The sequence below is a fragment of the Thioalkalivibrio sp. genome, assembly GCF_041685615.1.
Lineage (GTDB): Bacteria > Pseudomonadota > Gammaproteobacteria > Ectothiorhodospirales > Ectothiorhodospiraceae > Thioalkalivibrio.
In genome coordinates this window covers 1-55,872 of the sequence record NZ_JAWLFK010000008.1, presented here as the reverse complement: position 1 = coordinate 55,872, position 55,872 = coordinate 1, and the positions used below count along the sequence as shown (strand labels likewise).

The window sequence follows — 55,872 nt, the reverse complement described above, 5'->3', positions numbered from 1 at the left end:
CGCCAGAGATGTGATTGGCGTCGGTCAGCGCGACCACGTCGCCGATGCTGGCATCCGGGCCGATGGTGATCGGCTCGCTGATCACGCCGCTTTCGTACTTCTTCACCTGCCGGACCTCGGCCGCCTGAGCCTCCACCGACATGTTCTTGTGCACGATACCGAGCCCGCCCTCCTGGGCCATGGCGATCGCCAGGTTGGCCTCGGTGACCGTGTCCATGGCCGCCGACACCACCGGCGCCGACAGGGTGATCTCGCGGGTGATCCGGGTACTCAGGTCGACATCACGCGGAACGACGTCCGAATGCCCCGGGATCAGCAGCACGTCATCAAAGGTAAGGGCTTCACCGAGTATCCGCATGCACCACTCCAGGACAGACCCGCCGGGACGCAGGGGGAAGGAAATCCCGGGGGAGATAAATAGCCCTTCAGTATAGAATTCGCACCCTCCCGCGACAAGCACGCCCACGCGTCCGGGGGCCGTATCGCAGACGCTACGGGAGCACCCTGATAGGATGCCGGTTCACCCGGAACCCTTCGCCAGGCGAAACCCCATGCCCGATCGCGCGCCCCCGGCCCGCATCACCCGACGCACCGCACTCGCCCTGTTGCTGGCCCCTGGCCTCGGCCTGGCCACGGCGTCGAGCGCACGGGCCGACTGGTGGCGCTTCGGCCAGGAGATGTTCCGCTCCCTCATCACCCGCCCACCGGAATTCTCGGGGCTCTCGACCGCGGAGCTGATCGAGGCCGTTCACGAGGCGCTGGTCATCGCGACTCACGCCGCCTCCGAGACCCTCAGCCGGCGCAACGGCTACTTCGGCAATCCGGACGTCCGCATCCCCCTGCCCGAGGTGCTCGCCACCACCCGCCGCTCGCTGGGACGCCTGGGCATGGCGGCGCCGCTGGACACCCTGGAGGAGCGCATGAATCGCGCCGCCGAGGACGCTGTATGGCAGGCGCGGGAACCCTTTATCCGGGCCATCTTCGCACTGGACCTGGGCGACGCCCGCGGCATCCTGCTGGGCGACGAGGACGCCGCCACCCGCCACCTGAAAACCCACATGCGCCCGCGCCTGACCGATGCCATGCGCCCCGAAGTGGAACAGAGCCTGGATGCCGTGGAGGCCATGACGACCTACCGCGAGCTGGAGTCGCGCATGCGCGACATTCCGTTCCTTGCGAACGTTCGCCTGGACCTGACCGGCCACGTGCTGGAACACACCATGAATGGTCTGTTCCACGCCATGGCCGAGGAAGAGGCTCGCCTGCGGGTCGATCCGATCGGGCGCGGCACGGATGTCTTCCAGCGCGTCTTCAGCCGCCTTTGACCGAGAAAACCGTGAGCGAGACCCCCGTCTTTTCCGTTACCGAGCTCAACCAGTGCGCCGACGGGCTGCTGCGCGACGGGCTCGGCGTGGTGCGCGTGGAAGGCGAGGTCTCCAACCTGCGCCAGTACGCCTCGGGACACCAGTACTTCTCGCTGAAGGACGAGAGCGCCTCGGTGAACTGCGTGCTGTTTCGCGGCAAGGCGCGCCAGGCCGCGCGCTTTGCCGACGGCGACGCAGTCCAGATCCGCGGGCGCGCCGGGGTCTACGGCGCCCGCGGGCAGTTCCAGATCATCGTCGAGGCCCTGCAACCGGCGGGCGAGGGCCGCCTGCTGGCCGCCTTCCAGCGGCTCAAGGAAAAGCTTGCCGCCGAGGGCCTGTTCGACGCGGGGCGCAAGCAGCCGCTGCCCGCCTGGACCCACCGCCTCGGCGTCATCACCTCCACCCAGGGCGACGTGCGCCACGACATCGAGCGCACCCTGGCACGGCGCTTTCCGTTGCTGCTCCCGGTCACGCTCTACCCCACCGCGGTACAGGGTGCCCAGGCCGCCGCCCAGATCATCGCCGCGCTCGAACAGGCCGCGGCCGAGGGCCGGGTCGACGTACTCATCCTCGCCCGCGGCGGCGGCTCGCTGGAGGACCTGCAGGCGTTCAACGAGGAAAGTGTCGCGCGCGCCATCGCCGCCTGCCCGATCCCGGTGGTCAGCGGCGTGGGACACGAGACCGACACCACCATCGCCGACTTCGTCGCCGACCTGCGCGCCTCCACGCCCACCGCGGCCGCGGAGGCCGTCAGCCCGGATGCCGCCACACTGCGCCACCAGCTCGCACGGGCCCGCGAACGCCTGACCGGACTGCTGGGCCAGCGCATCGCACGCCACCAGCAGGCCCTGACCGCCCTGCACACGCGCCTGGAGCGCCGCCACCCGCGCCAGCTCCTGGAGCGCAATGCCCAGCGCCTCGACGATCACCGCGAACGCATGTACCGCGCCTGGTCGCGCCTCGAGGAACGCGCCCGGGCACGGCTGCAGCGCGCCCAGCTGCGCCTGGCCGGGGCCTCGCCCGGCAACCGCCTGGCATCCGCGCGCATGCGCCTGGAACACCTGCACCAGCGCCTCGCGCGCGTGTGCCCGGACCACGACATCGCCCAACGGCGCGAGGCCCTCGCGCGGCTGCAGCGCCAGCTGCAAACCGCCGCTCATCAGGCCCTGGCGACACGTCAGCGGCAGCTGGAGGCCACCGCGCGCCAGCTGCGCTCGCTAGACCCGGAGGCCGTGCTGGAACGCGGCTACGCGATCCTGCAGACCCCGGAGGGCGAAGTCCTGCGCGGCGCGGACCAGACCGCCCAGGGCGAGCCCCTGAACGCCCGCCTCGCGCGTGGCCGCCTGGATCTCGAAGTCACCGGCACCCACACCGACGACTGAGGCGCGGTCTCCTGGTCTCTAACCACCGACGGCACCCAGACAATCGCGTGTAACAGGAAGACGGGAAGCGCGCGAAGGGGCAAGGAAGTGGGTAGCCTGGGGTCAGCACCTGCAAGGCCATCCCGGCCGCAGCGCAGCGGAGAGCCGGGATCTCCTGCGTCACGCACACCCCACCAACATGCCCGCCCCCACCGCCGGGAACCCGGATACCTGTTCAGCACACCCCAAATCCCGCGGGAGCGTGCTTGCACGCGAAGCCCCTGCCCGCGTCCGACTCTGGCAGGGGCTTCGCGTGCAAGCACGCTCCCACAACTGTGGTTCCACAGACCCACGCAGGACAGCAGCACCCGGCGTCGGTCAGGAGAGCAGGACGAGGTTGTCGCGGTGGATCAGCTCCGGCTCCAGCAGGTAGCCGAGCTCGGCCTCGATGCGATCGGCGCGCTGGCCGTGGATGCGCTGGATCTCGCTGGCCGCGTAATTGGTGAGCCCACGCGCCACCGCAACCCCATCCGGATCCACGCAGGTCACGACCTCGCCACGGCGGAAATCTCCCTCGACGCCGACCACCCCCACCGGCAGCAGGCTGCTGCCCGACTCGCGCAGCACGCGTGCGGCCCCGGCGTCCAGCTGCAACTGCCCGCGCGAATGCAGCTGATCCGCCAGCCAGCGCTTGCGCGCCGCCAGGGGTTCGCGGTCCGGCTTGAGCCAGGTCCCCAGGGGCTCGCCCTTGAGCACCCGCCCCATCACCTGCGCCTCGCGACCGGAGGCGATCACGGTATGCGTGCCGGACCGCGCCGCGCGCTCGGCGGCCAGCAGCTTGGTGGCCATCCCACCGCGCCCCAGGCGCCCGAAGTCGGCCGCGACATAGCGGTGCAACTCGGCGTCCGACGCCCGGCCCTCGTGGATCAGTCGCGCATCGGCATGTTTGCGCGGATCGCGGTCGAACAACCCATCCTGGTCGGTCAGGATCAGCAGCAGGTCGGCCACCACCAGGTTCGCCACCAGTGCGGCCAGGGTGTCGTTGTCACCCAGCCGGATCTCCTCGTAGGCGACCGTGTCGTTTTCGTTGACCACCGGGATGGTGCCCATCTCCAGCAACGCCTGGATGGTGCTGCGGGCATTCAGGTAACGCGAGCGATCGGCCAGGTCGTCGTGGGTCAGCAGGACCTGCGCGGCGTGCAGGTCGTGGCTGGCGAACTCGCGTTCGTAGGCCTGCACCAGCCCCATCTGCCCGACTGCCGCGGCCGCCTGCACGTGGTGCAGCTGGTGCGGGCGTTCGGCCATGTCCAGCCGGCGCATGCCCTCGGCGACTGCGCCGCTGGAGACCAGGATCACCTCCAGGCCGCGCCGGCGCAGCGCCGCGATCTGGTGCGCCCAGGACTCGAGCGCCGGGCGGTCCAGCCCGGCGCCGTCGGCCGTGATCAGGGCACTACCGATCTTCACCACCACCCGGCGGATCGCCGGGAGGTCGCGCAGGCCCGGCGCTGTCACGCGGGGTCCTCCGGGTTGGCGATCGCGTCGCGCCGGCCGGCGTCGGCGGCCGCCTGCACCGTCTCCTCGATGTGGCGCATGACCGCCTGCAGCAGGACATCCACGCCATCGCCGGTCGCCGCGGAGATCGTGAACACCGGATGCCCCCCGCCCTGGTCCGCACGCACGCGTTCCACCAGGGCCTCGAGGTCCTCCGGATCCAGCAGCTCCTTCTTGTTCAGCACGATCCAGCGCGGCAGCGCCGCCAGATTGTCACTGTGGCGTTCCAGTTCGGTGATCGCGGTGCGCAGGTCCACCAGCGGGTCGGCCTCCGGATCCGGCGGGGCCACGTCCACCACGTGCAGCAGCAACCGGGTGCGGGCCAGGTGCTTGAGAAAGCGCGTACCCAGCCCCGCGCCCTCGGCCGCTCCCTCGATCAGTCCGGGGATATCGGCGATCACGAAGCTCTGGTTCACGCCGATGCGCACCACGCCCAGTTGCGGGATCAGGGTGGTGAACGGGTAGTCGGCGATCTTCGGCCGCGCCGCCGAGGCCCGCGCCAGCAACGTGGACTTTCCGGCGTTCGGCAGGCCCAGCAGGCCGACATCGGCCAGCACCATCAACTCCAGCGACAGCTTGCGCAGCTCGCCGGGAGTGCCCGGCTTGCTCTGGCGTGGCGCCTGGTTGGTGGAGGACTTGTAGCGCGTGTTGCCCAGTCCGTGGAAGCCACCCTGCGCGACCAGCAGGCGCTGGCCCTCGTGGGTCACGTCACCCAGGATCTCGTCGGTCTCGGCATCGCGTACCTGGGTGCCGACCGGCACGGGGATCTCCAGATCCTCGCCGGAGGACCCGGTACGCTGCCGCCCCATGCCGTTCTCGCCGCGCTGGGCATCAAACCGGCGCTGGTAGCGAAAATCGGCCAGGGTATTCAAACCCTCGTCGCCCACCAGCCACACCGATCCGCCATCGCCCCCGTCACCCCCGTCGGGTCCGCCAAAGGGGATGTACTTCTCGCGGCGGAAGCTGACACAGCCGTTTCCGCCGTCGCCGGCCTTTATGGTAATGGTGGCCTCGTCGATGAACTTCATTGCTTGCTTCCCGCAGTACAGAACAAAAAAAGCCCCGTCGAACGGGGCTTTTCGCGAACGCTTCGCTGTCCGGCCGGCTTACTGCTGCGGCTGGATGCTCACGAAACGGCGGTTGTGCGGGCCACCCACCTTGAAGACGACCTGGCCGTCAACCTTGGCGAACAGCGTATGGTCCTTGCCGCAACCCACGCCCTCGCCGGGATGATACTGCGTCCCGCGTTGACGAACGAGGATGTTGCCGGCGCGCACGACCTGACCGCCAAAGCGCTTCACGCCCAGGCGTTTGCTCTCGGAATCGCGCCCGTTGCGGGTACTCCCGCCTGCCTTCTTATGTGCCATGGTTCAGCTCTCCTGAATGCCTGCGCCCGATCAGCCGGCGATGCCGGTGATGCGCACGGTGGTGTAGTGCTGGCGATGCCCCATCTGCTTCTGGGAGTGCTTGCGTCGCCGGAATTTCATGATGTGGATCTTCTTGGCACGGCCATGGTCTTCGACCTTGGCCGTGACCTTGCCACCGTCCACCAGCGGGGCCCCGACGCGGACATCGTCACCCGCACCGACCATCAGCACCTGGTCGAACTCGACCTCGGAACCGGCCTCGGCCTCGAGCTTTTCGATGCGAATCACGTCGCCTTCGGCGACGCGGTACTGTTTACCACCTGTTGCGATGATCGCGTACATTTCCCTGGGACTCCGTTGCGATACCTTGTGTGGACCAGCCGACTGGGACTGGTCTCGCGAAAGGGCGGAAATGCTAGCAGCGCTTCCCTCGCGGGTCAATGCCGACGAGACACCAGGACGGGCGCCACGCGTGCGGGCCCGCACGCGGTGGAGCCGGGACTCACGCGAACTCCCGGCGCCCCGGTCCAAGCCGTAGCGGCCCGGGCGCGGGTCCAATCGACATCCGGAGACCCGCTCGTGCACGAACTTGTACATTCGGCAGCGTTTCCCTAGCATGCCTTCGCCCCTCCCGACCACCTCTAGGGAAACACTGATCCATGTACACACTCGCGCTGGAACCCCAGGTTTTCCGAGACAAGGCGCGGTGCGCAGCCGGTAGTGGCTCTACCGGCAAGGGCCGCAAGGCAGGATCGGGGAACCTGGGCTGCCAACCCCACAAGCGATTGAATGCAGGGGCTCGGTCGCCCGTTGTTGACGAAAGCGGACGCGCGCACGGCGTTGCGGCTCCCTTGTGCAGAACGACTGCACGGCCGTCGCCGCGCCTTGTTCGCACGCAAAAGCGACTCGAGCGCGCGTGTGTACATGGATCAGTGTTTCCCTAGAGCCTGCTTGCCTACCCCCATGTCCATTGATGCGATCCGAGAACTGGCGGCCGACGACATGCAGGCCGTCGACCAGTGCATCCGCGAACGCCTCAGCTCGCCGGTGGTACTGATCAACCAGCTCGGGCACTACATCATCCACTCGGGCGGGAAGCGCCTGCGTCCCCTGCTGGCCACCCTGTCGGCGCGCGCCTGCCGGGTACAGGGGCAGGATCCGGTCACGCTGGCGGCGGTGGTGGAGTTCATCCACACCGCGACACTGCTGCACGACGACGTGGTGGACGCCTCCGAGATGCGCCGCGGCAACGAGACCGCCAACCATATCTTCGGCAACGAGGCCGCCGTCCTGGTCGGCGACTTCCTCTACTCGCGCGCGTTCGAAATGATGGTCGAGGTCGGCTCGATGCGCGTCATGGAGATCCTCTCCCACGCGACCAACGTGATCGCGGAGGGCGAGGTGATGCAGCTGATGAACTGCCACGACGCCGGGGTCGACGAGCAGCGCTACATGCACGTGATCCAGTCGAAGACCGCCAAGCTGTTCGAGGCCGCCTGCCAGCTGGGTGCCATCCTGGGCGAGCGCTCGGAGACCGACGAGCAAGCGCTGGCTCATTACGGCATGCATCTGGGCACGGCCTTCCAGCTCGTCGACGACGTGCTCGACTATTCCTCCGATGACGCGGTGACCGGCAAGCGCATGGGCGACGACCTCGCCGAGGGCAAGCCCACGCTGCCGCTGATTCATGCGCTGCGCGTGGGCACGCCCGATCAGGCGGCCATCGTACGTGGCGCGATCGAGGACGGCGGCCGCGACCAGGTCGATGCCGTCCTGCAGGTGGTGCACGCAACAGACGGCCTGGCCTACACCCGCTCGCGCGCCGAGGCCGAAACCGACGCCGCGATCGAGGCAATCTCCACGCTCCCCGAGTCCCCGCACCGTCAGGCCCTGATCGACCTGGCCCGGTTCGCCGTCGGCCGCAACCACTGATCCGGACGGTCGAACCATTTTCACTGCCCGAGGGCATGGACAGCCCCGAAGAGGCCCGGCATAATAGCGGGCTCGGTTCGGAGTGTAGCTCAGCTTGGTAGAGCACTGCCTTCGGGAGGCAGGGGTCGAAGGTTCGAATCCTTTCACTCCGACCAACCTTCTTCTTGACCCTGGATCTCCGGCCTGTGGCCCACTGCAAACGGCCCGCCCCGGAGACCGCCAAGTCCCGATCACATACAGATCCCGCGGACACGTCCATGACCGCCAATGCCCCGGCCGCTCGCGGCACTCTCTACATCGTTTCCGCCCCGTCCGGCGCCGGCAAGACCAGCCTCGTCGCCGCCCTGCTGGAATCGGTGGAAGCCGTGGAAGTCTCGGTCTCGCACACCACACGCAAGCCACGCGCGAGCGAGGTCGACGGACAGCACTACCACTTCGTCACCGCCGAAACCTTCCTCGGGATGATCGAGGACGGACAGCTGCTGGAACACGCCAAGGTCTTCGACAACTTTTACGGGACCGCACGGGCCAGTGTCGACGAACGCCTGGACGCCGGCATGGACGTGATCCTGGAGATCGACTGGCAGGGCGCGCGCCAGGTGCGCGCGGCCGTGCCGGACGCCCACTCCATCTTCATCCTGCCGCCCTCGCGCGACGAGCTGGAACGCCGCCTGCGCGGCCGCGGCCAGGACGAGGAAGACGTGATCCAGCGCCGCCTGCGCGACGCCGAATCCGACTGCACGCATTTCCGCGAATACGACCACACCGTGGTCAACGCCGATTTTGACCAGGCCGTGCGCGATCTGGCCTGCATCTTCCGCGCCAATCGCCTGCGCACCGTGGAACAGGAGGTCCGATCCGCACCGACGATCGGGAATCTGTTGGCGGGCGCGCCGGGGTCGGCGTAACATGCTGGAGTGTAGTCCGCTACACTCGTTTCAAGAACTTACTGACCGGAGTATCCGATGGCACGCGTCACCGTCGAGGACTGCCTCGAAAATGTCGAAAACCGCTTTCAGCTGGTGCTGATGGCCGCCCGCCGGGCCCGTCACATCGCCCACGGCAAGGAAGCGCGTGTCCCCGAGGACAACGACAAGCCCACGGTAATCGCCCTGCGCGAGATCGCCGCTGGCGTGGTCGGCACCGAGGTGTTCGACGAACACGATGAACGGCCCCAGAACCAGATGCTGGACTTCAGCACCATCCGCCATCTGGAACAGCTGGAAGCCGACGAACGCTAGGAGAGGGTTTTCAATGGCCGCTGGGCAGCCAGCCGCGCCCGGGGCCGTCTCGACGGCAACGGGCGACTCGACCCGATTCCTGATCAGCGATTTGTGTGCCGAACTCGAGGCCTATCTCGAGCCGGACGAGATCGAGGAGGTCTATCGCGCCTATCTCCTGGGCGCGGAATCCCACGAAGGCCAGACCCGCAAGACCGGCGAACCCTACATCTATCACCCGCTTGCCGTGGCCCGCACCATGGCCGAGATGCGGATGGACCACCAGGCCATCAGCGCCGCCATCCTGCATGACGTGATGGAGGACACCGCCACCAGCAAGGACCGCATCTATACCGAGTTCGGCGAGGAGGTCGCGGAACTGGTGGATGGCGTGTCCAAGCTGACCCATCTGCAGTTCCAGTCCAGGGCCGAAGCCCAGGCGGAAAACTTCCGCAAGATGATGCTGGCGATCACCCGCGACATCCGGGTGATCCTGATCAAGCTGGCCGACCGCCTGCACAACATGCGCACCCTTGGCGTCATGCGCCCGGACAAGCGCCGCCGCATCGCCAAGGAAACCCTCGAGATCTATGCCCCGATCGCGCAGCGCCTGGGCATGAACGCCATCCGCCGCGAACTGGAGACACTCGGGTTTTCCGCCAAGCACCCCTGGCGTGCCGCGGTGCTGGAACGCGCCGTTCACCGCGCCGGCGGCAATCGCCGGGAGCCGATGCGGAACATCGAGCAGGCGATCTGCTCGCGCATGGAGGCCGCCGGCATCGTAGGGCGCATCTCCGGGCGCGAGAAGGGCCTGTACAGCATCTACCGCAAGATGCGCGACAAGCACCACTCGTTCGAGGACGTATTCGACGTCTTCGCCATCCGCATCATCGTCGACGACGTCGACACCTGCTACCGCTCCCTGGGCGTGGTGCACAACCTCTACAAGCCGGTACCGGGGCGCTTCAAGGATTACATCGCGATCCCCAAATCCAACGGATACCAGTCGCTGCACACCATCCTGTTCGGTCCGCAGGGCATCCCCATCGAGGTCCAGATCCGCTCCACCGAGATGGATCGGGTGGCCGAGAGCGGCATTGCCGCGCACTGGCAGTACAAGGCTGGCGGCGAGTCCACCCGCACCGCCCAGAGCCGGGCTCGCGAGTGGCTCAAGGATGTGCTCGAGATCCAGAACAGCGTGGGCAATTCCATCGAGTTCCTGGAGAACGTGAAGGTCGACCTCTTCCCCGACGAGGTCTACACCTTTACCCCCGGGGGCGACATCCTCGTCCTGCCGCGCGACGCCACCCCGATCGACTTCGCGTACGCCGTGCACTCGGACATTGGCAACCGCTGCGTGGCGGCCAAGATCGACCGCCAGCTGGCACCCCTTTCGGTGCGCCTGCAAAGTGGCCAGACGGTGGAGATCGTCACATCGGCCGGCGCCCGCCCCAACCCGGCCTGGCTGTCGTTCGTGGTCACCGGCAAGGCCCGCACCGGCATCCGCCACTGCCTGAAGTCCATGCAGTCCGAGGAGGCCCGCACGCTTGGCGAACGCCTGCTGGAGAAGGCCCTGGAATCCCTGGAGACCAGCCTTGCCCGCGTCTCGCCGGCGCGCCTGGATCAGATGCTGGACGCGATGCAGCTGGAGGATCTGGACGCCCTGCTGATCGACATCGGCCTGGGCAACCGCATGGCCTCGCTGGTGGCCCGCCAGATGGTGGGCAAGGAAACGCCCGAGCCCGCGACCGACGCCCCCCCCGCGACGCTGGCGGTCAAGGGCACCGAGGGGCTGGTACTGAATTACGCTCGCTGCTGTCACCCGATCCCCGGCGACCCGATCATCGGCCAGCTGAGTGCCGGACGCGGCCTGGTGGTCCACCGCGAGAACTGCCGCAACGTGCTGCACGAAAGCCGCGATCGCGGCGACCGCACGATTGCGCTGGAATGGTCCCACGAGCCCCAGTTGCAGTTCACCGCCGCCGTGCGCACCCGTACCGCCAACCGCCGCGGGGCTCTCGCCGACATGGCCGCAGTCATCGCAGACCATGGCTCCAATATCGAGCACATCTCGTTCAACGAGCAGGACGGCCATTCCACGGCGATGACCTTCCTGCTGACCGTGCGCGACCGCCAGCATCTGGCCCAGATCATGCGGGGCCTGCGCCGGCTGTCCGACGTCCTGCGCATCTCGCGTCAGCGCGGCTGAGCCGGATTACGCCCGTTGGTCGATCCGCCACCCGGCGGGCGGGCTTCTTGCAGACACCCCCTGCGCAGCGGAAGATCACGGCATGATCGTCGACATCCTCAATGAAACACTGGGCGTCGCGCTCGCCGCGGCCCCCTGGCTGTTGCTGGGTCTGCTGGCCGCCGGCGCGGTCAAGGCCCTGATCCCGGAAGCGGCCCTGCAGCGCTGGCTCGGCGGCGCCGGTCTGGCGGCCACCGCCCGCGCCGCCGTGGTCGGGGCACCGTTGCCGCTTTGTTCCTGCGGGGCCATCCCCACCGCCCTGGCCCTGCATCGCGGCGGCGCCGGGCGCGGGCCCACCACCGCCTTCCTGATCGGGACGCCGGGTGTCGGCGTGGACTCGCTCGCCATCAGCTACGCCCTGCTGGGCCCCGTAATGGCCATTGCGCGCGCCCTCGGCGCCATCGTCACGGCTATCACCACGGGACTACTGGTGGGGCGCACGCACGGCGCGACGGACCACTCCGGGGCGACCGACGCGGACACCTGCGGGGGATGTTGCGCGACCGACACGGGCTGCGCTACTCCCGAAACCCCGGAACGCCTCGCCGCACGGCTTCGCAGCGGACTGCACTATGCCTTCCACGACGTCCTCGACGATATCCGCCTGTGGCTGGTGATCGGCCTGCTGGTCGCCGGCGCCCTGCTCGCCCTGGTGCCGCCGGCCACACTGGCCGCCTGGGGCTCGGGCCTGGCAGCGATGCTGGTGATGGCCGTCATCGGCATCCCGATGTACCTTTGCGCGACCGCCGCCACGCCCATCGCCGTGGGCCTGATCACGGCCGGGGTCTCGCCCGGCACCGTGCTGGTTTTCCTGCTGGCGGCGCCGATCACCAGCCTGGCGACGCTGGGCGTGTTCCGCCGCGAACTCGGTACCCCGGCGCTGGTGCTCTACCTGACCGGAATCGCAGCTACCACCATTGCGCTGGGGCTCGCCCTCGACGCCGGACTGGCCCGTACCGGGGTCGACGTCACCACCCAGATGGGCGCTGCCGGTGAACTGCTGCCCGCCTGGCTCGAATGGAGCACCCTGATCATCCTGAGCGTGCTGGCCACACCGGTCCTGCGCCGGTGGCTGGACCGCCTGATCCCCCATCCACAGCCGCGGAGCGCGTGAATGTCCAATCGTTCCATCGGACTCGATGAACCGCTGTACCGCTACCTTCTGGAGCACTCGCTGCGCGAGCCCGACGTACTGGCGCAGCTGCGCGCCGAAACGGCAAGCCTGCCCGAGGCGAACATGCAGATCGCCCCGGAACAGGGGCAGTTCATGGCGCTGCTGGCGCGGCTCATGGGGGCACGGCGCTATCTGGAGATCGGCACCTTCACCGGCTACAGCGCGCTGGCCATCGCCCTCGTCCTGCCGGAGGAGGGCGAAGTCGTCACCCTGGACAAGAGCGCAAGCTGGGCCGCCACGGCCCGCCATTACTGGGAACGCGCCGGGGTTGCCGGACGCATCCGGCTCGAGCTCGGCGAGGCCCGCAACACATTGCAGGCCCTGGAGGCGGCCGGCGAGACTGGCCCCTTCGATCTGGCCTTCATCGACGCCGACAAGACCGGCTACCCCGACTATTTCGAACACTGCCTGCGCCTGGTACGCCGGGGCGGGCTCATCCTGATCGACAACACCCTGTGGCACGGTACCGTCGCCGACCCGGACAACCAGCGCGACGACACCTGCGCGATCCGCGCCTTCAATGACGCCCTGCACCACGACGAGCGCATCGACCTCTCGCTGGCCCCCATCGGCGACGGCCTGACCCTGGCCCGCCGCCGTTGAAGCAGAGGCTGCTCTGGATTCACCACAGAGGACACAGAGACGACGGAGAAGGGATGCAAGGCAGGGGGTTCAATGGCCGGCTCATCGACCACGAAGCCTTACAGGCAAAGGCCGCTGTCGCCAAGGCCGCGGCGGCAGATGGCGCGACGTTCTACCGACCGCACCACCCAGCCTGCCTCCGTCTCGTCCAGGCCCAGGCGAAACTCGTAGGCACTGACGGCGTCGTCGCGCAGCCCGGTCAGGCGGACCTCCGCATGTTCCGGGCGCGGCTGGTCGATCTCCAGCCCCGCATAGTCGATCGCCAGGCCGGAAGCCCAGCGGCTGGCCGCCAGCCACTCCATCACGGCGGCACCCGGCACGACCATGGGCTCCAGCGACGGCACCGCGCGTGCCTCGAAGGCCGTGGGGGCCGGGTCCCAGCCCTCCGGCGCGGTACGGTCATCGGGGGCCGAAGCCGATGTGGCACACCCCGCCAGCAGGCTCACCGGAAATACCCATGTCGCTTGCCATCCCCGACGCATCACGTGGCCCCTCTCGCAAAAACAACCTGGCGGGAAACATACCGAAGCCAGAAACGTCCTACCATGGCAGATATACATCATCGGTCGGCCGCCCCGCGGTGACCCCGGAGGATCCCGTCATGAAAGACTTCCTACTGCGCCCTGTCCTGCTGACCGGCCTATGCGGCCTGATGCTGGCCGCGGCCCCCCTGTACGCCACCGACAACGACACCCACACGGAGGACGGCACGGCGGTCAGCAATGAACAGGATACGGCGATGGAGGACGACGCCACCGCCAGCGAGATGGAGGAACTGCGCGAGGCGTGGGCCGAAACCCGCGAGGAGCTTCAGGAGGAAGGCGAAGACGTGGGCGAGGCGACCCGCTCGCGCACCCGCGAGACCCTGGACGCGATGGACCGCGAGCTGCACCGGCTGGGTAACAACATCCGCAAAGGCTGGGACGACCTGAGCGAGGCGACCCGCGAACGCCGCGAACGGGCCTATGACGACCTGGTCGAGGAACGTGACCGCCTGGCCGAGTGGTCCGGCGAGATGCGCGAGCGGTCCTCCAGCGCCTGGGGCGGCATCCGCGAGGGCGCCCTCGATGCCTGGGGCGGCATCCGTGACGGCTCGCGCAAGGCCTGGGGCTCGGTGCGCGATGCCTTCCGCGCGGACGACGAGCCAGCTGACGGTACCGGCGAACCGGACGTTCAGGACTGATGCCGGGCCAGCATCCGATCCGCGGCGGCTTCGCCGGCGCGATGCTGCTCCTGTCCGTCGCCGGACTGGCGGGATGCGACGGGTTCGACGGGGTTTCCGGGACACCCGACCACCTCGAGCGCACCACCGACCCGGAGGTCCTGCAACGCGGGGAACGCCTTTACCAGGAGCACTGCATCGCCTGCCACGGGGCCCAGCGCGAGGGCGCCGAGGACTGGCGCCAGCGCAACTCCGATGGCACGCTGCCACCGCCCCCGCTGGATGGCAGTGCCCACACTTGGCACCACCCCTACTGGCAGCTGAAGGACATCATCCGCTATGGGGCCGAGGCGCGCGGCGGGGCCATGCCCAGTTTCGAGGACACGCTCTCGGAGGACGACGTCGAGTCAATCATCGCCTGGCTGCAATCGCACTGGCCGGACGAGATCTTCGAGGCCTGGACACGCTACGACCGCAACCACCCGACCCAGGCGGACTGGGAGGAGGCCATGGACGAAGCCTGGGTGACCCACGCCGACGATTGATGCGGACCTCCCGCCGTGCCCCTACAATAGCCACGGAATGGCACGGCCCGCGCCAGCGTCTTCCGGATGAGACGCCACCGCGCCGACCGGCTGGCAGGGAACGCAGCGCAATCATGACGGCCGGGAGTGGCCCATGCAGGACACCCAGAAGTGCAGGCTCCGTATCGCTCGCCGGGGGCGCGTGTGAATCGACGCGCGCGCGACTTCGCGGCGGACAGCGAACGGGACCGCCTGCAGATCCTGATCGAGCAGGAGCGTGCGGCACGCCGCCAGGCCGAGATCCTGGCCGAAACCCGTCTGCAGGACGTCTACGCGAAGCAGCAGCAGATCGAGCTGCTCAACACCATTGCCTCCACGGCCAACCAGTCGGACTCCATCGCCCATGTACTGCGCGAGGCGCTGGCAGCGATTGGACGGTTTCTCGACTGGCCCGTGGGACATGCCTACCTGACCCGGCATAACAACAAAACCGGCCACAACCAGCTGGCCCCGACCGGCATCTGGCATATCGCCTCCGCAGAGCCAGTCACCGCGTTCCGCGACAGCACCGAGAACACGGCATTTGCCAGCGGAGAGGGCCTGCCCGGCCGCGTACTGGACAACGGGGAACCCGCCTGGATCGAGGACCTGGGCACGGACGGCAACTTCCCGCGCGCGCCGCAGGCCGCGGCGAGTGGCCTGCGCTCCGGGTTCGCCTTCCCGGTCATGGTCGGCCAGGAGGTCGCCTGCGTCCTCGAGTTCTTCGCCACGGAGCCCACCACCACCGACCCCGATCTGCTGTGGCTGATGTGGCAGATCGGCGTGCAACTTGGCCGCGTCATCGAGCGCAACCGCCACGAGGAGCGCCTGCTGCACAACGCGTCCCACGACCAGCTGACCGGGCTCCCCAACCGGCGCCTGTTTCACGACCGGCTGGCGCACGCCATTGCACGCGCCACGCGCGAGCCCTTCACCCTGTTCGCGGTCCTGTTCGTGGACATCGACCGCTTCAAGGTGGTCAACGACAGCCTGGGGCACCCGGCTGGCGACGAACTGCTGGTGCGGGTCGGGCGGCGCCTGCTGAACGCCCTGCGCCAGAACGACACCGTCTCGCGTCCCAAGGGAGACGACGGGAATCGCCCGGACGACACCCTCGCGCGCCTGGGCGGCGACGAATTCACCATCCTGCTGGAGGGCCTGCACGAACCCGTGGATGCCCTGCGTGTGGCCGAACGCCTGCAGGCCGTGTTGCACGAGCCTTTCTCCCTCTCCGGGCAGGATGTCTACGTGACCGTCAGCATCGGCATCGCAACCCGCCCCTATGGTCAAAGCTGCCCCATCCGGGCGAATGGCGAGGCGGATGACCCGGCCCGACCGGCCAAGCCCGACGACCTGATGCGCGAGGCGGACATGGCGATGTATCGCGCAAAGTCACTGGGCAAGGCCCGTTGCGAATTCTGCGATCCGGGCATGCAGACCCAGGCACTGCAAAGCCTGGCGCTGGAGACCGACCTGCGCCAGGCGGTGGAGCGCGGCGATTTTATCGTCCACTTCCAGCCGATCATGTCCCTCGCCGAGGACTGCATCACCGGCTTCGAGGCCCTGGTGCGCTGGGAGCGCAATGGCGAACGGGTACCGCCCGACCACTTCATCCCGATCGCCGAGGACACCGGGCAGGTCCACCTGATCGACATGCTGGTGTTCTACACCGCCTGCCGCCAGCTGATGCAGTGGAACACCGAATTCCCGGACACCCCGCTGACCATCAGCACCAACCTCTCCGCCCGCCAGCTCACGCGGCCGGAGCTGGTCGACGAGGTGCAGACGATACTCGAGGGCACGGGCGTCCCGGCCGCACAGGTTCGCCTGGAGATCACCGAGACGGCGACACTCGGCAACCTGGACGAACTGATCGAGACCCTGCACCGCCTGAAGGCCCTGGGCGTCAGCCTGGCGATGGACGATTTCGGCACGGGCTACTCGTCGCTCAGCTACTTGCACCGCCTGCCACTGGACATCCTCAAGATCGACCGCAGCTTCGTGGCCGGGCTGGATCGCGACGAATACAGCCAGCGCCTCGTGCAGACCGTGATCCACATGGCCCGCAATCTCGGACTGGAGGCCGTGGCGGAGGGCGTGGAGAGCCACACCCATGCCGCAACGCTGCGGGCCCTCGGCTGCACTCTCGCGCAAGGCTTTTACTATTCCCCGCCGGTGGACGCAGCTGGGGCTGGCGCGCTACTGGAGAACCCACGCCAGAAGCGCCACTGACGCCCGCCGGCCTGCAGGAAAAGCGCGGCGCTCGGACCGCTTGCAGCGCCACACCGCAAGTTCGTGCTCCGCGTCCCGCTCGTGACGGACGCGCTCCGGCCTCGCGTACCGCACCCACCTTCCGGCCGTCCCGTGCGGGGACTGTCGGGTCTCGCCCTGACCGGTGGGGTCGGGGGTCGCGGCCATGAGCCACGTCTTCTTGTACCCGGATTCGCTCCTTGTCGCCCCGTCCCCGGGGCCGGCAAGCCCCGGCGATCCGGCGGATCAGAACTGCATGCCGACCTTGCCCATCACGCGCATGTTGTCGGCATCCGCGCGGCGGCCGTCGAAGCGGTCGCTCTCGGTGAACTGATAGCGTGCCTCCAGCCCCAGGAACCACTGGCGATCCAGCTGGTATTTCAGGCTGCCACCCAGCTGGGCCGCCCACAGGCCATTGGTGTCATCATCGAGCTTGCCCCGCACGTAACCGATGCCCGGCCCGAACCCCAGCGACAGCCGCTCGTTCGGCTCGAACATCCAGTGGCTGTTCACTTCGGCACTGGTCATCTTCAGCGGGTCGTCGCTGTAGCGGCTCACAGTCAGATGATGGCGCAAAACGCCCGTGGCCGGCTGGAAAAGCTGGCAGTTGGCACCGATCTCGACGCCGTAGGCACCCTCGCTGCTCGCATCCGAAAGATCCGGCGAAACCACCCCGCCCATCAGTGCCACGCTGGGCTCCATGCCTCGTTCCACCGCACTGGCCTGGGCCAACGGCATGACCGTCAGCACCCCCAGGGCGACCATCACCATCGTTTTTCCGTACTGCATCGGACACCTCCTGATCCAAATAAATAAGAAAACTCTAATGGTATACCAGCGTGCCGCGACCTTCATCACGGCACACAGAACCCGGCGGCCCGGAATGGAATTTTTCCGGGGGCCATTGCATCCTGTTGCCGAAGCTCGGCCGGGGGCATCCTGCCCGGACCCCGGCAGCAATCGAGGGAACCCTCGCCGGTCGCAGCGCTCGAAAGCAGTGAACGCGCACGCCCCCGGCGTGCGCGGTTCGTACAAAAGCAGCAACAAGAACGATCATCCATTCACATGCAAACGGAGGACCTCATGTCCGATCAACCGAATGCGAACCGTCGTAAATTCCTGCGCCAGGCATCCGCCGCCGTGGCCGCCATCCCGGTCGTCAGCATGGCGGGCATCTCTGCCGCCCAGGCCAATGAAAAGGCCGAGGACGGTCACGCGCATGAATATGTGAAGAATGCCGCGGATGCAGCCGGACACGATGACTACGTGGAAGGCGCCAAGTGCAAGAAATGCGCCTTCTGGGGCGGGGGCGACGCCGAGTGGGGCCAGTGCTACCACGCCGACTTCCAGGGCGTTCAGGTCAACGCCAATGGCTGGTGCGACGAGTTCGTCGAAGGCTAATCCCGGCACGCCTGTCCGGCCCGCTTCGGCGGGCCGGGCATCCCTCCCCCCAACCACTGCTTGCATCCCCGCCGCACATCCCCGCAAGCTAGAATCCCAATTCCGTAGACCGATCCCGGCAAACGCCCCGTACGGCGAAAGGAACCTGCGTGTCCGACCCGTTCTCCCGGCCTGCCCGCAGCATCGCCGGTAACCCGTGCCCCAACTCGCGGCGGGCCCGCTGATGGATCTCTCGCCCGTCGGGTTCACGGTTCTCTACCTGGCTTACGGCCTGGCCTTCTTTTCGCTGGGGGCGGTTGCGCTGGTCCTGCCCCGCGGTAACGGCACACTGCCGTTTGCCCGGCACTTCTGGCTGCTGGCCCTGTTCGGCCTGGCCCACGGCGCGTACGAGTTCCTGCAGGCCGCAGGCTTTCACTATCCACCGGCACGCGGGGTGTGGCTCAACGCCACCTGGCAGTTGTTCTCCTACGTACCGCTGCTGGAGTTCGGGCGCCGCGCCCTGGTCGCGAGCCAGCCTCGCGTCCGGCTCGATGCCCTGTGGTTGTACCCGGTCCTCGCCGCCGGGATACTGCTGGTGATCGGCATCGCCGACGACCCCGGACGTGGCCTGGCCAACGGCGGCCGCTACCTGGTCGGCTTCCCGGGGGCACTGCTGACCGGTCTGGCCTTCTGGTTCGTACTGCGGCAACCCCGTCAGCGGGCGGTCAAATCCGGCGATCAGGCCCGGCATTATCCGGCCGTGACCGTCCTGGCTCTCGCCTTTCTGGGTTACGCGCTGCTCACCCCGTTTCCGGGAACCGTGGACCCGGCCCTGCCGGGCTGGCTGCCCACCCACGGCGACTTCCTCGAGACAAGCGGGCTGCCCGTGCAGCTGCTGCGCATGTTCACCGCCATCCTCGCCGCCATCGGGCTGATGGCCCTGACTCGCTCGCTGGGCACCCAGCAGGGCGATGACCTGCTGCGCATCCTCGACACCCTCAATGGATTCGTCTATCGCTGCCGCAACAATCCGCAGTGGGACGTGATCAACATCGAGGGTTCGCTGGAAGAACTGACGGGCCACCCGCAGACCCGGTTCTTCCAGGAACACCGAACCCTCGGCGACCTGATTCACCCGGACGATCGCGAACGCGTCTGGCAGGAGGTCTCGGAAGGCCTGCAGCGCGACGGCCAGTTCCAGGTCCAGTGGCGTCTGGTCCAGCGTGACGGTGGCCTGCGCTGGGTCTTCGAGCGCGGGGCCGCCCACTACGACCCGCGCGGCCAGCTAAAGTATCTCCAGGGGCACGTGGTCGATGCCGACGAACTGGTCACCACCAGCGAGCGCCTGCGAGCCAAGACCGACGAACTGGAGGCCTTCCGCTCGACCCTGGACCTGACCCTGGATGCGGTGTTCCTGTTCGACGTGGAGACCCTGCGCTTCATCTACGTCAACCAGGGCGCGGTGGACCAGACCGGCATCCCGCGCGAGGAACTGCTGCAACTACATCCCTATGACATCAAGCCGGACTACCCCGAGCCGCGCTTTCGCCAACTGGTCGAGCCCCTGCGCCGGGGCGAGCGCGACCAGTTCCGCTTCGAGACCAGCCACCGCCACCGCGATGGCGTCGAGGTGCCGGTCGAGATCTCCCTGCAGCTCGTCGCCCCGCGCGGCGAGACGGCCCGCTACGTGGCCATCTCGCACGACATCACCCAGCGCAAGCGCAACGAGAAGGCCCTGCTGCAGGCCCTCTCGGAACTGGAAGCCTCGCGCGACGAACAGGCGCGCCTGCTGGAACTGACCCGGCGCGAGCAGGGCCGCATGGCCGCGCTGCTCTCGGCCATGAGCATCGGCATCCTGTTCGAGGACCGCGACGGACGGGTGGAGTACGTGAACCCGGCCTTCCGCCGGATGTGGGCCATCGCCAGCGAGGTGGAACTGGTCGGCCGCCCCTCGCGCGAGGTGCTGGAGCACTCCACCCACCGCTTCGCACGGCCGGATCACGCCTCGCGCCACGTCCTGCACGTGCTGGACACCCACGAAATCAGCGAACGCTTCGAGGTCGACCTGTACGACGGGCGCATCCTCACCCAGGTCTCCTACCCGGTCCACGATACCGACGAACGCTCCATCGGACGCCTGTGGCTGTACGAGGACGTGACCCACGAGCGCCAGACCGCCCAGCAACTGGTCTACCTCGCCGAGCACGACGCGCTGACCGGGCTGTACAACCGCCATCACTTCCAGAAGCGCCTGGAACACGCGATTCACAGCGAGCGCCGTCGCAACGGGCGCTTCGCCCTGTTGTACTTCGATCTCGACGAATTCAAGACCATCAACGACACCTTCGGCCACCGGGCCGGGGACACCGTACTGGTGCGTGCCGCCGGCGAGATCGCCGCCCTGGTGCGCAGCCAGGACATCTTTGCCCGCCTGGGCGGTGACGAATTCGCGATCCTGGTGGACCGCGAATCGGATCAGGAGCCGATCGAACTGGCCGAACGCGTCGCCCGCGCGATCTCCGCGATCCCGTTCCGCTTCCGTGGCCAAAACTACCGCCTCACCGCCAGCATCGGCATCGCCCACTACCCCGAGCACGGCGACAACGTCGAGGAACTGGTGGCGCGTGCCGACACCGCGATGTACCAGGCCAAGGACCTGGGCAAGAACACCTGGGCGGTGTTCGACCGCAGCCGCAACACCGCCGAGCACATGCTGGAGCGGATGTCGTGGAGCCAGCGCATCGGCACCGCGCTGGAACGGGACCACTTCGAGCTGCACTATCAGGGCATCTACACCATCGATGGGCGCCACCTGCACCACATGGAGGCCCTGGTCCGCATGCGCGACCCGGCCAGCCCGGAGGAGCTCACCATGCCCGGCCAGTTCATTCCCATCGCCGAGAAGACCGGACAGATCCTCGACATCGACCGCTGGGTGATCCGCGAGAGCATCGCGCGCCTGGCCGATGACCCGGCCATCCCCGGCATCGCGATCAACATCTCCGGGCGCAGCTTCGACGAACCCGGGCTCCCGCACTACATCGACCAGCAGCTCGCACAACACGCCGTCGAGCCGCGCCGGCTGATCATCGAACTGACCGAGACTGCCGCAGTCTCCGAGATGCAGGATGCCCAGCGCTTCATCGAGGCGCTGCAGCACACCGGCTGCACCGTCTGTCTGGACGACTTCGGCTCCGGTTTCTCCACATTCGCCTATCTCAAATACCTGGGTGTCCAGATCCTCAAGATCGACGGCATGTTCGTGCGCGACCTCCCCAACAACCGCGACAACCAGGCCTTCATCCGCGCGATGGTCGATGTCGCCCGGGGCCTGGAGAAGCAAACCGTGGCCGAGTGCGTGGAAGACACGCCCACCCTCGAGATGCTGGAAGAACTGGGCGTGGACATGGCCCAGGGCTACCACTTGCACCGCCCGTCCGGGGAGATCCCCGCCACCGATACCTGAACGACCGCGCGCGAACGACTCAGTCGGCGAGCGGCTCGTACTCGCCGGGACCGACTGCCGGTTCCTCGAAGCGGAAATCCACCCCCGTTGGCGCGATCCGGAACACGCCCCGCGCCCGGCTCCAGCCCTGCTTGTACACCGTCGCGTCGACCCGCTCGAAGAGCCGCTGCAGTGCCCGCGCGGTCATGGCACGGTTCGCATAATCCAGTCCGTGGCGTTCCCAGGCGTCCCGCGCGCTCGCAGCCAGCTCCCAGCCCGTCTCCACGAACCCGGCGATCCACAGCGCCCGCAACACGCCATCGCCCCATTGCTCGCGCAACCGCGCCATGCCGGAGCGCGCGTCCGGGGCCGACTCCACTACCGCAACAAGCGACCCGGGCAACAACACCCGCCAGTCCTCACTCTGGAACCAACCCGGCAATAGATCCTCGTCAATGATCTGCACGAAATCCGCCACCGGGTCGGAGCCCGTGCGCTCGGCCAGTTGAATCAGTGCTCCCGCCTCGTCGACATAGCCGGACAGGGCAAACCCGCACAGGTGGTGATCCACGATGTCGTGCACGAATACCGAGGTCGGGATGCGCTCGCCGGTAAACGGGGTCGCCGCGATCACGTCCGCGCCCTGCCCGGGCAGGTCCAGCTTCCAGCCACGAACGCCAAAGCCGTCCTCCCAGGACATCGCATACCGCACCGGGATGGGCACGCCAGCGGCACCCTTCACGTCACAAGCATCGGGTATTCGCGGCATCGTCGCGCTCCTTTCGAGAAGGTCTCTCCTTGCACTTTACCGACCGGTCAACTAGTATGCAAAGTCATGGATACAACCATCAGCAACCCCACTGGCCACGACAGCCGCGAAGGCCTGCTGAAGGCCGCCCGCGAACTGATCGTCGGACGCAGCTACAGCGCCGTCGGCATTGCCGAGATCTGTGCGCACGCGGGCGTGCGCAAGGGCAGCCTGTATCACTTCTTTCCCGGCAAGGAGGCGCTCACTCTGGCGATGCTGGATGCGCTGTACGCGGACTTCGAACGCGAGGTGCTGATCCCGGGGCTGACCGGCGCCAATGGACTCCACGCCCGGATCAAGGCGTTCGTCCACGCGATCCACGCTTTCGAGGCAAGCATCCAGGCGGAATCCGGACAGCTCCCCGGCTGCCCATTCGGCAATCTGGCCGTGGAGATGGGCACCCATAACCCGACCCTGCGCCAGGCGATCCGGGGACACCTTGACGCCGTCACCGCGCATTTCCGCTCCGTGCTGGACGACGCCGTGCAGGATGGCGAGTTGCCACCACACACCGACACCGACGCGCTGGCCGAACAGTGGCTGGCGCTGATGGAAGGGATCCTGGTGATGGCAAAGACCGACCAGGACCCGGCGACGATCCTGCGCCTGGGCCCCGCGCTGGGCGCACTCCTCAACCCAACCCCGGAGGCCCGCCATGAGCCATGATGACTTCCCCCTGCACGACGCGAGCAGCGCGCCGGAGGCACAACGCGCCTTCGACCACGCCGAACAGACCTTCGGCATGGTCCCCAACCTGATCCGCAAGATGGCCAGCGCCCCTGCCCTGGCCGAGGCCTACCTCTCCCTCAACGACGTGCTGCAGAAGACCTCACTCAACCCGACCGAACAGGGTGTGCTGCTGCTGACCGTCAGCCGCTACCACGAGTGCGACTACTGCATGGCCGCCCACAGCATGACCGGTCGCATGACCGGCGTTCCCGACGACGTGATCGTCGCGCTGCGCGAGGACGAGCCGATCAATGACCCGAAGCTGGAGGCCCTGCGCCAGTTCGCCCGCGCGATGATCGAACAGCGTGGCTGGGTCGACACGGCCACCCAGCAGGCCTTCCTGGATGCCGGCCATACGCCCGCGCAGATGCTGGAGGTGATCCTGGCGATCGGGCTGAAGACCCTGTCCAACTACACCAACCACATCGCCGGCACGCCCGTGGACGAACCCATGGCCGCCGAACGCTGGACCGCGCCGAAGTAGCCGCGGCCCCACCGAAGCCACCCCGAGGAGAATCCCCATGAGCGAAGAAACCGCCGATCTTGTCGTCATCATGATCACTGGTCCGGAGAACAAGCGCCGTCTGCCGTCGGCCTTCTTCCTGGCGGCCACCGCGGCCGCCGCCGAACAGAACGTCATCATGTACTTCACCGGACCGGCCACCGAACTGCTGAAAACGGGGGTCGCCGAAAACCTTTACCCCATGGAGGGCGGCAAAAGCATTGCCGACTTCATGAAGAACGCCATGGACAACGGGGTCCAGGTGATGGGTTGTCGCCAGTCGCTGGACCTCAACGGCATGGACGAATCCGACCTCGCGTACCAGGATCTCCCGCTGCTGACGCCATCGCAGGCCTTGCCCTCGCTGGGTTCGGCCGGCAAAGTCCTCACCTGGTAATCACGAGGGGCGCCCCGGGCGGCCCTGTTTGAGGGGGAGCCAACCCTGGGCGCGCCGGACCATCGCAAACGCATCCTCCTGCTCTCCGCCTATCGCGCCGACAGCCACGCGGCGTGGACGGACTGGCTGACCGCGACCTTCGACGCGTTCGACTGGCGCGTCCTGGAACTGCCCGGGCGCCACTTCCGCTGGCGTATTCGCGGCAACCCACTGTCCTGGCTGGACCACCTGGAGGGGGTGGAGGCCGATGCGATCATCGCCACCTCCATGGTGGACCTCGCCACCCTGCGCGGCCTGCATCCGCACCTGGCGGCCCGCCCCACGCTTTACTACGTGCACGAGAACCAGTTCGCCTATCCGGTGGGCCACCATCAGGTGCGCTCGGTGGAACCGCAGATGGTACAGATCTACGCGGCGCTGGCGGCTGACCGCGTGGCGTTCAACTCGGCCTTCAACCGCGACTCGTTCCTAGACGGGATGGAGACCCTGCTCGGGCGGATGCCCGACCATGCCCCCGACGGATTGAGGACCCGCCTGCGGGAGCGCAGCAGGGTCCTGCCGGTCCCCGTCACACCCCGTGCGACACCGAATGGGGCGCGTGACCCGGGGCTGATTCTCTGGAATCACCGCTGGGAATACGACAAGGCGCCGGAGGTCTTCACCGAGGCCCTGCTCCGGCTCCGGGCAGTGGGTGCGGACTTCCGCCTGGCCCTGCTGGGGGCCAGGCCCGCCAAGGCCCCGGAGGCCCTGCAACGGCTGCGCGCAACCCTGGGCGACCGCATCGTTGCGGACGGCAAGCTGCCACGCGGGGAATACGAAGCCCTTCTGGGACAGGCGGCCATCGTCGTGAGCACCGCCTTGCACGAGTTCCAGGGACTCGCGGTACTGGAGGCCACCGCCGCCGGCGCCACGCCATTGGTCCCGGACGCCCTGGCCTATCGCGAACAGTACCCCGACACCTGCCGCTACCCGGCCGGCAACGTCGCGGCCCTGACGGAACACCTGCACGCATGGCTGCAACATGGGGCCCCGGCGGCGCCCGACGTCCGCGCCTGGACGCCGGAACATCTGGAACCGCGCTGGGAGCAGGCGCTGGATCATCTGGTCACGGGCCGTCCCCGCCATCCACGGGTCAGTCGCGGCTGACCAGGACCCGTTCGGCCACGGGCGCGTCTCCGGCCACGAAGACCGGGCGGATCACATCGCGGTAGTTGCGAATGCGCTGCACGTAGTACACCGGTTGATAGCCGCGGGCATAGCCGTAGCGCAGATCCTGGTAGTACCGCTCCTCGGTCAGCAGCGGCAGGGTCTCGCGCATGTCCGCCCAGCGGTCGGGATCGCGCCCCAGCTCCCGTGCCAGGCGCCGAGCGTCCAGCAAGTGACCGCGACCGATGTTGTACGCGGCCAGCGCCAGGTAGGTGCGATCGGGTTCGGCGATATCATCCGGCAGCAGTTCGTGCTGGCGCTGCAGGTAGCGGGCGCCGCCCTCGATGCTCTGAAGCGGATCCAGTCGGTCCACCCCCAGCGAATCGGCGGTGCGTCGGGTCAGCATCATCAGGCCGCGCACACCGGTCGGGCTGCGCGCCTCCGGATCCCAGTGCGACTCCTGGTAGGCCAGCGCGGCCAGCAGGTCGGCAGGGAAATCCGTGCGCTCCGCCGCCTCCTCGAAATACGACCGATATTGCGGCAGACGATTCTCGATCCGTCGGTTCAGCGCCCGCAGGTCCACGAAGTCGAACTGGCCAATGTAGGCGTAATAGCGTTCGTCGACGAGTTCGCGCAGGTCGCGTCCACCGTCGGCCTGCATCCACTCGGCCGCCAGGTCCGCCAGCGCCGCCTGATCGGCCTCCAGGTACCACCCCAGCGCAAGCGGCTCGGACAGGTCGAAGGCAATGTCGAGGTGCGGGAACGAGCGTCGATTGTAGCGGACGATATGGGAATCCGCCACGGTGCAGTCGATCTCCTGGCGGGCGACCTGCGCCATCAGGCGCTCGGTGCCGATCTCCCGTGCCTCGAAACCGGCCGATTCCGGCAATTCGTCCTCCAGGGTCTCGACATAGCTGCTGCCGGCCGAGACCACCAGATCGACGTCCTCCAGCTCGCCCGCCGAACCGGGCATGGGATCGAAATCGCGATGGCAGACCACCTGCTCCGTGACCTCCATGTATTCGGGGCCGCGGCGGAAGCGCTCGTTGCGCGAGGCGAGATGGGTCAGCCCCGCCGCCGCCATGTGTGCCTCCCCGGACTCAAGCGCCTCGAGCACCCCGGAGACCGAATCGGCCATGACCCACTCCACCTGCCAGCCGTGCGCGCGGGCAAAGCCCTCGACCAGGTCGTGTTCCGTACCGGCCGTCTCCAGATGCTGGTCGAAGTACCAGGTGGTGGGTGCGTTGCGGGTCACCACCCGCAGTGTCCCCGTCTCCTCCACCGGGGCCAGGCCGTCACCCCCGGACGTGCTGGACACGGCCGTCTCGGACTGGCCGTTTTCCGGGCCGCACCCGGCGAGCAGCGCAAGCAGGGCGGCCGGCATCAGCGCACGACAGCCCCCCCCGCATCGGGCCGGACGCACACCTGGCGCGCGGGGATTCGCTTGTTCGGTCATATCGGTGTCCTTCCCGTCGACAGCCCGCGGCGAATGCCTGGCCGACTCCATGACGGATCCATGAATGTCCAATAAAGAGACTAGGGTTTTGCGGAATGGTTCTCAAAAATACCCATACCGATGGGGTTGCGGTCTCGCGAGGATCCTTGCCGCCGGTGGGCAGGGAAACCGATTGGCCTGTACAGTCGACTCCGGGTCGCGGAGAAAACACGTATCACCCCCGGTGAACGTCCCGGCACTGGCACGATCAAAAACCCCTCACCTGCAAGGAGTGCAACAGCATGGCCGTGGAATCCCTTTTTCTCCTGCTGCTCATCGGTGGTATCGCCGGCTGGCTCGCCGGCCTGCTGGTCCACGGGTCCGGTCAGGGGATCCTGCTCAACATCGTGGTCGGCGTGATCGGCGCCTTCCTTGGCGGCTGGCTGTTCACCCAGCTCGGGGTGCAGGCCGGCGGCCTCATCGGCAGTCTGGCGGCCGCGACGGTCGGCGCCGTTCTCCTGCTGGGCCTGTTGCGCCTGATCCACAAGGCCTGAGGTCACGATCCCGTGGATGCCATCCTCCAGATACTGGGCATCATCCTGCTGGTCGGGGGCGTGATCGCCGCCCTGGTCGGTGTCCAGGACGCCTTCGGCATGCGCGAGCGCGCGGCGCGCCTGTTCCTTGGTCGCTTCACCCGCCGCACCCTCGGGCTCCTCGTCGGTGGTGGGCTGGCCGCACTCGTCGGCCTGATCCTGGTGACCTGAAAACGTGAACCGGTTGGCGTAATCGTCCCGAAACGGTAGTGTCCGCCCCGGGGGGATCGCGTCCCGCAGAAGGCGCGGCCTGGCTGCGGCCGCCCCCGTTAACCGACAAGAAGGGGGAGACCGCATGACACTGACACCGTCGCGCCGCCTGGCGCTCTCGATCGCCACAGGTTCCGCCCTGTTCGCCGCTCCCGCCACGTTGATGGCCGCCGGCTTCTACATCCAGGAACAGGGGGTTTCCGGCCTGGGCCGTGCCTATGCAGGGGAAGCCGCCATCGCCTCCGACGCCAGCACCATCTACTTCAACCCGGCCGGCATGACGCACCTGGACAGCAACGAGCTCCAGGCGGGGGTGCACCTGCTGATGCCCGACGCGGAGGTCAACCAGCGCGACACCCAGATCCCCGGGCGAGACAGCGGCAACCCCTACGACCCCAGCCCGGTGCCAAACCTCTACTGGGCGGAACAGTACTCCGACCGCGTCTGGCTGGGCTTCGGGCTCAGTGCCCCGTTCGGCCTGAAGAACCAATACGACGACGACTTCTTTGCCCGTTACGACTCGCTGGAATCCGATCTGCAGGTGCTGAACCTGCAGCCCAGCATCGCGTTCGAGCTGACCGACCGGATCTCCATCGGCGGCGGCCTCGACCTGCAGTACGCCGAAGCCACCCTGGGCAGCGCGACGCCGGATCCGGCCGGTCCCAATCCGTCCACCGACGGGGAATTCGAACTCGAAGGCGACAACTGGGATGTCGGCTTCAATATCGGAATGCAGTTCGACCTGAGCGACGCGACCCGCCTGGGCATCCATTACCGTGAAGGGATCACCCATACGCTCCAGGGCACCGCCACCGCCACGCTATCGACAAACGATCCCCGACGCGCGCAAGGAGGCGACACCATCGTTCAAGGGGGCCAGGCCGACCTGAAGCTGCCCGATATCGCCACGATCGGCATCCGTCACCGCTTCAATGACCGCTGGACCGGCCTGGCGCAGTACACCTGGTTCAACTGGTCGAACTTCGACGAAATCCGCATCCAGCTACCCCAGGGCAACGAGCAGGTGCGGGAACAGAACTACCGCAACAGCCATGCGCTGGCCGTGGGGGCGGAGTACGAGATGAACCCGCGCTGGACCCTGCGTGGCGGCATCCAGTACGACCAGACCCCGACCCGGACCGACGGGCGCAGCACGCGCACTCCCGATGGCGACCGCACCTGGTTCTCCTTCGGGGCCAGCTACGCCCGCAGCGACCGTCTGACCTTCGATCTCGGCTACAGCTACATCCACATCGCCGGCGAGGACCTGGACATCACGCGCAGCTTCAATGGCAACGACATCAACATGCAGGGCACGACCAAGGGCCACGTGCACGTCCTGTCGGCCGCCATGCGCTACCACTTCTAGTCCGCGTAGCTCCGTAGGTCCACCACCCGGGGCAGGGCGCCCGCCCTGCCCCGGACATCACCGCTCCAGTTCGACCCCACAGGCCGCTGCCAGCGCGCGTCGGTCAGCGTCACTCAGGTCGCGCCGTCCGGCATTGGCCTCCCCCAGGATCGCGTACATCACCGCGGCCGGGTCGTCCACGTGCTCGATCCCCAGGGCGTGCCCCAACTCGTGCGCCAGCGTCAGACGCAACTCATCGGCGTCACTCGCCTTGAACACGGTGATCGAACGCCGTGCGCCCTGCTGCTCGTAGACCGCCATGTCGAAGGCACCGGTCGCGCCGATCTCTCGGTTCAGATCCGCGACCCGCTGGTTGAAGCCATCGATCTCGCCCTCGAGAGCGCGGATCTCGCGGTTGAGTTCGTCGCGGCGACGCTCCAGCGCACGGCGGCGCTGCTCCAGGTCGTCCCGCGCCCCATCCAGCGCCCGGCGCTGCCGTTCCAGCCGATCGCGGTTCCCCGCGCTGTGCGCTATACGCCCGGCGTTCCAGGCGGCCACCGCCTCCTCGTACTCGCGCTGGCGCGCCTGCAGATCCTCCAGGCGCCGCTGGTAGCCCGTTGCATCCGCCGCCAGCGCCGAGTGGCGGTGATCGACGCGCTCCTCGCGCTCGGCGATCCTTCGCTTGAGCCGGTCCAGCTCCGCGCGGTCCCGGTCGCGGCTCTCGGCACCCGCCTGGCGCTCGTCGAACACCAGCCGCACCGGCATGCCGCCGCCCTCGCGTTGACGAAAGAGTGTCTCCGGCGTCTGTCCGTCCCACGTGCTCACGGCCGCATCCAGGGCTGCCTGCACCGCGTCACGCTCCAGCTGGAAGCGCGGGTCCACGGCCTCCAGATGCAGGGTGATGGGCAGCTCGCAGCGCGGCGCAGCCAGGTGCGCATGCCCCGCAGAGTCGCCCGGCAATTGCCCCTCCTGCCACAGGACACCGCCGAGTGCGAGCGCCCCGACACCCCCGACCAGCCACAACGGTATTGCCATTACGTTCCCTCCCTCGCACACTCCCAAGGTACCAGCCAGCGGGCGGCGCTACCCGCGTTTGCCCCGCCATGACGGGCAAGGCACCATTGAACCCATTGGATACCCCCGATTCAGGAGACTGCCATGCTGCGCACCCTTCTTGCCGTCCTGCCAATCCTTGCCCTGCCGCTGGCCGTCCAGGCCGAGACCCCGAACATGCAGCCCGGCCTTTGGGAACACCAGAACACCATGACCGTGGAAGGCATGAACGACATGCCGGAACAGACCCATAGCAGCACCGAGTGCGTCACCCAGGAAGACATCGACCGCGGCGAAAACATCATCGAGGCTCCGGAAGGTTGCACCCTGGAGGAGATGGACATGACGGCCGACCGGATGGACTACACCATGAACTGCCCCGGCCCCGAGGGCGGCCGCATGCAGATGGAGGGCAGCATGCGCTTCATGGGGGATCGCGCCGAGGGCGAGATGACCAGCGAGATGGACACCCCCATGGGCCCGATGAACATGCGCATGGAAATGCGCAGCCAGCGCATCGACGACTGCTGACCACCCACCACGAACAAGAGCGACGACAGGAAGGTCGGAAGAGGGAAAAGGACCATTGACTTGGTTCGATGTGTATCGGTTAGTCAGTGAGCAGCCGTGCGCGCCGGGCGCCCATCACTGTTTCTCTTCCAAACTTCCCATCTTCCTGTAAATCGCTGTTGACCCAGCCCTTCTTCGTGCGCTTCGTGGTAGTCGCGCCCTAAAGATTTACGTGCTGCGCCAGAGAAGGATCTGGTTGTTGACCGGCATCTCGATGGCAGCCTCGAGCTCCAGAGCGTGGCGGGCGGCGAGGGCGTCCAGGTCGGCGCGGTCGCGAACGCCCATCCCGGGGTCCTGCGCGCGCAGCGCCCGGTCGAAACGGGCGTTGGATTCGGCGGTATGCGAACCGCCGTGGGCAAATGGCCCGTACAGCGCGAACAACCCGCCCGCCGTCAGTACCCGGGCCACCCCGGCAAACAGCGCCTCCACCGCAGGCCAGTGCATGATGTGCACGGTGTTCGCGCTGTAGACATACTCGAATGGCCCCTCCGGCCAGGCATCGTGCAGCACGTCCAGTTGCCGCGCCGGCCGCAGGTTGGGCACGGGGGCTTCGCGCCGCCAGGCCTCCACGCCCGGCAGGTTGTCCGCGACGTCGCTGGGGTGCCAGTCCAGGTGCGGAAGCGCCGCGGCAAAGTGGACCGCGTGCTGCCCCGTTCCGGCACCGATCTCCAGCACCCGCCCGTGGGCAAGGAAACGTTCGCGAAGGACCGCCAGGATGGCCGCCCGGTTCTGTTCGGCGGCGGGGGCATAGGGCTTGTCGGATGTCATCGAGGCAATCCGTCAGGAGAAGCAGGCCCTGTATTCTGGACGCCTTGTGGCCGCACTGCCATGCTCGGGTGATACTCCGCTCCAGGCGCCCCCGATGATGCCCCGCCTCCGGTTGTTCCTGCCCGCCTCGCTCGCCCTGCTGCTCGCCATGCCCGGCGAGGCCCTGGCGCGCGAAATGGCGACCGACCCGGATCGTCTGCTCCCGGTCGAGCTGGCCACGGTCGGAGTCGATGCCGACTCCAACGCCCCCATCGCATTGCTGCGGCACCCGGCCTCCGGCGAGGTGGTGCCCATCGTGATCGGCACCGACCAGGCCCGCGCAATCCTGCTGGCGATGCACGAGGTCCCGCTGTCGCGCCCGCAGACCCACGACCTGATGATCGACCTGCTGGAGCAACTGGATGCGCGTCTGGAACGCGTGATCGTCGACGGCCTGGAGAACGGCGCCTATCTCGGCTGGCTAGAGGTGCATGTCGACGGCGAGGACGCGCCCCGGATGATCGACACCCGCCCCAGCGACGGACTCGCCCTGGCTGTTCGCAGCGACGCCACCATCCATGTTGCCCCGGAGATCCTCGAGGCCCAGGTACCCTTCGACTACACACCCCCGGGCGACGACGAAGTCGTCACCGCCCTTGGCATCACCGTGGTCGCGGCGCGCGAGGAGTTGCGCGAGGCCCTGCAACTGCCCGATGACCCCGGCGTGCTGGTCAGTCGCGCGGTGGGCCGTGCCGCGCGCGCGGGCGTGACCCACGGGGCGCTGATCCTGGAGGTCAACGGTCGCACGCCCACGACCCCGATCGACTTCCTCGAGGCAGTCTCCACGACACCAGAAGACGAGGGGGCCGAGATCCGCTACTGGCTGGACGGCAAGGCCCGGACGATCACCCTGCCCACGGACGTTCCCGCGATCGAGGAATCCGACGACGCCCTGAGCGTGTAAGTCGGGCCGGAACGGACACGGGTCAATCCCGCGGCGGCAGCAGCGGGCGCAGCCAGTCGAGGGTGGCGGTGGTTGCCGGATCGTGTCCGACAGACGTCGCCCTCGGCCCCAGGTCCGCCAGCACCTGCCCGGCAAGCTGCTTACCCAGTTCCACCCCCCACTGGTCGAAGGCGTTGATGCCCCAGAGCGTCGCCAGCACGTAGATCTTGTGCTCGAACAGCGCGATCAGCGCCCCCAGCGTGGCCGGGTCCAGGCGCTCCAGCAGGATCAGCGTACTCGGCCGATTGCCGGGGAAGGTCCGGTGCGGCGCCAGCGCATCGATGGCGCCCGGTGACTGCCCCGCCGCCGCCATCTCCGCCCGCACCGCATCCTCGTCCTTGCCCATCGCCAGCGCCTCGGCCTGGGCGACCAGATTAGCGATCAGAAGGGGATGCTGCGCCGGCAGATCATGTTCCGGCCGGGCTACCCCGATGAACTCGGCGGGGATGAAGCGCGTGCCCTGGTGCAACAACTGGAAGAAGGCATGCTGGCCATCGGTTCCCACCGCGCCCCAGACCACCGCGCCGGTGTCGTCCCTCACCACCTGGCCGTCCAGCCCCACGCGCTTGCCCAGACTCTCCATCTCCGCCTGCTGCAGATACGGCGGCAGCAGCGACAGGCGCTCGTCGTAGGGCAGCACCGCACGCGACTGCGCGCCCAGCAGGTTCTGGTTCCACAGGTCCACCAGGGCCATGCGCACCGCGGCATTGGTGGCGATCGGCGTGCGCCGGACATGCTCGTCCATGGCGTGCGCCCCGCCGAGGAAGGCGCGAAAGCCGTCCATCCCCAGCAGCAGTGCCACCGGCAGCCCGATGGTCGACCACACGGAGTAACGCCCGCCGACCCAGTCCCAGAAGCCGAACATGTTGTCCGGGTCGATACCGAACTCGGTCACCCGGTCGCGCGCGGTGGACACCGCGACGAAATGCCGGGCGACGGCCGAATCGTCCGGCGCATGCCGCAGCAGCCAGGCCCGGGCCGCGCGGGCATTGGTCAGGGTCTCCTGGGTGCCGAAAGTCTTCGAGGCAACGATGAACAGCGTGGTTTCCGGATCGGCCTCGCGCAGCACGGCGGACAGTGCAGCACCGTCCACGTTGGAGACAAACTCGACGACCAGCGGCGCGCCTTCGGTCGTCGCCCGCGCATGCGGCGCCATTGCCCGGCAGACCATGCGCGGCCCCAGGTCCGAACCCCCGATGCCGATGTTCACCACCCGCCGGATCGGGCGCCCGCCATAGCCCCGGTGAGTGCCGGCATGGATCTTCCGCACGAAGGCCTCGACCCGGTCGAGCTGCTCGTGAACCTGGGGCACGACGTCGTGGCCATCCACCTCGCAGTGCGCCTCGCGTGGCAGGCGCAGGGCTGTGTGCAACGCCGCCCGGCCCTCGGTGGTATTGACCCGTTCGCCGGCGAAAAGCGCGCGCAGCGCCTCCGGCACCTCGCAGGCCGCGGCGCGTTCGAACAACGCATCCCAGGCCGGGCCGTCCAGGCGCTGGCGCGACCAGTCCAGGCGCAGTCCGGCGATCTCCTGCACGTCCCGCGCCACGCGGTCCGGGTCGCGCGCAAACAGATCGCGCAGTATCTCGTCTTCCAGGCGGCGGGCCTCGACCCGCAAGGCACTGTCCATCGCCGTGTCCCGTCCTGACTTCATTCCATGCCCCCGGTTGTTCTGTCACCAGAGTGCCGCCCCGGCCCCTGCGTTACAATTGATAGAAAGCCATCCGGCGCCGCCGGTTCCGTACCCCGGGAAATTTTCATGCGCATCCTGTTCACCAGCAGCGAGGCCTATGGTCTGGTCAAGACCGGAGGGCTCGCCGATGTCAGCGCCAGCCTGCCGGCCGCCCTGCGCCGCCGCCGCCAGGATGTGCGCCTGGTAGTACCGGGCTATCCCGAGGCCTGCCGCAACCTGGTGGATGCTACCCCGCGCCCGGGCCCGGAGGACGCCCCATGGCAGCTCCTCGAGGGCCGTCTGCCGGGTACCCGGCTACCGGTCTACCTGGTCGACTGGCCGGAATACTTCCAGCGCGCCGGCAACCCCTACAGTGCCAGCAACGGCATGGACTGGCCGGACAACGCCCAGCGCTTCGCCGGCTTCGCCCGCGCCATCGTGGCCCTGGCACGCGACGAGGCGGGGCTGGACTGGGCACCGGATCTGGTTCACCTGAACGACTGGCAGACCGGTCTGGTGCCGTTGCTGCTCGACCCGGAACGCACGGGCGTCGAGCGCCCGCAGACCGTGTTCACCATCCACAACCTGGCCTACCAGGGCCTGTTTCCGGCGAGCACCCTGCGGGAGCTGAACCTGCCCGCGGAACTGTGGCACCCGGAGGCCCTGGAGTTTCACGACCAGCTCTCGTTCATGAAGGCGGCCCTGGTCTTCGCCGACACCATCACCACGGTCTCGCCCACCTACGCCCGCGAGATCCAGGACCCGGCCTCGGGCATGGGCCTGGACGGCGTCCTGCGTGCCCGCCGCGAGGATCTGCACGGCATCCTGAACGGGGTGGACTACCGCGACTGGGACCCGGCGCGCGACCGTTATATCGCCGCGCGCTACAGCGCCGACGACCTCTCCGGGAAAGCCGCCAACAAGGAGGCGCTGCAGACCCGCCTGGGCCTGGAGCCGAACCCGGACATCCCGCTGCTGGGGCACGTCGGCCGCATGGTGGAGCAAAAGGGCGTGGACCTGCTGCACGCCGCCTGCACACCCCTGCTGGATGCCGGGCGTATCCAGCTCGCCCTGGTCGGCTCCGGCCAGAAGGATCTGGAACACGCCACCGGTTCCCTTGCGCGCACCTATCCGGGCCGGGTTGGCGTGCACATCGGCTACGACGAGCCCCTGGCCCACCAGATCGAGGCCGGCGCCGACCTGTTCCTGATGCCGTCGCGCTTCGAGCCCTGCGGGCTCAACCAGCTCTACAGCCTGCGCTACGGTACCCCGCCGGTGGTCCATGCCACCGGCGGCCTGGCCGATACCGTGGTTGACGCCACGCCGGAGACCCTGGACGCCGGCACCGCCACCGGTTTCAGCTTCACGCCGGACAGCGTCGCCGCGCTCGGCGCCACCCTGGAGCGGGCCCTTGATCTGCATACCGCCCGCAGCGACGGGCGCTGGGAGCAGCTAATGCGCAATGGCATGGCACGCGACTTCGGCTGGAACGCCAGCGCCGACGCCTATCTTGCCCTGTACCGCGAACAGCTCCCGCGGCGCGGCCGGCGTGCGAAAGCGGCATCTGCGCTATAATCGCGTCCTTTTCGCGACCTCCAGCCCCCAACCGGCAAGCCCAGGCAGCGGCGATCGTCGTCCTGCGCGCACAGGCCCGATATGACTCGAAGCGATCAACACGACCGATTCCTCCCCAAGGACAAGGAACTGCGTGCCCGCGTGCGCCTGTTCGGGGAACTCCTGGGCAACGTGATCCACAAGCTGGAAGGCCAGGCTGTATTCGATGCGGTGGAGAAGCTGCGCCGCGGCTTCGTCAGCCTGCGCAAGGACGAGGATCCGGAGCTGCGCCACCAGTTGATGGCCGATATCACCGACTTCGACGCCTCCCTGACGGAGCGCGTCATCCGCGCATTCAGCATCTATTTCAGCCTGGTCAACATCGCCGAGGAGGACCTCTTCTACCGCTGGCGCCGCGCCCAGGTCTCCAGCGGCGAGCCGCTGTGGACCGGCTCCTTCGACCAGACCCTGCGCGAGCTGCACGATGAAGGCGTCACCGCCGAGGAGCTGGAGCGGCTGCTCGACGAACTACACTACCAGCCCGTGTTCACCGCCCATCCCACCGAGGCCCGTCGCCGGACCACGATGGAAAACCAGCGCCGGGTGTTCGAGACCGCCGACCGGCTGAACCAGCCGGGCCTGGGCGAGGAGGAGCGGCGCCTGATCACCGAGGAACTGGAGACCCAGATCCAGATCCTCTGGCGCACCAATGAGGTGCGGGTAAAGAAGCCGCAGGTCCAGGACGAGATCAAGTACGGCCTGTTCTACTTCGAGGAGAGCCTGTTCGAGGCCATCCCGCAGTCCTACCGTTTCCTCGAGAAGGCCATCCGCCGCATCTACGGCGTCAACGCCGACGGCAGCCTGCCGGTGCGCATCCCCGCCTTCCTGCACTTCGGCTCCTGGATCGGCGGCGACCGCGACGGCAACCCGAACGTGACGCCCGAGGTCACCGAACTGTCCTGTCGCCTGGCGATGGAACAGGTGCTGCGCGAGTACATCAAGCGGGTCAACCACCTGCGCAACGTACTGACCCACTCGTCCTTCATGTGCCAGCCGTCGCAGGAATTCCTCGACAGCCTGGAATCCGACGCCAACATCGCCAACGCGGTGTTCCAGGGCGCCTCCGACCGCTTCGAGAGCGAGCCCTACCGACGCAAGCTCTACATCATGCGCTACCGCCTGCGCGAAACCCTGGACACCGTGGTCCGCCGGGTGCATGGCGAGGCCGCGGTACTGCCGACCAACAGCGCCTATGCCGATGCCCAAGCCTTCCTGAACGACCTCAAGCTGATCCGCAACTCGCTGATCAGCCATGGCGATCGCAATATCACCAGCGGCGCGCTGACCGACCTGATTCGCCTGGTCGAGACCTTCGGCTTCCACCTGCACCACCTGGACGTCCGCCAGGAATCCACTGTCCACACCGATGCCGTTGCGGAGATCCTCGGCCAGATGGCCCCGGACATCGGTTACGCCGCGCTGGACGAGGCCGGACGCCAGAAGGCCCTGAGTGACCTGGTCGCTGCCGACCAGCTGCCGGAACTGGACCGCGAGGCCCTGGGCGCGGCCACCCTCGAGACCCTGCGCGTGTTCGAGGTCATCCGGAGCATGCGCCGCGAGGTGGGCCCGGACGGCATCGGCACCTACGTCATCTCCATGACCCACGCTGCCTCGCACGTGCTGGAGGTCCTGCTGCTGGGCCGCCTGGCGGGTCTCGCGGGCAACGACGAGCAGGGCCAGCCCTTCTGCCACCTGCGCATCTCGCCGCTGTTCGAGACCATCGAGGACCTGCTGCATGTCGAGGACGTCCTCGAGGGCCTGCTGTCCAATCCGGTCTACGCGCGGCTGCTGGCCGCCTCCGGCAACATCCAGGACGTGATGCTCGGCTACTCGGACTCCTGCAAGGACGGCGGCATCCTCGCCTCCAGCTGGAACCTCTACGAGGCGCAGAAGAAGATCGTCGGCATCACCGACCGTTTCGGCGTGCGCTGCCAGCTGTTCCACGGCCGCGGCGGCACCGTCGGGCGCGGGGGCGGCCCGACCCACGAGTCCATCCTCGCCCAGCCCCCGGCCACCGTGCAGGGGCGCATCAAGTTCACCGAGCAGGGCGAGGTGCTGTCGTACAAGTACTCCAACGTGGAAACCGCGGTGTACGAGCTGGGCATGGGGGCGACCGGCGTCATGCTCGCCTCGCGCAGCCTGATCCGGCCGCCGCGCCAGGATCGGGACGACTATCGCGCCACCATGCAGGACCTCGCGGAGTACGGCGAGGACGCCTATCGCGAGCTGATCGACCGCACCGACGGCGTACTCGACTATTTCTACGAGATCACCCCGGTGCAGGAGATCGGCTTCCTGAACATCGGCTCGCGCCCTTCGCACCGGCGCAAGACCGACCGCTCCAAGAGTTCGATCCGCGCGATCCCCTGGGTCTTCGGATGGGCCCAGGCGCGCCACACCCTGCCCGCCTGGTACGGCATCGGCACCGCGCTGGAGCGCTGGCGTGGCGACGACCCCGAACGCCTGGCCCGGCTCCAGCGCATGTACCAGGAGTGGCCCTTCTTCCGCTCGCTGCTGTCCAACTGCCAGATGGCCCTGACCAAGGCCGACATGCGCACCGCGGCCGAATACGCCCGCCTGTGCAGCGACCCGGAACTGGCCGAACGCATCTATGCCCGGGTCCGCGAGGAACACAGCCGCACCGTAACCGAGGTGCTGCGGGTCGCCCAGCTGGACGCCCTGATGGACGAGACCCCCCTGCTGGCGCGTTCGCTGCAACGGCGCAACCCGTACCTGGACCCGCTCAACAGCATCCAGATCCACCTGCTGCGCGAGTCCCGCCAGTTCGACGCCAAGGCCGACGACGACGCCGACAACCCGTGGCTCTCGCCCCTGCTGCGCTCGATCAACGCCATCGCCGCGGGCATGCGCAATACCGGGTAGAATCCCCTCATGCGCCTGCTGCTCCTGATTGTTGCCATCGTCGCCGTATTCCTTGCGGTTCGCACCCTGGTGCGCTCCAGCGGCAACCGCAAGGAGGTCCCCCGGGGCGAGCGCCCGGAGCGCCTCAAGGAAGGCGGCGCGGTGATCCGCTGCGCCTTCTGCGGTGTGCACGTGCCGGAGGCCGAGGCCTACCGCGACGGGGACCGCCTGTACTGCTCGCGCCAGCACGCCGAGGTCGACCGCAGCCGCTCCGACGCCGATTCCCGCTCCGACGACGACTGATCCCCGCCCATGGGTAGCCATACCGGGGGAAACACGCCGCTTGACGCCGACACCCGGCGATCCGCCTGGCTGTTCGCTCTCTACCGGGTGTTTGTCGCTGCGGTCCTGCTCCTGCTCGGACTGTTTCCGGATACCCCGCTCGGCCTGCAGGTGGTGGCACCCCAGTTCTATGCCGTCATCGCCACCGGGTATCTCGCCTTCGCCCTGGCCGCCGCGGCCTTCGCCTGGCGCTGCACCCAGAACCCCGACACCACCAGCCTCAGCCGCATCGCCCTGATCGGCGGCGCCGGCGACGGCGTCGGCCTTATCGCGCTGCTGGTCGTCTCCGGCGGGGTCGGGACCGGCATCGGCCTGCTGCTGGTCCCGGCACTGGTCGCCGCCGTGCTGCTCTCCAGCGCACGATTCGCCCTGAGCCTGGCCGCCATCGCAACCCTGGCGCTGTTGCTGGGCGAACTCGTCAGCGCGCTGCTGCTGCACCCCGGCGAAAGCGCCATCACCCAGGCGGGTCTGCTCGGCGCCACCCTGTTCGCGGCCGGGCTGCTGGCACGCCATTTCGCCCGCCACGCCGGCGAAACCCGAGCCCAGGTGGAACGCCAGGAGGCCGATCTGGCCAACCTGGCCGAGCTGAATGCGCAGATCATCGCGCGCATGAGCGCCGGCGTGATCGCGGTCGATCCGGACGGCTACATCCGCTCGATCAACGAGGCGGCGCGCCGGCTGCTGCCGCCCCGGCCGGGCCGGCACCTTTCGTCGCTGTCGCCGTCCGTGGCGCGGGTCATCCGCGAGTGGCAGCGCAACGGCATGCCCAATACCAGCCAGCAACTACCGGGCGATCGCGACCAGCCGGCCCTGCGGATTCGCCTCGCCCCACTGGGCGACCGCGGGGATCAGGGCACCCTGCTGATCCTCGAGGATGCCGGCGAACTCCAGCGCCAAGCCCAGGCCAGCAAGCTCCAGGCCCTGGGTCGGCTGACCGCCAGCATCGCCCACGAGATTCGCAATCCGCTGGGCGCCATCAGCCACAGTGCCCAGCTGCTGGGCGAATCGCCGGACCTCAAGCCCCACGACCAGCGCCTGCTCGACATCATCAACAACCAGAGCAAGCGGGTGAACGAACTGATCTCCAATGTCCTCAGCCTGTCGCGCCGCGAGACCGGCGAGCGCGAACAGCTGAACCTGCAGGAGTCCCTGGACCGGTTTGCCGAAGAGTTCTGCGGCGCGTTGCAACTCCCCCGGGACACCCTGCACGCGCGGGTGGAACCGGCGGATTCCGAGATCCAGTTCGACCGTTCCCAGTTCAACCAGATCCTGTGGAACCTGTGCACCAACGCGCGCATCCACGGTGGCCACGACGAGCCGGACAGTCCGCCCATCGTGCTGCGCGGCGGCGCCGGTCAAGTCGCGCGCGTCGTCAGCCTGGACGTCATCGACGCCGGACCCGGGATCTCCACCGAGCAGGAAAAGGATCTGTTCGAGCCGTTCGTCTCCGGGCGCACGGGGGGCACCGGTCTCGGCCTGTACATCTCGCGCATGCTGTGCGAAAACAACGGGGCCTCGCTGGAGTACGTCCGGACACCCACCGGCGGCTGTTTCCGGATCCTGTTCGCTCCCCTGGAAGCCAATTCGCCAAAGGAACAAGGCGCATGAGTATCCGCCACGTGCTGGTCGTGGACGACGAGCCCGATATCTGCGAACTGCTCGAGATCACCCTGGCCCGCATGGGGCTGGAGGCCACCACGGCGACCCGGCTGGAGCCGGCGCGGGCCCTGATCGCCGAGCGTGACTTCGACCTGTGCCTGACCGACATGCGCCTGCCCGACGGCGACGGGCTGGATCTCGTCCGCCATATCCAGTGCGAACGTCCGGAACTCCCGGTGGCCGTGATCACGGCCCACGGCAGCGTGGATACGGCGGTGCAGGCCCTGAAGCTGGGGGCCTTCGACTTCGTCAGCAAACCGGTGGATCTCAAACAACTGCGCGAACTGATCGACGCGGCCCTGCGCCTGGAGACCGGAAGCCCGGGTCCGGACGCGTCCGATAGCGACACCGCCCCGGCCACCCCCGACGACGGCCCCCTGCTGGGCCAGTCCGAACCCATGCAGCGGCTGCGCGCCACCATTCACAAGCTGGCCCGCAGCCAGGCACCGGTGTTCATCTCCGGCGAGTCCGGTTCCGGCAAGGAGCTGGTCGCCCGCGAAATCCATCGCCTCGGCCCGCGCGCCGAGCGGCCGTTCGTGCCGGTCAACTGCGGCGCCATCCCCGGCGAGCTGATGGAAAGTGAATTCTTCGGCCATCGCAAGGGCGCCTTCACCGGCGCCACCCAGGACCACACCGGCCTGTTCCAGTCCGCGGATGGCGGCACGCTGTTCCTCGACGAGGTCGCCGACCTGCCGCTGCCGATGCAGGTGAAGCTGCTGCGCGCCATCCAGGAACGCGCCATCAAGCCGGTCGGCGGCACCCGCGAGACCCCGGTGGACGTGCGCATCCTCAGCGCCACTCACCACGACCTCGAGAAGGCCGTGCGCGAGGGTCGCTTCCGCCAGGACCTCTACTACCGCCTGAACGTGATCGAACTGAAGGTGCCGCCGCTGCGCAACCGGCGCGGCGATATCGCGCGCCTGGCCACGCGCATCCTCCGGCGCATCAGCGAGCAGTGGCAAACCGGCGACTTGGAGCTGGCGCCCGATGCCCTCGCGGCCCTGGAGGGGCACAGCTTCCCCGGCAACGTCCGCGAACTGGAGAACGTCCTGGAACGCGCCGCCACGCTGTGCGAAGGGCCCCTGATCCACGCCGACAACGTCGACCTTCCGGCCAACGGTCTCGGCACCGAACCCGCCACCGACGCCGGCTCCGACAGCCCCGCGGACACCACCCGGGACGAGAAGGACCGGGCGCTGGACGACCAGCTCGCCGCGCAGGAACGCCAGGCCATTGCCACGGCCCTGCAACAGACCGGCGGCAACCGCACGGCCGCCGCACGCCTGCTCGGCCTCAGCTTTCGCCAGCTGCGCTACCGCCTGAAGAAACTCGGGATCGAATAACCGGCCCTCGATCAACCTGGAACTACAGCAGCTCCACCCACTCGGTCAGGGCAAACCAGATCACGTAGCCGCCATAGAGCAGCAGGAAGATGACGCTGAGCACCGTGATCGGGCGAAACCCCTTCACGTCCACCTGATAGGACACATCCTCCCCGCGCGCGCGGCGGCGGCGCACATCCATCCAGCGCGAGACCCGCCACCAGACAAACAGCAGGATCAGGATGACGGTCAGAAATTTCAGCATCGCGGTTCGTATCCCCGTCGGACAGCACTGAACGCGACACTACCCGAGAACGCCACCCGCCGCATCGTCCACGCCACCCCGCGCCCCTAGTGCTGCCTGACGCCCATCATCCCGATCGCAGCACCGCGAAGAGCCGGGATCTCCGCGGCCATGACCCACCCCGAGACCCGAGATCCCGGATAACCGCTCCGCGGTTTCCGGAATGACGACACAGGGAAGAACGCACGGCGTCCCGTGTTCTCCTGACCCCTGTGAGAGCTTGCTTGCAGGCGAAGCCCCCGCCAAACCTGACCCGCCTACCCACGCCGCTTCGCATGCCCCGTGGCCGGCGCGTTCCACGGATCTTCCGGCCACGGGTGTTTCGGGTAGCGACCCTTTAATTCCCGCCGAATCTCCGGGTAGCCGTTCTCCCAGAAACTCTTCAGATCCTGGGTGACCTGCACCGGGCGCCGCGCCGGCGAGAGCAGGTGCAGCATCAGCGCCACGCGACCTCTGGCCACAGCGGGCGTTTCCGCCAGGCCGAACAGCTCCTGCAGCTTCACCGCCAGCACCGGCGGATCCTGCGTGTAGTCCACCCGGTGGGCGGAACCGGAGGGCACCTCGATGCGGGCCGGCACCTGGCGCTCCAGCTGCTGTTGATGCTCCCAGTCCAGCCGGGCGCGCAGGATCGCCGCCAAGTCCAGCCGGTCCAGCTCGCGCAGCCGCGTCATCCCGGCCAGGTACGGCCCCAGCCAGGCCTCGAGACCGGCCAGTAACGCGGCATCGCCCATGTCGGGAAAGCCCGCCTCCGGTATCGCCTGATGCAGCAACTGGATCCGCGCGCGCAGCTGGGTCGCCGCGTCGTCCCACGGCAGCAGCGCAAGCCCCTCGCGGCGCAGCCGCTCGCACCAGCGCGGGATCGTGGACGCGGGGTCGTCCAGCGCGACCATCTGCCGCTCGACCACCAGCGTGCCAACGCGGCGGATGCGCGCGTTTTCCAGCCGCGCCCCGTCCTCCACCCAGTCGCAACGTGTCTCGCGGTGGAAAAGCTCCGGCGCCTCGCGCTCCAGCGCGGCCAGGTCCAGCGCCACCGCGCAGCGGATACGGGCCTCGCGCTCGGTATCGGTGCAGTCCACGGCCACCAGGTACTCGGCACGCGCCAGGTGCTCGCGCTCCGGCAGCATCGCTCCGCGGCCATTGCCCATCACGAAGCGCCCGGCCTGCTTGCCGCGTGGCCGGGCGATGCGCTCGGGCCAGGCCAGTGCGGCAAGCACGCCCATCGCCGTGGCCTCGTCGAGCACGGATTGCGCTGCTCCGGCGCTGTCGCCCAGCCGCGCCAGGGCCTGCTCCAGCCGCCGCAGCCCGGCCTTCCAGGCGTGGCCGCCCGTGCGCCGCGCCCGCTCCAGCCGCTCCCCCAGCTCCAGCGGGGCATCCGGGCCGGCCATCCCCGGCTCCTCAACCACCACCGCCAGCTCGCAGCCCAGACGCGCAAGCCCCCGCTCGCGCGCCCGCAGCAGCATGTGCGCCAGGCGCGGATGCGTCGGCAGCCGCAGCAGGGCGCGACCGTGATCGGTGATCCGCCCTTCAGCGTCCACCGCGCCCAGCTCCGCGAGGATTGCCTGAGCGGCGGCCATGCCGTTCGCTGGTGGCGGCTCCAGCCAGTCGAGCTCGGCCACGGCCTCGCCCCAGCCCGCCAGCTCCAGGGCCAGCGGCAGCAGATCGACCTGTCGCAGTCCGGGCATCGCGTAGTCCGGGCGTTGCACCTCCTCGGCGCGCGCCCACAGCCGAAACGCGACGCCGGGTTCGGTGCGCCCGGCACGGCCGGCGCGCTGTTCCGCCGCGGCCTTCGAGGCAGGCACCGTCACCAACCGCGACAGCCCGGTCGCGGCATCAAAGCGCGGCTCGCGGGACAGTCCCGCGTCGACCACCACGCGCACGCCCTCGATGGTCAGGCTGGTCTCCGCGATGTCGGTGGCCAGCACCACCTTGCGCTCGCCTTGCGGGGCCGGGCGCACCGCGCGGTTCTGCTCCGCGGCCGACAACCGCCCGAACAATGGCGCCACCCGCGCGGGCCCGGCTGGCGTTTCCACGGTCTCCCCCAGACGCGCGGCCACCTCGCGGATCTCGCGCTCGCCGGGCAGAAAGACCAGGGCCGAACCCGGCTCGGCCTCCAGTGCCTCGCGCACCGCCTGCGCCACACCATCGGCCAGCGGTGCATCCTTCTTCGGCGGCGCGTAACGGACCTCCACCGGGAACTGTCGCCCGCGAGCCCGCAACACGGGCACGGGGTCCGCCTCCGGCCCCGCCAGCAGGCGCGCTACGGCCTCGTCGTCAAGGGTGGCCGACATCACCACGATCCGCAGCTCGGGGCGCAGCAACCGGCGCACCTGGAGCGCGAAGGCCAGCGCCAGTTCGGCCTCGGGCCGGCGCAGATGGAACTCGTCGAACACGATCACGGCGACATCCTCGAGCAGCGGGTCGGCCTGGATGCGGCGCAGGAACAGGCCGTCCGTAACCAGCTCGACGCGGGTCTGCGCCGAGACCTTCTGCTCGTCGCGCACGCGGTAACCCACCGTCTGTCCGACCGGCTCGCCGCGCTGCACGGCCATGAAGGTGGCCGCCATGCGCGCGGCCAGACGGCGCGGCTGAAGCACGATGACCCGCCCTGCCGAGACGGAATCCGCCAAGTGCAGCGGCACCCGCGTGGTCTTGCCCGCCCCCGGTTCGGCCACCAGCACGGCCGCACCGCGCGTGGCGAGCGCGGCATCCAGCGGACTCAGCAGGTCATCCAGCGCCTCGGGCGAGGTATTCGGGGTTTCGACCATGGGCAGGTCAGTTTTCGACGACGCGGGTACCGGCCTGCACGCGGTCGCCCGGGCGAGTCACGACGCGCTCGCCCGCCTCCAGGCCCTCCAGGATCTGGGTGGTGAACCCGGAACGGCGCCCGACGTCGACCCGGCGCGGCTCGGCGCGTCCGTCCTCGACCACGAACACCGACCAGTCGCCACGGTCGCGGAACAACGCACTGGTCGGCACCTGTAGTACGTCGTCGCCCTCCCACAGCAGGAACTCGGCCTCCACGCGGTAGCCAACGGCCAGTCCGGCCATGCGCGCCGCCACCGCATCCAGATCGAGGATCACCGGCACGCGCTGCTCGTCCACGCCCAGGGCGGAGATCCTGGTAAAGCCGAACGGCTGCACCCGGCGCACCGTGGCGTCCAGCTTCGTGTCACGACCCCAGTCGGTCAGGCGCACGCGCATCCCCGGTACCACGCGCACCGCGTCCATCGACAGCAGGTCTACCTGCACCTCCAGGTCGTCCAGATCGCCGACAACCAGCACCGGCTCACCGGCGCTGATGGTGCCCTCGCAGCAGCGGTAGCGCTCCAGCACTACGCCCTCGGCGGGCGAGCGCACGGACAGGGTATCCGCCTCGGATTCCGGCATCTGGCCGCTGGCGACATCCAGCACCACCCGGGCACTCTCGATCTCGCTGCGCGCAACCTCCACCGCGGATTCGCCCGCGCGCACGGCCGAACGCGCCCGGTCACGCATCGTCTCCATGCGCTCCATCTCGGTCGCGGACACCGCCCCGCGGTCGAACAACTCCTGATGCCGGCGATATTCGGACTCGGCAAACCGCGCCTCGGCCCGCAGGTTCTCCAGGTTCGCCTCCGCGCTTTGCAGGCGCGCCCGCGCGGCGGCCAGGTTCTCGCGCGCCTGCTCGCGATAGCGGACCTCGCCCTCGGAGGCGGTGTCCAGCCCGCCCATGATATTCAACAGCGTCGACTTGCCGGATCCCGAGGCCCCCAGCATCACCACCAGCTCGCCGGTGTGGAGCTCCAGGTCCACGCCGCGAAGGGCGTGGATCGTCACCTCGCCCATGCGGTAGACCTTGGTCACCCCGGCCGCGCGGAAAATCACTTCGCGCCCGGCGTCCGGCGCAGCGGATGCATTCATGCCGCCCGGGGCACAACCGATCCGGATCCATCGGCCAGGCGCTCGGCGGCAGGTGCCGCGCCAGTATCGGGCGCGCCGGGCAGGATGCCCCCGTCGCCGTCCAGGCTCATGGACCACAGGCTCAGCAACAACAGCAGGATGATCAGGATGGGGATCAGAACACGCGGATTCATCACTCACGCCCTCGCTCGCGGGAATAACTCCATGCTGCCACAAAGCCCGCGGTACAACGTCGCCGGAAGCCGCGTGATTGCGGGACACGGTGCGCCGCCGCACCGGCATGTCAGACGCTGAAATCGAGCACAAAGCCCGCGCGCCCACAGCGCCCGACACCCCCCGATTTGTTGTTTTGCGCCCAAATACTTACCCTATGCGCATCGTACGGCCCGTGACCGGCGCGCCATTCGGGCTCCCAGCGCGCGCCCCGGGCCGTCCTGTGCCACCCGCAGGGGACCGGCACGACAACGATTTCAGCCAACGCGAAGGAGTAACAATGTCCGCACTGATCTGTGGGTCCATGGCCTACGACACCATCATGGTGTTCCCCGACCGCTTCAAGAACCACATCCTCCCGGACAAGGTGCACATGCTGAATGTGTCCTTCCTGGTCCCGGACATGCGCCGCGAGTTCGGCGGTTGCGCCGGCAACATCGCCTATAACATGAAGCTGCTGGGCGCCGACCCGACCGTGATGGCCACCGTAGGCGGCGACTTCGCCCCGTACGCCGACTGGATGGACAAGCATGCCATCTCGCGCAAGTTCGTCAAGGAGCTGAAGGACACCTACACCGGCCAGGCCTTCATCACCACCGACCAGGACGACAACCAGATCACCGCCTTCCACCCGGGCGCGATGGGCTTTTCGCACCAACAGAAGGTCACCGACGCGGACGGCATCAAGGTCGGCATCGTCTCCCCGGATGGCCGTGACGGCATGATCGAGCACGCCCAGCAGTTCGCCGACGCCGGCATCCCGTTCATGTTCGACCCGGGCCAGGGCCTGCCGATGTTCGACGGCGACGACCTGAAGCGCTTCATGGAGAACGCTACCTACGCCGCGTTCAACGACTACGAGGCGCAGCTGACCGCCGACCGGACTGGCATGAGCATGGAACAGTTGGCCGAGATGGTCGACGCGATGATCGTCACCCGTGGTGGCGACGGCTCCGACATCTACACCGGCGGCAAGAAGATCACCATCCCGTCGGTCGAACCGGCCGCGATCAAGGATCCGACCGGCTGTGGCGACTCCTACCGCGCCGGTATCCTGTTCGGCCTGGAAAAGGGCTTTGATTGGGACACCACCGGTCGCATCGCCTCGCTGATCGGCTCGATCAAGATCGCGCACTCCGGCACCCAGAACCACCACTTCACCGCCGAAGAGTTCGCGGACAAGTTCGAAAAGGCCTTCGGCTACCGCTACTAAGCACCCTGCCGCCCCGGGCACCCGCCCGGGAACGCAAAAGGCCCGGACCGAGTTCGCTCGGCCCGGGCCTTTTTTGTGGATGGATGGCGCCAACAACGCCGCCACCCCCTGCCTGCACCAATCGCACCCCCCTCATCCCGGCCGCAACGCTATACCCCGTCATCCCGGCCGTAGCGCAGCGAAGAGCCGGGATCTCCAACGCCAGCCCAACGCCCCAACGCCCGAGATCCCGGATAACCGCTTCGCGGTTTCCGGGATGACGCCCTCTTCCAGACCGCCACAAGCCTTGACCCCCGCCGGTGGGGAAAGCATCACTGTGGGAACGTGCTTGCACGCGAAGCCGCTGCCCGCGTCCGACTCTGGCGGGGGCTTCGCCGCCAAGGCGGCTCCTACAAGAAATGCCCCCCTAGACTTCAGTCGCGCTGGTAGGTTCCGACCAGGCGGTTCATGCCGATCACGTGGGGCTCGGCGTGCTCCAGGAACTGCCACAGGGTCAACCCGGGCGGGAGCTGCAGGTCGGCGTCCAGCGCCAGCAACCAGAAGAAGTAGTGGTGCTTGCCATGGCCCTCGGGCGGCATCGGACCGCCATAGCCGGTGCGGCCGAAATCCGTGTACCCGGTCGCGCCCAGATCGGTTGCCTCGGACAGGCCATCCAGATCCGGCGGCAGGTTGTACAGCACCCAGTGCACGAAACCGTAGGTGCCCGGCTGGATCAGCGGCGCATCCGGGTCATGGCAGATCACCGCGAGGGACTGGGTGCCCTGCGGCACGTCCCGCCACCGCAACGCCGGCGAGGTATCCTCGCCCTCGCCGCTGTGGCGTTTGGGGATCGGCTGGCCGGGGCCGAACGCGGAACTCGACAGCTGCATCGCGGACAGTGCAAAACCCATGACTGGCTCCTTTTGTGTTGCCTGCCCGAACGGTAACGCCGACGGCCATGCCCCTCCAAGCTACCGCGTGATGACCTGCGCTTGCAGATTGGGGACGGCACACGGATCATCCGGGCATGCGCAAGCTACTGAAGAAATGGCTGGGCCCGCGCGATCCACTGGAGGCCGCCGTTCAGGCCGTTGACCATGGCCGCACGGGCATCGAGACCGTCCTGGGGCTGCCGCACCGACTGTCGGTGCCACTGCTGCGCCGCCACTTTGGCGACGACGCCGAGCCTTCCGACGCCGCCTTCCGCGAGACCGGTAGTGACGGTTACTGGAAGCTACCGCCACCCGCCCCCGAGTTCGAAGTGCACTTGTATGGCGACCCGGACGGCCGGCTGACGCTGGGCACCATCCGCGGGCTCGGCCCGTATGCCGGGCTGGTGGTATTCAGCGAGTGGTCACCGGACCACCCCGCCGCCGTCTGGCAGCTACGAGTGGAACAACCCGCCGGCGAGGCCGCCCAGGCCCTGCACGACCATCTGCTGGCCCCCGATCGCGCATGACAGCGCGCTGGAAAAAGCGCCGTACGCCCCCAACGTTGAATCAGGCAGTGCCACGGGCCGACGGACGGCCGAACCCCACACAGGCACCCCGGCAACCATGACGCACAAGCCCCAATCCATCTCCCTGGTCCTTGGCAGCGGCGGCGCCCGCGGCCTGGCGCAGATCGGCGTGATCCGCTGGCTGGAAGAACACTCCGACTACCACATCCGCTCCATTGCCGGTGCCTCCATGGGTGCGGTCGTCGGCGGCATCTACGCCGCCGGCCAGCTGGACGCCTACGAGGACTGGGTGAAGACCCTGCGGCGCCAGGACGTCTGGAGGCTGCTGGACTTCTCCTTCCGCGGCGCCGGCCTGATCCGCGGCGATCGCCTGATCGAGAAGCTGCGCGACATGCTCGACGACACCGATATCGAACAGCTGCCGATCTCGTTTACCGCCGTGGCCACGGACATCGAGCGCGAACGCGAGGTATGGCTGAACTCGGGCTCGCTGTTCGACGCCATCCGCGCCTCCATCGCCATCCCGACCGTCTTCACCCCGGTGCGCCTCAAGGGCCGGCTACTGGTGGACGGCGGCATCCTGAACCCGGTCCCGATCGCCCCCACCCTCCATGACGACACCGACATCACCCTGGCGGTCAGCCTGAACGGCCGCGTCGGCGAAGAACTGATCCGCCCCGAACACACCAGCGAACCCGGCCACGCCCCGGGTAAACCCGACGCTGGAAGCCTCCTGAACCACCGCCTTGCGGAAGCCCTGCCCGACCGCGTCGGCAGCTGGCTGCAGGACTGGCAGGACAAGCTGGGCCTGGGCGAGACCGACCCCGGCCTGAGCCGCGAACAGGAGGCCCGCGCGCTGGGCCTGATCGACATCGTCTCCCACTCCATCGAGGCCATGCAGGGCTCGATCGCGCGCTTTCGCATCGCCGCCTACAACCCGGAACACCTGATCGAGGTCCCGGTCAACGCCTGCGGCATATTCGACTATCACCGCGCAGCCGAGATGATCGATCTCGGCTACGAACTCGCCGACCGCAAGCTAGGGAGACGCTGACCACTGCGCAGTTGCGCGTTGGAAAAGGAGGCCCTGAAAGGGCCCCATACTTCAGGAGGCGGGCCTCCTTCACAAAGGAATCCACAGATCAGTGCTTGAAGTGCACGAACAACCGCCCGTGGTTCTTCGAGTCCTTTTCCACTCGGTGGTAGCGCGCCTTGATCTCCGGCTGCTGCAAAAAGCGCAGCACGCGCTTCTTCAGCTGCCCGCTGCCCTTGCCGTGGATGATCTCCACCGTCTTGATGCGCTTGTCGCAGGCCGCCTCGATCACGCCGTTCAGTTCGGCGTCGATCCGGCGGCCATTGCGAAAGCACTCGTGCAGATCGATCGACAACCGCGACATCGCGAACCCCGCGAGAAGAGGCTCAGTTCACCGTCACCACAATGCAGCGCGCCAGCTGCTGGACCTTGTGCGACACACTGCCGGACAGCAGCCCCTGCAGGCCGCCCAGCCCGCGTGACCCCATCACCACCATGTCGACGTCGTGATACTCCGCCTGCTGCAGGATCACCTTGGCCGGCGAGCCATCCTCGATATGGTGCTCGATGTCGGTCACGCCCATCTCGGTAAAATAGGCGTGCGCCTGCTCCACCAGCTTCTTCGCGATATCCTGCAACACTTTTGGCGGCACCGCGGAGCCCACGGCCGCACCGCCCAACGCCAGCGGCGGATCGTCCGGATCCGGCAGGTCCGAGAGCTTGCGGATATGCGGGGGCACCTCGCCCTGCAGCAGCACGCTGACCAGCACCACCCGGGCGTGATACTTGGCCGCCAGGTCCGCGGCCACCTCCACCGCCCGCCAGGCGTTGGCGGAACCATCCACCGGCACCAACATGGTCTTCAGTTCCATAGCGTGCTCCTTGTTCCTCACTCGTGGGACCGGCCCAGGGCCGAGCCGTTCAGTGGCCGCCCAGACTGCCAGACTCGCCCCCCGCGCGCAGCAATTTTCAGCCCCCTATACTGAGCAGAAAATCCGCAGGGGACGCGCGATGACCCGCCTGTTCGAAAAGACCTACCTCAAGCCCGGCGCCGCCCCCGGCCACGGTGCTCACGCCACCGAACACCCGCACACCGGCGACGCCACCGTCTCGGCCTGGCAATACCACCGCGAGCAGCTGGTCGAGCTCGACCCGCAACGCACCCTGCGCGAGGGCTTGCAACCACTCGACGGCGGCCTGGTCTGGTTGCACCTGCAGGGCGCACCCAGCCCGCGTCAGCTGCACGACCTGGGCGAGGCCTTCGGCCTGCACACGCTGGCGCTGGAAGACGTGCGCCACCAGGGACAGCGCCCCAAGGTGGACTTCTTCGACGAACAGCTGGTCGCGATCCTGCGCCAGCCGCGTCATCACAACAGCAGCATCGAACTCGACCAGGTTAACCTCTTCGTGGTGAGCACGCGCCTCGTCATCAGCATCCACAGCGGCGAACGCGACCCCTTCGGTCCGGTCCGCGAACGCATGCGCAGCGCCAACCGCAACTTCAACCGCCTGGGCGCCCCCTACCTCGCCTATGCCCTGATGGATACCGTGATCGACCAGGCCTTCCCGGTGCTGGAACACATCAGCGAGCGCCTGGAGACGCTGGAGGACAAGGTCCTCGACCAGCCCGACCGCCACACCCTGAACGAGATCCACATCCTGCGCCGCGAACTCCTCGTCCTGCGCCGCCAGCTCTGGCCCACGCGCGACGTGGTCGCCCGCCTGATGCGCGACGACATGGAGCCCTTCACACCCGAGCTGTTCCCGTACCTGCGCGACGCCCATGACCACACCATCCAGATCATGGATCTGCTGGAGTCCTACCGCGAGATGGCGGCCACCCTGATCGAAGCCTACATGTCGACGATCAACCAGCGCTCCAACGACGTCATGCGCGTGCTCACTATCATCGCCACCATCTTCATCCCGCTCACCTTCCTGGTCGGAATCTACGGCATGAACTTCGAACACCCCGACAGCCCCTGGTCCATGCCCGAGCTCTACACCTACTACGGCTACCCCATCCTGCTCGGCGTCATGCTGGCCGTCGTCCTCGGCATGCTCGACCTCTTCCGCCGCCGCGGCTGGCTATAACGTCTCCGCCCCCACGGGGGTGCCACACAACCTCGCTTACAGTCCGCACGCCGACTCCGTTACGATGCGGGCCATGCAGAGTCACCAGCCAAACGGAGAACCCATGGACGCCAGATCAAACGGCACACAGGCACTGGACGAACTGACCGCCCGGGTCGAGGCCTTCGTCGAGGCACGCGACTGGGCGCAGTTCCACTCGCCCAAGAACCTGTCCATGGCACTGGCCGGCGAGGTCGGCGAACTCATTGAACACTTCCAGTGGCTCACCCAGAACCAGTCGCGCAACCTCCCGGAGGACACCCACGAGGCCGTGCGCCAGGAGATCGCCGACGTGCAGATCTACCTCCTGCTACTCGCGCGCAAGCTCGACATCGACCTGCTCGCCGCTGCCAGCGACAAACTCGAGATCAACATCCGCAAATACCCCGTCGAAAAGGCCCGCGGCAACGCCCGCAAATACTCCGACCTGTAGTCCCCATGACCCGACGAAGGATTCTGCGGAAGGCCGCGTGGTAGCGTCTGCTGGAACCGAACCCGCCCGCGAAGCCCCTGTCCGCATCCACCTCTGGCAGACGCGTCGCGCGCAAGCCCCGCCCAACAAACTCCCCGATCATCCCGACCGCAGCGAAACGCCGGGATCTCCCACGTCAGAAGCCACCACAACCGACCAATCAACCGACATCGGGTGGCCCACAAGACACAGATCGCCACATCGCTACGCTACTGGTGATGACGTGCCCGGCTGGTGACGACCTGCCCGGCAAGGAAGGACAACCACGACCCGAGTCGGCAAGGTCTGCCCGACGCAAACAGACTTTCAAAACCCCCTCGCCGATGCATCCCCTGATTTCCAGCGCCTTTCCCGAACCCCTCGCCCGGTACAATATCGAATCAAACACGCGCCCACATTGATTCAATATCCATGCGCACTACCAATCACTTTAATCCCGCTTGCAGATCCAATCCATATTCACTCGGGGTATTCCATGATGATATTTGAAGAACTCAATGCCTTATTCATCAATACGTCGCTGGAAAGAAAGGCAGAGGATAGCCATACGCGACTGCTCCTTAATGCCTCCTCGTCGCTCATGGTAAAGAACGGCATATCGGTCGAACACGTGCATCTTGCTGCACACGAAATACCACCGGGCGTCTATCCGGACATGAGCGAACACGGATGGGAAAGAGACGAATGGCCCAGGCTTTGGGAGAAGGTTAAAGCCGCCGACATCCTGGTTGTAGGGACGCCGCTTTGGCTGGGGGAGGAGAGTTCGATCTGCCGTATACTGATCGAACGGCTATACGCGATGTCCGGGGCGCTCAATGACAAGGGGCAGTCGATCTATTACGGCAAGGTTGGAGGCTGCGTCATCACCGGGAACGAGGATGGAATCAAACACACGGCAATGACCATCGGATACGCGCTAAATCATTTGGGTTATACAACACCACCACAAGCAGACTGCGGATGGATCGGCGAGGCGGGCCCCGGTCCCTCATATGGAGACACGAAGGAAGAAGGTGGACATACCGGCTTCGACAATGACTTCACGCAACGCAACACTACAATCATGACTTGGAATTGCATGCATCTCGCACGAATTCTCAAGGAGGCTGGAGGAATTCCCAATGAGGGCAATGACCGTGAGGCATGGAAAACCGGCGAGCGATTCGGCTTCGAAAATCCGGATATCCAAGCCGGATAACACGGCGCTGGGCGAACAGCAATCCCTTTGTGCTCCATTACCGCCGGTGGCCAGTGAACTTGAACCTTGGATGTCGGTGAAACGGAAGGAGCGTCTTAAGGCTCAACCTTTGCGTTAAAAGGCCGCCGAGACCACGCTGTCAGCCCTTGCCTTTTGCCTCCGCCACCCGCGCAGAAAAAGGCAAGGTCTTGTCCCCAGACGTCCATAAAAGCAAGCCGGGCGGGATGCCCGGCCTGGCGGGGGGATCAAGGGTTACCAATCAGAGGAGCCCCCCTCGTCGTCGTCCTCTTCATCATCATCGTCATCGTCGTCATCCATGGAGCCTGCGCCGGCACCGCCTTCGGCGCCTCCACCGCCCATGGAGCCGCCGCCACCGGCCTCGGCTCCACCTTCCGGAGCACCCGCGCCGGCACCGGCACCGCCTTCCGGTGCACCCGCGCCGCCCTCAGCGCCAGTACCGGCTTCCGGAGCGCCGGACCCGGCACCCGCGCCGGCGTCGCCACCTGCCTGGGCATGTGCAGCCCCCATGCCTCCCAGGGCAAACATCGAACCGAGGACCAATGCGATTGCAGTCTTCTGGAAAGTCGACATCATTCTTCTCTCTCTCCTTCAGGATGGAATCAAGTCATGCAGTCATCCGATCCGTATGGAAGTGCATTCGGTTGACTGCACCCGGGGAGGAGCAAACACGATGCCAGGATAACGAAGGCGGATTTTCCTAGTTTACTTTCCGATACTTATGCGGTTTCCACCGAACTGGGGCAGCGCAGAGCCATGCGCGACGGCGCGTTTCATCTCGACACATGGGTCAGGGCAACCCGGTCATGACGCCACACCGGAAGCATCCCGTCGTTCCGGTGGATGGTGAAACCGCCACGGGCTAGCCCCAACCGCATGGGCACGGCGGCCCGTGCGCGACCCCGAAAAGTCGCGGCCACCAGCCAACGGGGAGGGTTCAAAGGGAAAGGAAGACTGGCCTGCCCCAGACCCACCGAATCACGCGCGCGATGCCATAACACCTCGCCAGGATTCGGCGACCTGAGGGCAGGGAAGCGTGAACGGCGGATTCAGATCTCGGTGTCGACGTGAGAGCCGCGGTTTGCGGGATCGGTCGCATCCACCATCCCGTTGGGCTGCACGGTCTCGCCCAGACTGCCCGTGGACGCCGCGCCGACGGCCTGCGAGGCCGTCACCGGGTTCATCGCCCCGGTCATCGTCGTCTGCGCCATGGGGGCGTTCACTGCGCCGGGTTGTGCCGAGGGCCCCATCTGTGCCGCCTGCAATGTGCTTGGCGCATTCATCGGCTGCGCCGCCACAGTGCTGAACGGGGTTTGCTGGACGGCCGCCTCGGCCTGTTCGCCGCGACTGGCCGCGTGAGCCGGCTGTCCCTGCGTCCGTGCTTCGGCCTGTTGCGCCTGGGCGCGCTGTTCACGGGCGGCGTCGGCCCGAGGGTCATTCTGCTGAGGACTGTAAGCGGGGGTGGTACGGGTATAAGCGGGGTTGGCTCCAATTCCGTCGAACATGATTCGGCTCCTGACAGTCTTTGAGTCATGCAGCGCGGCACCCGGATCGGTGATGCGCTCCTGCGAGTATTCGCTAGCAGCCACCGTGCCAATAACACCCGGCTGATTCGCCAACCACCACGGAGCGGCTTCATGCCGCGCCATACGCTACTCGGCCACACATTCGGGATGCCGCCGGATGCACCAACGGGCGGCAGCTCCGTTCTGGATTGCCGGAGCGTTCTTGCCGCCCATGCCGGAACAACACCGGGGCAGACAGGGTCGGGCCACGGCAGTGGACTGAATTAAAGGGTCTTCCCGGACTCCTAGGTCTGTTTGAAGGGCGTGGACGGCCCCGCCTGGGCCACGAAAGAGGAGTTGGCCCAGGGACGAACGGCGGTTCCTGCCCGGAGGCGAGTGGGTGGCATCACGGGAACCGAAGGCCGGGTGCGACCCGGGATTCGCGCACCGGGCACCGGTAGCCTTAGCCCCCGGCACAAAAAAACGCCCGGGATAGCCCCGGGCGTCCTGGTCTGCATGCCGGGCAAACGGCCCGGTTCAGGCCGTGCTTACTGCTGGTACTGCTCCAGATCGAAGCGGTCGGCGTTCACCACCTTGGTCCAGGCCCTGACGAAGTCCTTCACGAACTTTTCCTCGTTGTCATCCTGGGCGTACACCTCGGCGTAGCTGCGCAGGATAGAGTTGGAGCCGAACACCAGGTCGATGCGGCTGGCGGTCCACTTCACCTGGTCGCGCTTGCGGTCGCGGACCTCGTAGACGCCGTTGTCCGTGGGCTTC

The 55,872-nt window shown here is 67.6% G+C and carries 53 protein-coding genes, 1 tRNA gene and 3 pseudogenes (1 of these 57 only partly in view); 34 read left to right on the top strand and 23 right to left on the bottom strand.

What is annotated here, in order from left to right:
• Positions 1-358 carry the 5' end (the start) of an IMP dehydrogenase gene (gene guaB / locus ACESLR_RS03005; RefSeq protein WP_373025183.1) on the bottom strand. The gene continues 1,103 nt to the left of window position 1, outside the view, so 358 of the gene's 1,461 nt are visible here — the first part of the coding sequence; its start codon is at positions 356-358; its stop codon lies beyond the left edge, outside the window.
• Between the two features lie 193 nt (positions 359-551).
• Here guaB and ACESLR_RS03000 point away from each other — a divergent pair, with 193 nt between their 5' ends.
• The gene (locus tag ACESLR_RS03000; RefSeq protein ID WP_373025182.1) at positions 552-1,325 is read left to right on the top strand and encodes a DUF4197 domain-containing protein; all 774 of its coding nucleotides are present in this window, start codon (positions 552-554) and stop codon (positions 1,323-1,325) included.
• Between the two features lie 11 nt (positions 1,326-1,336).
• The gene (xseA, locus tag ACESLR_RS02995; RefSeq protein ID WP_373025181.1) at positions 1,337-2,746 is read left to right on the top strand and encodes an exodeoxyribonuclease VII large subunit; all 1,410 of its coding nucleotides are present in this window, start codon (positions 1,337-1,339) and stop codon (positions 2,744-2,746) included.
• 357 nt (positions 2,747-3,103) lie between these two features.
• Here xseA and proB read toward each other — a convergent pair whose 3' ends face one another.
• The 4 genes from proB to rplU all read right to left on the bottom strand — a co-directional run bounded on the left by proB (position 3,104) and on the right by rplU (position 5,985).
• The gene (gene proB / locus ACESLR_RS02990; protein WP_373025180.1) at positions 3,104-4,237 is read right to left on the bottom strand and encodes a glutamate 5-kinase; all 1,134 of its coding nucleotides are present in this window, start codon (positions 4,235-4,237) and stop codon (positions 3,104-3,106) included.
• Positions 4,234-5,304, bottom strand: a complete 1,071-nt coding sequence (cgtA, locus tag ACESLR_RS02985) for an Obg family GTPase CgtA (protein ID WP_373025179.1) — start codon at positions 5,302-5,304, stop codon at positions 4,234-4,236. The genes proB and cgtA overlap by 4 nt, the downstream gene beginning before the upstream one ends.
• A 78-nt stretch (positions 5,305-5,382) precedes the next feature.
• Positions 5,383-5,643, bottom strand: a complete 261-nt coding sequence (gene rpmA / locus ACESLR_RS02980; RefSeq protein ID WP_017941884.1) for a 50S ribosomal protein L27 — start codon at positions 5,641-5,643, stop codon at positions 5,383-5,385.
• Positions 5,644-5,673: 30 nt separating this feature from the next.
• Entirely contained in the window at positions 5,674-5,985 is a 312-nt protein-coding gene (rplU, locus tag ACESLR_RS02975; RefSeq protein WP_018146302.1) for a 50S ribosomal protein L21, read from the bottom strand.
• Between the two features lie 621 nt (positions 5,986-6,606).
• Here rplU and ispB point away from each other — a divergent pair.
• From ispB to ACESLR_RS02940, 7 genes are all read left to right on the top strand, one after another.
• Positions 6,607-7,575: an octaprenyl diphosphate synthase gene (gene ispB, locus ACESLR_RS02970; RefSeq protein ID WP_373025178.1), complete on the top strand. Its 969-nt coding sequence runs from the start codon at positions 6,607-6,609 to the stop codon at positions 7,573-7,575.
• Positions 7,576-7,653: 78 nt separating this feature from the next.
• Positions 7,654-7,730: transfer RNA gene (locus ACESLR_RS02965), tRNA-Pro, on the top strand.
• 102 nt (positions 7,731-7,832) lie between these two features.
• Positions 7,833-8,483, top strand: a complete 651-nt coding sequence (gene gmk, locus ACESLR_RS02960; RefSeq protein ID WP_373025177.1) for a guanylate kinase — start codon at positions 7,833-7,835, stop codon at positions 8,481-8,483.
• 57 nt (positions 8,484-8,540) lie between these two features.
• Positions 8,541-8,816 carry a DNA-directed RNA polymerase subunit omega gene (gene rpoZ / locus ACESLR_RS02955; protein WP_017941888.1) on the top strand — a complete coding sequence of 92 codons (276 nt, stop codon included), beginning with the start codon at positions 8,541-8,543 and terminating at the stop codon, positions 8,814-8,816.
• Positions 8,817-8,829: 13 nt separating this feature from the next.
• Complete coding sequence (gene spoT / locus ACESLR_RS02950; protein WP_373054242.1) at positions 8,830-11,004, top strand: bifunctional GTP diphosphokinase/guanosine-3',5'-bis pyrophosphate 3'-pyrophosphohydrolase; 2,175 nt, start codon at positions 8,830-8,832, stop codon at positions 11,002-11,004.
• 82 nt (positions 11,005-11,086) lie between these two features.
• Positions 11,087-12,157, top strand: a complete 1,071-nt coding sequence (locus ACESLR_RS02945; RefSeq protein WP_373025175.1) for an SO_0444 family Cu/Zn efflux transporter — start codon at positions 11,087-11,089, stop codon at positions 12,155-12,157.
• Positions 12,158-12,820, top strand: coding sequence for an O-methyltransferase (locus ACESLR_RS02940; protein ID WP_373025174.1), 663 nt, complete (start codon positions 12,158-12,160; stop codon positions 12,818-12,820).
• Positions 12,821-12,918: 98 nt separating this feature from the next.
• Here ACESLR_RS02940 and ACESLR_RS02935 read toward each other — a convergent pair whose 3' ends face one another.
• A complete protein-coding gene (locus ACESLR_RS02935) occupies positions 12,919-13,341 on the bottom strand; it encodes a hypothetical protein (protein WP_373025173.1) in 423 nt (140 codons plus the stop codon).
• 119 nt (positions 13,342-13,460) lie between these two features.
• Here ACESLR_RS02935 and ACESLR_RS02930 point away from each other — a divergent pair, with 119 nt between their 5' ends.
• From ACESLR_RS02930 to ACESLR_RS02920, 3 genes are all read left to right on the top strand, one after another.
• Complete coding sequence (locus tag ACESLR_RS02930) at positions 13,461-14,042, top strand: hypothetical protein (protein WP_373025172.1); 582 nt, start codon at positions 13,461-13,463, stop codon at positions 14,040-14,042.
• Positions 14,042-14,566, top strand: coding sequence for a c-type cytochrome (locus ACESLR_RS02925; RefSeq protein ID WP_373025171.1), 525 nt, complete (start codon positions 14,042-14,044; stop codon positions 14,564-14,566). The genes ACESLR_RS02930 and ACESLR_RS02925 overlap by 1 nt, the downstream gene beginning before the upstream one ends.
• Before the next feature lie 183 nt (positions 14,567-14,749).
• A complete protein-coding gene (locus tag ACESLR_RS02920) occupies positions 14,750-16,816 on the top strand; it encodes a putative bifunctional diguanylate cyclase/phosphodiesterase (RefSeq protein ID WP_373025170.1) in 2,067 nt (688 codons plus the stop codon).
• Positions 16,817-17,080: 264 nt separating this feature from the next.
• On the opposite strand, the gene ACESLR_RS02915 is transcribed toward ACESLR_RS02920, so the two are convergent.
• On the bottom strand, positions 17,081-17,623 hold the full coding sequence (locus ACESLR_RS02915) for an outer membrane beta-barrel protein (RefSeq protein ID WP_373025169.1): 543 nt from the start codon (positions 17,621-17,623) through the stop codon (positions 17,081-17,083).
• Positions 17,624-17,917: 294 nt separating this feature from the next.
• On the opposite strand from ACESLR_RS02915, the gene ACESLR_RS02910 reads away from it, so the two are divergent.
• Together ACESLR_RS02910 and ACESLR_RS02905 are read left to right on the top strand one after the other, a co-directional pair.
• Positions 17,918-18,235: a high-potential iron-sulfur protein gene (locus tag ACESLR_RS02910; protein ID WP_373025168.1), complete on the top strand. Its 318-nt coding sequence runs from the start codon at positions 17,918-17,920 to the stop codon at positions 18,233-18,235.
• Between the two features lie 223 nt (positions 18,236-18,458).
• Complete coding sequence (locus ACESLR_RS02905) at positions 18,459-21,680, top strand: EAL domain-containing protein (protein ID WP_373025167.1); 3,222 nt, start codon at positions 18,459-18,461, stop codon at positions 21,678-21,680.
• Positions 21,681-21,699: 19 nt separating this feature from the next.
• On the opposite strand, the gene ACESLR_RS02900 is transcribed toward ACESLR_RS02905, so the two are convergent.
• Positions 21,700-22,428, bottom strand: a complete 729-nt coding sequence (locus tag ACESLR_RS02900) for a hypothetical protein (RefSeq protein ID WP_373025166.1) — start codon at positions 22,426-22,428, stop codon at positions 21,700-21,702.
• Between the two features lie 66 nt (positions 22,429-22,494).
• Here ACESLR_RS02900 and ACESLR_RS02895 point away from each other — a divergent pair, with 66 nt between their 5' ends.
• From ACESLR_RS02895 to ACESLR_RS02880, 4 genes are read left to right on the top strand one after another with little or no spacing between them, the layout of a single operon-like run.
• Positions 22,495-23,133 (top strand): TetR/AcrR family transcriptional regulator, encoded by a 639-nt coding sequence (locus ACESLR_RS02895; protein ID WP_373025165.1) that lies wholly within the window; start codon positions 22,495-22,497, stop codon positions 23,131-23,133.
• Positions 23,123-23,680 (top strand): carboxymuconolactone decarboxylase family protein, encoded by a 558-nt coding sequence (locus ACESLR_RS02890; protein WP_373025164.1) that lies wholly within the window; start codon positions 23,123-23,125, stop codon positions 23,678-23,680. Before ACESLR_RS02895 ends, ACESLR_RS02890 begins: the two co-directional genes overlap by 11 nt.
• Before the next feature lie 37 nt (positions 23,681-23,717).
• Positions 23,718-24,095, top strand: coding sequence for a DsrE family protein (locus tag ACESLR_RS02885; protein WP_373025163.1), 378 nt, complete (start codon positions 23,718-23,720; stop codon positions 24,093-24,095).
• 45 nt (positions 24,096-24,140) lie between these two features.
• The gene (locus tag ACESLR_RS02880; RefSeq protein ID WP_373066631.1) at positions 24,141-25,241 is read left to right on the top strand and encodes a DUF3524 domain-containing protein; all 1,101 of its coding nucleotides are present in this window, start codon (positions 24,141-24,143) and stop codon (positions 25,239-25,241) included.
• Here the strand turns inward: ACESLR_RS02880 and mltF are convergent.
• Entirely contained in the window at positions 25,228-26,697 is a 1,470-nt protein-coding gene (gene mltF, locus ACESLR_RS02875) for a membrane-bound lytic murein transglycosylase MltF (RefSeq protein WP_373023852.1), read from the bottom strand. The genes ACESLR_RS02880 and mltF overlap by 14 nt on opposite strands.
• A 281-nt stretch (positions 26,698-26,978) precedes the next feature.
• Here mltF and ACESLR_RS02870 point away from each other — a divergent pair, with 281 nt between their 5' ends.
• The 3 genes from ACESLR_RS02870 (at position 26,979) to ACESLR_RS02860 (ending at position 28,848) form a co-directional block, all read left to right on the top strand.
• On the top strand, positions 26,979-27,230 hold the full coding sequence (locus tag ACESLR_RS02870; protein ID WP_373023851.1) for a GlsB/YeaQ/YmgE family stress response membrane protein: 252 nt from the start codon (positions 26,979-26,981) through the stop codon (positions 27,228-27,230).
• A gap of 21 nt (positions 27,231-27,251) precedes the next feature.
• On the top strand, positions 27,252-27,440 hold the full coding sequence (locus ACESLR_RS02865) for a DUF3185 family protein (RefSeq protein WP_373023857.1): 189 nt from the start codon (positions 27,252-27,254) through the stop codon (positions 27,438-27,440).
• Between the two features lie 124 nt (positions 27,441-27,564).
• The gene (locus tag ACESLR_RS02860) at positions 27,565-28,848 is read left to right on the top strand and encodes an OmpP1/FadL family transporter (protein ID WP_373023850.1); all 1,284 of its coding nucleotides are present in this window, start codon (positions 27,565-27,567) and stop codon (positions 28,846-28,848) included.
• A gap of 57 nt (positions 28,849-28,905) precedes the next feature.
• Here ACESLR_RS02860 and ACESLR_RS02855 read toward each other — a convergent pair whose 3' ends face one another.
• Entirely contained in the window at positions 28,906-29,862 is a 957-nt protein-coding gene (locus tag ACESLR_RS02855; RefSeq protein WP_373023849.1) for a matrixin family metalloprotease, read from the bottom strand.
• Between the two features lie 123 nt (positions 29,863-29,985).
• Between ACESLR_RS02855 and ACESLR_RS02850 the strand changes: the two genes are divergently transcribed.
• Positions 29,986-30,411: a DUF3617 domain-containing protein gene (locus ACESLR_RS02850; RefSeq protein WP_373023848.1), complete on the top strand. Its 426-nt coding sequence runs from the start codon at positions 29,986-29,988 to the stop codon at positions 30,409-30,411.
• Positions 30,412-30,618: 207 nt separating this feature from the next.
• Here the strand turns inward: ACESLR_RS02850 and ACESLR_RS02845 are convergent, their stop codons facing one another.
• Complete coding sequence (locus ACESLR_RS02845) at positions 30,619-31,218, bottom strand: DUF938 domain-containing protein (protein WP_373023847.1); 600 nt, start codon at positions 31,216-31,218, stop codon at positions 30,619-30,621.
• A 94-nt stretch (positions 31,219-31,312) separates the two neighbouring features.
• On the opposite strand from ACESLR_RS02845, the gene ACESLR_RS02840 reads away from it, so the two are divergent.
• Positions 31,313-32,161: a bifunctional nuclease domain-containing protein gene (locus ACESLR_RS02840; RefSeq protein WP_373054420.1), complete on the top strand. Its 849-nt coding sequence runs from the start codon at positions 31,313-31,315 to the stop codon at positions 32,159-32,161.
• Between the two features lie 22 nt (positions 32,162-32,183).
• Here ACESLR_RS02840 and pgi read toward each other — a convergent pair whose 3' ends face one another.
• Positions 32,184-33,827, bottom strand: coding sequence for a glucose-6-phosphate isomerase (gene pgi, locus ACESLR_RS02835; protein ID WP_373023856.1), 1,644 nt, complete (start codon positions 33,825-33,827; stop codon positions 32,184-32,186).
• 129 nt (positions 33,828-33,956) lie between these two features.
• On the opposite strand from pgi, the gene glgA reads away from it, so the two are divergent.
• The 5 genes from glgA (at position 33,957) to ACESLR_RS02810 (ending at position 41,689) form a co-directional block, all read left to right on the top strand.
• Positions 33,957-35,444 carry a glycogen synthase GlgA gene (gene glgA, locus ACESLR_RS02830; protein WP_373023845.1) on the top strand — a complete coding sequence of 496 codons (1,488 nt, stop codon included), beginning with the start codon at positions 33,957-33,959 and terminating at the stop codon, positions 35,442-35,444.
• Positions 35,445-35,525: 81 nt separating this feature from the next.
• Positions 35,526-38,366, top strand: a complete 2,841-nt coding sequence (ppc, locus tag ACESLR_RS02825; RefSeq protein ID WP_373023844.1) for a phosphoenolpyruvate carboxylase — start codon at positions 35,526-35,528, stop codon at positions 38,364-38,366.
• Positions 38,367-38,375: 9 nt separating this feature from the next.
• Positions 38,376-38,648, top strand: a complete 273-nt coding sequence (locus ACESLR_RS02820) for a PP0621 family protein (RefSeq protein ID WP_373023843.1) — start codon at positions 38,376-38,378, stop codon at positions 38,646-38,648.
• Between the two features lie 9 nt (positions 38,649-38,657).
• The gene (locus tag ACESLR_RS02815) at positions 38,658-40,295 is read left to right on the top strand and encodes a sensor histidine kinase (protein WP_373023842.1); all 1,638 of its coding nucleotides are present in this window, start codon (positions 38,658-38,660) and stop codon (positions 40,293-40,295) included.
• Complete coding sequence (locus ACESLR_RS02810; RefSeq protein ID WP_373023841.1) at positions 40,292-41,689, top strand: sigma-54-dependent transcriptional regulator; 1,398 nt, start codon at positions 40,292-40,294, stop codon at positions 41,687-41,689. The genes ACESLR_RS02815 and ACESLR_RS02810 overlap by 4 nt, the downstream gene beginning before the upstream one ends.
• Before the next feature lie 22 nt (positions 41,690-41,711).
• Here ACESLR_RS02810 and ACESLR_RS02805 read toward each other — a convergent pair whose 3' ends face one another.
• From ACESLR_RS02805 to ACESLR_RS02785, 5 genes and pseudogenes are all read right to left on the bottom strand, one after another.
• Positions 41,712-41,933 carry a hypothetical protein gene (locus ACESLR_RS02805; RefSeq protein WP_373023840.1) on the bottom strand — a complete coding sequence of 74 codons (222 nt, stop codon included), beginning with the start codon at positions 41,931-41,933 and terminating at the stop codon, positions 41,712-41,714.
• A gap of 296 nt (positions 41,934-42,229) precedes the next feature.
• Complete coding sequence (gene hrpB, locus ACESLR_RS02800) at positions 42,230-44,737, bottom strand: ATP-dependent helicase HrpB (RefSeq protein ID WP_373054183.1); 2,508 nt, start codon at positions 44,735-44,737, stop codon at positions 42,230-42,232.
• A gap of 7 nt (positions 44,738-44,744) precedes the next feature.
• Positions 44,745-45,317: pseudogene (locus ACESLR_RS02795) on the bottom strand (efflux RND transporter periplasmic adaptor subunit); the annotation flags it as partial.
• 183 nt (positions 45,318-45,500) lie between these two features.
• Positions 45,501-45,872: pseudogene (locus ACESLR_RS02790) on the bottom strand (ATP-binding cassette domain-containing protein); the annotation flags it as partial.
• Entirely contained in the window at positions 45,869-46,045 is a 177-nt protein-coding gene (locus tag ACESLR_RS02785; RefSeq protein ID WP_373023838.1) for a hypothetical protein, read from the bottom strand. The gene ACESLR_RS02785 and the pseudogene ACESLR_RS02790, both read right to left, overlap by 4 nt.
• Positions 46,046-46,365: 320 nt before the next feature.
• Here ACESLR_RS02785 and ACESLR_RS02780 point away from each other — a divergent pair, with 320 nt between their 5' ends.
• Entirely contained in the window at positions 46,366-47,298 is a 933-nt protein-coding gene (locus tag ACESLR_RS02780) for a carbohydrate kinase family protein (RefSeq protein WP_373023836.1), read from the top strand.
• A 413-nt stretch (positions 47,299-47,711) separates the two neighbouring features.
• Here ACESLR_RS02780 and ACESLR_RS02775 read toward each other — a convergent pair whose 3' ends face one another.
• Positions 47,712-48,188, bottom strand: a complete 477-nt coding sequence (locus tag ACESLR_RS02775) for a YbhB/YbcL family Raf kinase inhibitor-like protein (protein WP_373023835.1) — start codon at positions 48,186-48,188, stop codon at positions 47,712-47,714.
• A gap of 116 nt (positions 48,189-48,304) precedes the next feature.
• On the opposite strand from ACESLR_RS02775, the gene ACESLR_RS02770 reads away from it, so the two are divergent.
• A complete protein-coding gene (locus ACESLR_RS02770) occupies positions 48,305-48,736 on the top strand; it encodes a hypothetical protein (protein ID WP_373023834.1) in 432 nt (143 codons plus the stop codon).
• A 97-nt stretch (positions 48,737-48,833) separates the two neighbouring features.
• On the top strand, positions 48,834-49,790 hold the full coding sequence (locus ACESLR_RS02765) for a patatin-like phospholipase family protein (protein ID WP_373023833.1): 957 nt from the start codon (positions 48,834-48,836) through the stop codon (positions 49,788-49,790).
• 88 nt (positions 49,791-49,878) lie between these two features.
• On the opposite strand, the gene ACESLR_RS02760 is transcribed toward ACESLR_RS02765, so the two are convergent.
• Together ACESLR_RS02760 and ACESLR_RS02755 are read right to left on the bottom strand one after the other, a co-directional pair.
• Positions 49,879-50,133 (bottom strand): Smr/MutS family protein, encoded by a 255-nt coding sequence (locus ACESLR_RS02760; protein WP_373023832.1) that lies wholly within the window; start codon positions 50,131-50,133, stop codon positions 49,879-49,881.
• 22 nt (positions 50,134-50,155) lie between these two features.
• Entirely contained in the window at positions 50,156-50,641 is a 486-nt protein-coding gene (locus tag ACESLR_RS02755; RefSeq protein WP_373023831.1) for a universal stress protein, read from the bottom strand.
• A 139-nt stretch (positions 50,642-50,780) separates the two neighbouring features.
• Here ACESLR_RS02755 and corA point away from each other — a divergent pair, with 139 nt between their 5' ends.
• The 3 genes from corA (at position 50,781) to ACESLR_RS02740 (ending at position 53,572) form a co-directional block, all read left to right on the top strand.
• On the top strand, positions 50,781-51,863 hold the full coding sequence (corA, locus tag ACESLR_RS02750; protein WP_373066622.1) for a magnesium/cobalt transporter CorA: 1,083 nt from the start codon (positions 50,781-50,783) through the stop codon (positions 51,861-51,863).
• 103 nt (positions 51,864-51,966) lie between these two features.
• Positions 51,967-52,335 (top strand): nucleotide pyrophosphohydrolase, encoded by a 369-nt coding sequence (locus ACESLR_RS02745; protein WP_373023828.1) that lies wholly within the window; start codon positions 51,967-51,969, stop codon positions 52,333-52,335.
• A 514-nt stretch (positions 52,336-52,849) separates the two neighbouring features.
• Positions 52,850-53,572, top strand: a complete 723-nt coding sequence (locus tag ACESLR_RS02740; RefSeq protein WP_373023827.1) for a flavodoxin family protein — start codon at positions 52,850-52,852, stop codon at positions 53,570-53,572.
• 252 nt (positions 53,573-53,824) lie between these two features.
• On the opposite strand, the gene ACESLR_RS02735 is transcribed toward ACESLR_RS02740, so the two are convergent.
• The 3 genes and pseudogenes from ACESLR_RS02735 to ACESLR_RS02725 form a co-directional block, all read right to left on the bottom strand.
• Entirely contained in the window at positions 53,825-54,166 is a 342-nt protein-coding gene (locus ACESLR_RS02735; RefSeq protein WP_373023825.1) for a hypothetical protein, read from the bottom strand.
• Between the two features lie 473 nt (positions 54,167-54,639).
• Complete coding sequence (locus ACESLR_RS02730; RefSeq protein ID WP_373023824.1) at positions 54,640-55,095, bottom strand: hypothetical protein; 456 nt, start codon at positions 55,093-55,095, stop codon at positions 54,640-54,642.
• 548 nt (positions 55,096-55,643) lie between these two features.
• Positions 55,644-55,872 (bottom strand): annotated as a pseudogene (locus ACESLR_RS02725) (catalase-peroxidase); the annotation flags it as partial.

What these genes read in the sequence shown, in the direction of transcription:
- mltF (WP_373023852.1), bottom strand. Translation starts at nt 26,697, where the DNA reads ATGACCGAACAAGCGAATCCCCGCGCGCCAGGTGTGCGTCCGGCCCGA.
- ppc (WP_373023844.1), top strand. Translation starts at nt 35,526, where the DNA reads ATGACTCGAAGCGATCAACACGACCGATTCCTCCCCAAGGACAAGGAA.
- ACESLR_RS02885 (WP_373025163.1), top strand. Translation starts at nt 23,718, where the DNA reads ATGAGCGAAGAAACCGCCGATCTTGTCGTCATCATGATCACTGGTCCG.
- ACESLR_RS02770 (WP_373023834.1), top strand. Translation starts at nt 48,305, where the DNA reads ATGCGCAAGCTACTGAAGAAATGGCTGGGCCCGCGCGATCCACTGGAG.
- pgi (WP_373023856.1), bottom strand. Translation starts at nt 33,827, where the DNA reads ATGGACAGTGCCTTGCGGGTCGAGGCCCGCCGCCTGGAAGACGAGATA.
- ACESLR_RS02810 (WP_373023841.1), top strand. Translation starts at nt 40,292, where the DNA reads ATGAGTATCCGCCACGTGCTGGTCGTGGACGACGAGCCCGATATCTGC.
- ACESLR_RS02845 (WP_373023847.1), bottom strand. Translation starts at nt 31,218, where the DNA reads ATGACATCCGACAAGCCCTATGCCCCCGCCGCCGAACAGAACCGGGCG.
- ACESLR_RS02765 (WP_373023833.1), top strand. Translation starts at nt 48,834, where the DNA reads ATGACGCACAAGCCCCAATCCATCTCCCTGGTCCTTGGCAGCGGCGGC.
- cgtA (WP_373025179.1), bottom strand. Translation starts at nt 5,304, where the DNA reads ATGAAGTTCATCGACGAGGCCACCATTACCATAAAGGCCGGCGACGGC.
- ACESLR_RS02905 (WP_373025167.1), top strand. Translation starts at nt 18,459, where the DNA reads ATGGATCTCTCGCCCGTCGGGTTCACGGTTCTCTACCTGGCTTACGGC.
- ACESLR_RS02775 (WP_373023835.1), bottom strand. Translation starts at nt 48,188, where the DNA reads ATGGGTTTTGCACTGTCCGCGATGCAGCTGTCGAGTTCCGCGTTCGGC.
- gmk (WP_373025177.1), top strand. Translation starts at nt 7,833, where the DNA reads ATGACCGCCAATGCCCCGGCCGCTCGCGGCACTCTCTACATCGTTTCC.
- ACESLR_RS02890 (WP_373025164.1), top strand. Translation starts at nt 23,123, where the DNA reads ATGAGCCATGATGACTTCCCCCTGCACGACGCGAGCAGCGCGCCGGAG.
- ACESLR_RS02840 (WP_373054420.1), top strand. Translation starts at nt 31,313, where the DNA reads ATGATGCCCCGCCTCCGGTTGTTCCTGCCCGCCTCGCTCGCCCTGCTG.
- spoT (WP_373054242.1), top strand. Translation starts at nt 8,830, where the DNA reads ATGGCCGCTGGGCAGCCAGCCGCGCCCGGGGCCGTCTCGACGGCAACG.
- ACESLR_RS02935 (WP_373025173.1), bottom strand. Translation starts at nt 13,341, where the DNA reads ATGCGTCGGGGATGGCAAGCGACATGGGTATTTCCGGTGAGCCTGCTG.
- ACESLR_RS02945 (WP_373025175.1), top strand. Translation starts at nt 11,087, where the DNA reads ATGATCGTCGACATCCTCAATGAAACACTGGGCGTCGCGCTCGCCGCG.
- ACESLR_RS02815 (WP_373023842.1), top strand. Translation starts at nt 38,658, where the DNA reads ATGGGTAGCCATACCGGGGGAAACACGCCGCTTGACGCCGACACCCGG.
- glgA (WP_373023845.1), top strand. Translation starts at nt 33,957, where the DNA reads ATGCGCATCCTGTTCACCAGCAGCGAGGCCTATGGTCTGGTCAAGACC.
- ACESLR_RS02895 (WP_373025165.1), top strand. Translation starts at nt 22,495, where the DNA reads ATGGATACAACCATCAGCAACCCCACTGGCCACGACAGCCGCGAAGGC.
- ACESLR_RS02940 (WP_373025174.1), top strand. Translation starts at nt 12,158, where the DNA reads ATGTCCAATCGTTCCATCGGACTCGATGAACCGCTGTACCGCTACCTT.
- ACESLR_RS02760 (WP_373023832.1), bottom strand. Translation starts at nt 50,133, where the DNA reads ATGTCGCGGTTGTCGATCGATCTGCACGAGTGCTTTCGCAATGGCCGC.
- hrpB (WP_373054183.1), bottom strand. Translation starts at nt 44,737, where the DNA reads ATGGTCGAAACCCCGAATACCTCGCCCGAGGCGCTGGATGACCTGCTG.
- rpmA (WP_017941884.1), bottom strand. Translation starts at nt 5,643, where the DNA reads ATGGCACATAAGAAGGCAGGCGGGAGTACCCGCAACGGGCGCGATTCC.
- ACESLR_RS02930 (WP_373025172.1), top strand. Translation starts at nt 13,461, where the DNA reads ATGAAAGACTTCCTACTGCGCCCTGTCCTGCTGACCGGCCTATGCGGC.
- corA (WP_373066622.1), top strand. Translation starts at nt 50,781, where the DNA reads ATGACCCGCCTGTTCGAAAAGACCTACCTCAAGCCCGGCGCCGCCCCC.
- ispB (WP_373025178.1), top strand. Translation starts at nt 6,607, where the DNA reads ATGTCCATTGATGCGATCCGAGAACTGGCGGCCGACGACATGCAGGCC.
- ACESLR_RS02735 (WP_373023825.1), bottom strand. Translation starts at nt 54,166, where the DNA reads ATGATGTCGACTTTCCAGAAGACTGCAATCGCATTGGTCCTCGGTTCG.
- ACESLR_RS02900 (WP_373025166.1), bottom strand. Translation starts at nt 22,428, where the DNA reads ATGCCGCGAATACCCGATGCTTGTGACGTGAAGGGTGCCGCTGGCGTG.
- ACESLR_RS02860 (WP_373023850.1), top strand. Translation starts at nt 27,565, where the DNA reads ATGACACTGACACCGTCGCGCCGCCTGGCGCTCTCGATCGCCACAGGT.
- ACESLR_RS02785 (WP_373023838.1), bottom strand. Translation starts at nt 46,045, where the DNA reads ATGAATCCGCGTGTTCTGATCCCCATCCTGATCATCCTGCTGTTGTTG.
- ACESLR_RS02805 (WP_373023840.1), bottom strand. Translation starts at nt 41,933, where the DNA reads ATGCTGAAATTTCTGACCGTCATCCTGATCCTGCTGTTTGTCTGGTGG.
- ACESLR_RS03000 (WP_373025182.1), top strand. Translation starts at nt 552, where the DNA reads ATGCCCGATCGCGCGCCCCCGGCCCGCATCACCCGACGCACCGCACTC.
- ACESLR_RS02850 (WP_373023848.1), top strand. Translation starts at nt 29,986, where the DNA reads ATGCTGCGCACCCTTCTTGCCGTCCTGCCAATCCTTGCCCTGCCGCTG.
- ACESLR_RS02820 (WP_373023843.1), top strand. Translation starts at nt 38,376, where the DNA reads ATGCGCCTGCTGCTCCTGATTGTTGCCATCGTCGCCGTATTCCTTGCG.
- ACESLR_RS02730 (WP_373023824.1), bottom strand. Translation starts at nt 55,095, where the DNA reads ATGTTCGACGGAATTGGAGCCAACCCCGCTTATACCCGTACCACCCCC.
- ACESLR_RS02925 (WP_373025171.1), top strand. Translation starts at nt 14,042, where the DNA reads ATGCCGGGCCAGCATCCGATCCGCGGCGGCTTCGCCGGCGCGATGCTG.
- ACESLR_RS02745 (WP_373023828.1), top strand. Translation starts at nt 51,967, where the DNA reads ATGGACGCCAGATCAAACGGCACACAGGCACTGGACGAACTGACCGCC.
- ACESLR_RS02740 (WP_373023827.1), top strand. Translation starts at nt 52,850, where the DNA reads ATGATGATATTTGAAGAACTCAATGCCTTATTCATCAATACGTCGCTG.
- ACESLR_RS02755 (WP_373023831.1), bottom strand. Translation starts at nt 50,641, where the DNA reads ATGGAACTGAAGACCATGTTGGTGCCGGTGGATGGTTCCGCCAACGCC.
- rplU (WP_018146302.1), bottom strand. Translation starts at nt 5,985, where the DNA reads ATGTACGCGATCATCGCAACAGGTGGTAAACAGTACCGCGTCGCCGAA.
- ACESLR_RS02910 (WP_373025168.1), top strand. Translation starts at nt 17,918, where the DNA reads ATGTCCGATCAACCGAATGCGAACCGTCGTAAATTCCTGCGCCAGGCA.
- ACESLR_RS02855 (WP_373023849.1), bottom strand. Translation starts at nt 29,862, where the DNA reads ATGGCAATACCGTTGTGGCTGGTCGGGGGTGTCGGGGCGCTCGCACTC.
- ACESLR_RS02780 (WP_373023836.1), top strand. Translation starts at nt 46,366, where the DNA reads ATGTCCGCACTGATCTGTGGGTCCATGGCCTACGACACCATCATGGTG.
- ACESLR_RS02915 (WP_373025169.1), bottom strand. Translation starts at nt 17,623, where the DNA reads ATGCAGTACGGAAAAACGATGGTGATGGTCGCCCTGGGGGTGCTGACG.
- rpoZ (WP_017941888.1), top strand. Translation starts at nt 8,541, where the DNA reads ATGGCACGCGTCACCGTCGAGGACTGCCTCGAAAATGTCGAAAACCGC.
- ACESLR_RS02870 (WP_373023851.1), top strand. Translation starts at nt 26,979, where the DNA reads ATGGCCGTGGAATCCCTTTTTCTCCTGCTGCTCATCGGTGGTATCGCC.